We start from the raw sequence: 57,671 nt of genomic DNA on the forward strand, positions 1-57,671 counted from the left end.
TGTTTAAGGCAACGTTCCATGCGCCGGCGATCCTGCACGCCTCGCCCACCCAATCGCTCCAGACTCTGGCCCAACTCCCGCTCGACAATCGCCGTGAACAGCGCGTCCTTAGATGAGAAATGGCTGTAGAACGCTGCGCCACTCAGGCCGATCGCTTTCATCAAGCCATCGACGCCGACTGTGGAAAAACCAGATCTCTTGGCGGACAACGCACTGCTTTCCAACAGCTTCTCTCTGGTTTCCAGCTTGTGACTGGCGGAGTAACGCATGTGTTTTCCCTCGACATTGACTCGCTTGACGTTGTCGAAATCCTAGCATAACGTTCGTTCACTTAACGATCGTTTACTAAAGGGATCTACCCATGAATAACAAGAAGGTCGTATTGGTTGTCGGCGCGGGTGACGCTACCGGCGGGGCGATTGCAAAGCGCTTTGCCAAGGAAGGATTCATCGCCTGCGTCACACGGCGCAGCGCCGACAAATTGCAGCCTTTAGTCGACGCCATTCAGGCAGAGGGTGGCGAAGCTCACGGTTTTGCCTGCGACGCGCGTAAGGAAGAAGACGTTATTGCGTTGATTGAGGACATCGAGGCCCGCGTCGGGCCAATCGAAGCATTCGTCTTCAACATCGGCGCCAACGTGCCCTGCAGCATTCTCGAGGAGACCGCACGCAAGTATTTCAAAATCTGGGAAATGGCCTGTTTCTCTGGTTTCCTCAACGCTCGTGAAGTGGCCAAGCGCATGGTCACTCGCCAGCGCGGGACGATTCTATTCACCGGCGCAACCGCCGGACTTCGAGGTGCCTCGGGGTTTGCGGCATTTGCCGGTGCCAAACACGGTATTCGTGCCTTGGCGCAGAGCATGGCGCGTGAACTCGGGCCGATGAACATCCATGTCGCCCATGTGGTGGTCGATGGCGCCATCGATACCGACTTCATCCGCAACAGTTTCCCCGAGAAGTACGCGACCAAAGATCAGGACGGCATCCTCAACCCCGAACACATCGCCGAAAACTATTGGTACCTGCACCGCCAGCCTCGGGACGCATGGACCTTCGAGCTGGATCTGCGTCCCTGGAATGAACGCTGGTAAGCCCTCCCCCCTTCATAACAATAAAGAGAGCAGACAAATAATGACGAAGACCGTGGAGTTCTATTTTGACCTCGGCAGCCCTGCCACTTACCTGGCGTACACCCAACTGCCGAAGATCTGCGCCGAGACCGGCAGCCAGTTGATCTACATTCCGATGCTGCTGGGCGGCGTATTCAAAGCCACTGGCAATGCGTCACCGGCAATGATTCCGGCCAAGGGCCGCTACATGTTCGAGGATCTGGATCGCTACGCCAAACGCTACAGCGTGCCCTTGAAATTCAACCCACACTTTCCGATCAACACGTTGATGCTGATGCGCGCGGTCACTGGCATCCAGTTGCATCACCCGGAACGCTTTCAGGCATTTATCGATTGCCTGTTTGTTGCACTTTGGGTTGAAGGTCGCAGCCTGGATGAACCACAAACGGTGGCGGCCGTGCTGAGTGAACACGGTTTCGACCCGCATGAAGTACTGGCGCTGAGCAACGACGAAGCCGTCAAGGCCACCCTCAAGACCAATACGGAAACAGCGGTTAAACGCGGGGTGTTTGGCGCGCCGAGCATGTTTGTCGGCAGCCAATTGTTCTTCGGTCAGGATCGACTCGACTTCGTCGAAGAGGCATTGCGCCACAACTCGATCTAAGCCACCGCTCGAGCGCTGACGTCAGCGCCCGAGCGTCGACTGCTTAAATAGCGGCAGTGCGGGTATTCAGCCACGCCAGCGCAGCGCCATCGAGCAACGGACTCAAACGCTCACGCACTTCGGCGTGGTAGGCGTTGAACCACTGTTTTTCTTCTTCAGTCAGCAACGCAGGCACCAGGCACCGCGTGTCAATCGGGCACAGTGTCAGAGTTTCAAACTTGAGGAACTCACCGAACTCGCTGCTGCCCGCTTCGCGGTTCATCGCCAGGTTCTCGATGCGCACACCCCAACGGCCAGGACGATAAGTGCCCGGCTCGATCGATGTGATCATGCCCGCTTGCATGGCAGTGTGAGGCGCCGCTGCGGCCTGATAGGCGATAACCTGCGGACCTTCGTGAACGTTGAGGAAATAGCCAACACCATGCCCGGTGCCGTGTCCGTAATCGACATTGTCAGCCCAGATCGGCGCACGCGCGATGGCATCCAGCAGCGGCGACAGAATGCCTTTCGGGAACTGTGCCCGCGACAACGCAATCACGCCTTTCAACACGCGCGTGCAGTCACGCTTCTGCTCTTCAGTCGGTGTACCGACCGGTACCATCCGCGTGATATCGGTCGTGCCGCCCAGGTATTGACCACCCGAGTCGATCAACAACAGGCCATCGCCCTCGATCACCGCGTGCTCTTCTTCCGTGGCGTGATAGTGCGGCATCGCGCCATTGGCGTTGAACGCGGCGATGGTGTTGAAACTCAGCGACACATAGTCCGGACGACGCTCACGGGCGGCCGTGAGTTTCTCGTCGATGGTCAACTCGGTAATGCGTTCGCGCCCCCAGGCTGATTCCAGCCAGGCAAAGAATTCGCACAGCGCCGCACCGTCCTGCTCCATCGCCTGACGGATATGCCTGGCGTCGGCTTCACTTTTCTGCGACTTGGCCAACGTTGTCGGATTGAGCCCTTCGACCAGTTTCACGCCGCTGTCGAGGTTATCCAGCAAACCGCTGGTGACGCGTGCCGGATCCACCAGCAAGCTCGCGCCGCTCGGTACCGCACGCAGTGCATCCGCGACTTCGCTGTAGTCGCGCAACGTCACGCCATCCTTTTCAAGCACTGCGCGCAAATCAGCATCGACTTTGCTCAATGCCACGAACAGCGTGGCTTGCTGTTGGTTGATCAACGCAAACGAAACAAACACCGGGTTGAACGAGACATCACCGCCGCGCAGGTTGAACAGCCAGGCGATATCGTCAAGGGTGGCGATGAAATGCCAGTCAGCTCCGCGCGCCTGCAAGGTTTCGCGCAGTTTGGCGAGTTTCTCGCCACGGCTGACGGTCGCTTGCGGCGGCAGATGCTGATAGATCGGCGCGTTGGGAAGACTCGGGCGATCGCTCCAGACTTCCTGCAACAGATCGATGTCGGTGCGCAGGCGCGCGCCGCGTGCTTCGAGTTTGCTGCTCAACGTACGCGCCGAGGCCACGGCCATCACCGCGCCGTCGACGGCGACCACGCCACCTTCCGGCGTCTGTTCGGCCAGCCAGTCCAGCGGGCTCGGTTGACCCGGTTGCAGCTTGACCAGTTCGATACCGCTGCCGTTGAGTTCCTTGGTCGCCTGTTCCCAGTAGCGACTGTCGGCCCAGACTCCGGCGAAATCCCCGGTAACGATCAACGTGCCGACCGAACCATGAAAGCCCGACAGCCACTGCCGGCCCTGCCAGTAACCCGGCAGATATTCTGACAAATGCGGGTCGGCAGACGGCACCAACAGTGCGTGAATGCCTTCGCGACGCATCAGTTCACGGGTGTGCGCCAAGCGCTGGGGCACCGATCCTTCGGTCGAGGTCTGGGTACTCATCATGTCTCCTGCTAATCACTTCATCGTTATTGTTCGTAGCCGTTGATTCGGCTCGTTTAAAGCCCTGTCGCCCAGAATGCCGGAGCACTGGCGCAGGCGGTCTTGATCAGTTCGCCAGCCTTGTCGATATCCGCGGCGGTGGTGAAACGGCCGAGGCTCAAGCGAATGGTGCGTCCGGCCAGATGCGCGTCATGTCCCAGCGCCAATAACACGTGAGATGGCGCATTACTGGCGGAATTACAGGCCGAAGTCGCGGAAAACGCGATCGAATGGCTCAGCGCGGTGCTGTTGAACTCACCCTCGCTGAACGTCAGGCTCAAGGTGTGCGGGATACGTTGGCCAACGCTGCCATTGAGGCGCACGCCGGGCAGACTCAGCAGTTGTTCGAGCAAACGCTCGCGCAAAGCGACGATGGTTTTTTTCTCTTCATCAAACGCCGATGCGGCCAAGGCAAACGCCGCGCCCATGCCGGCAATCTGGTGGGTTGCCAAAGTCCCGGAACGCAAGCCACCTTCGTGACCGCCACCGTGAATCTGGGCGTGCAAACGTTGCTGCGCTCGCGGGCCGACATACAACGCACCAATGCCTTTGGGCCCATAGAGTTTGTGCGCCGAAAACGACATCAGGTCGACCGGCCACTGCGCCAGATCGATCGCGACTTTGCCGGCGCCCTGCGCCGCATCGACGTGGAACAGCGCCCCGCGACTGCGCACCACTTCACCAATGGCCTGCACATCGTTGACGGTGCCCAGCTCATTGTTGACCAGCATCAGCGACACCAGAAAGGTGTCGTCACGCATGGCTTCACTGACCGCTTGCGGCGTAATCAGGCCTTCGGCGTCCGGCACCAGATAGGTCACGGCGACGCCGCCGTCCTGCAACTGGCGGGCGGTATCAAGGATGGCTTTGTGTTCGATCTGACTGGTGATGATGTGGCCGCCAGGCACACCGCGCGCCTGGGCCACGCCTTTGAGGGCGAGGTTGTTGGACTCGGTCGCACCGGAAGTCCAGACGATCTGTTCGGCCTGGGCACCGACCAGTTCGGCGACCTGCCGGCGGGCCTGCTCGACCGTGTGCCAGGCTTGCTGGCCGAAGGCGTGGGAGCTTGAGGCCGGGTTGCCGAAATTACCGTGAAACCCCAGACACTCGATCATCACCTGGATGACCCGCTCGTCCACCGGGGTGGTGGCGGCGTAATCGAAATACAACGGACGTGTGTTCATAAAAGACTCGCAGAGCGTGTTCCGGGATCAGGAGGCTCGTGTCTGCAAACGGCACAACGCAGCCTTGTGAGCTGCGCGTTGGTTCGAGAGCGTCATCAATACCTGATCGGATGCCGTTAAAGAAGAACAACTTCATTTAAAAGTGCGTAGGAACGCTCCTGAAGCCGAGCTTAACAGGCATCGGGCCGGCGGTTGAAGCAATGCGTCAGTGAAAGCTTTCGAGAAGTAACGGGTACAGCGAAATCACCAGCAGTGCGGCCATGCCCCAGTTGAACACGCGCAACCAGCGCGGATCCTTCAGCACATTGCGCAACAAAGTGCCGCAGGCTGCCCAGACGCCAACACTTGGCAGGTTGATGATGGCAAACACCGCAGCGATCACTATCACGTTAGTGAAATAACCCTGCATCGGCGTGTAAGTGCTGATGGCACCAATGGCCATGATCCACGCTTTGGGATTGACCCATTGAAACGCCGCAGCGCCGAGGTAACTGATCGGTTTGGCTTCGCCTTGCGCGCTGTCGCCGACCGGGCCCGAGTGAGCGATTTTCCACGCCAGGTACAGCAGATACGCCGCGCCGACGTAGCGCAGCACGGAATAGAGAACGGGATAGCTCTGAAACACCGCGCCCAAGCCAAAACCCACCGCCACCACCAACACGAAGAAGCCACAGGTGATGCCAAGCATATGGGGGATGGTGCGGTTGAAGCCGAAATTCACGCCCGATGCCAGCAGCATGGTGTTGTTGGGCCCCGGTGTAATCGAGGTGACAAGGGCGAACAGGGCAAAGCCCAACAGCAGATCAAGCGAGAGGGTCATGGCAAGCAATCCATCAGGGTCATTCAGGTGTTGACCCTATCCCACGCGGCCCGGCAAACCCACGGACAGTTGGGTAAAACTTCTGGCAGTACAGTTTGTTATCAGCTTGGCCGGCCATGCAGCTGTACGGCAAGCTCAGCGCTCATTTCAGCTTTTTTGTCGAAGTGCGACTGGCCGAGCAATTGGGCTTTTTTCGCGTGGTATTCGTCGAAGGACAGGCCGCTGCGGTTCAGTGCCTCCATCGCCAGCTCTTGGGATTCTTCTGCGGTGTAGGGCCGCAATTCCGGGGAAACATGGCTGGCACATCCGGCGAGTACGGAAACGGCAAGCATCAGAGAAACAGTCAGTAAATGATTCATGGGAGCGTCCTGGCGAGCAATGGGGGTTGATGGAGCAAGGCTACGCCCGGCAAAGCTCGCGCAAAAATCAACGCTCTCAATAGTGGCTATCAGAAATTCGACACGCTTGTTCTTATATCTCCAAAAGATCTATAAATATCGATTAAGGTTCTTTTACGGAATAACCATCAGCCTTTATAAATCCCCTCATGCGCTCGGCACTGTTGCTCCAGCAACTGTTGCCCAGCCAACAGCAATTCAACAAACCGCGCTGAAACTCACACACGCAGGCTTTGGCATAGCGCTGTAAGCCCCGTAAACCGGGACTCACAGGAATTGGTACAGCACTTGCTCAAGTCCAGTGACTCATTCACTGCTCACTGAGCAACTGTTGAAAAAGGAATTGATCATGTCGCGTCCCCTGAAAGTCGTCGCCTTGTCCGGTGGCACCTGGCGTCCTTCTCGCACATTGGTGCTGACCCAAGCGCTGTTGTCCGAACTGTCCGGGCATTTGCCGATCGAGAGCCATTTGATCGAACTCGGCGATATCGCCCGCCCGCTCGGCAGTGCCCTCTCGCGTCAAGAGCTGAGCGCTGAAGTCGAGGCCGAGTTGCAAGCCATCGAACAGGCCGATCTGCTGATCGTTGCCGCGCCGGTGTATCGCGGCTCATATCCGGGCCTGCTCAAGCATCTGTTCGACCTGATCGACCTCAATGCACTGATCGACACCCCGGTGCTGCTCGCAGCCACCGGTGGCAGCGAACGGCACGCGCTGGTCCTCGATCATCAGTTGCGCCCACTGCTGAGCTTCTTCCAGGCCGTCACCCTGCCGATTGGCGTGTACGCCACCGAAGCCGATTTCGCCGATTACCAGATCACCAGCGAAGCGCTGAAAGCACGCATTCGCCTGGCCGCCGAACGCGCTGCGCCGCTGTTCGCTACGCAAATCAAACCGTTGCTGAAGATCGCCTGAGGAGTCGTGCATGGATGTTTTCTGGTTTCTGCCGACCCACGGCGACGGCCACTATCTGGGCACCACCCAAGGTGCGCGCCCGGTCACGCTGAACTATCTGAAACAGGTTGCGCAGGCCGCCGACAGCCTCGGCTATCACGGTGTGCTGATCCCCACCGGGCGTTCTTGCGAGGACTCCTGGGTAATCGCCTCGGCGCTGGTGCCTTTGACCGAGCGCCTGCGCTATCTGGTGGCGATTCGGCCGGGGATCATTTCGCCCACCGTTTCGGCGCGGATGGCGGCGACGCTGGATCGCCTGTCCAACGGCCGCTTGCTGATCAACGTGGTGACCGGTGGTGATCCGGACGAAAACCGTGGCGACGGCAGTTTCCTCAGCCACAGTGAACGCTACGAAGTCACCGATGAATTCCTGAAAATCTGGCGCCGGGTGCTGCAAGGCGAGGCGGTGGATTTCGACGGCAAGCACTTGAAAGTGCAGAACGCCAAAGCACTGTATCCACCGGTGCAAAAGCCCTACCCGCCGCTGTACTTCGGCGGCTCGTCAGATGCCGCGCATGATCTGGCGGCAGAACAGGTCGACGTTTACCTGACCTGGGGCGAACCACCGGCAGCGGTCGCGGAAAAACTCGCCGATGTGCGCGAACGCGCAGCGCGCCATGGCCGCAAGGTGAAGTTCGGCATTCGGCTGCACGTGATCGTGCGCGAGACTGCCGAAGAGGCATGGAAAGCCGCGGACAAACTGATCGAACACATCAGCGACGAGACCATTGAGGCCGCGCAGAAATCTTTTTCGCGCTTCGACTCCGAGGGTCAGCGGCGCATGGCGGCGCTGCACGACGGTCGCCGCGACAACCTGGAAATCGCCCCGAACCTGTGGGCCGGCGTCGGCCTGGTGCGCGGCGGTGCGGGAACTGCACTGGTCGGCGATCCGCAGCAAGTGGCGGCGCGGATCAAGGAATACGCAGATCTGGGTATCGAGAGTTTCATCTTCTCCGGCTATCCGCACCTGGAAGAGGCTTACCGCTTTGCCGAACTGGTGTTCCCGCTGCTGCCAGAGCCCTACGCGAGCCTGGCCGGGCGCGGCGTGACCAACCTCACCGGGCCGTTTGGCGAAATGATCGCCAACGACGTACTCCCGGCCAAAGTCTGACCCAAATCCCTTAAGAAGTTGCCGCAGGCTGCAATCTTTGCCTTTGATTTTTTAACAACAGATCAAAGGATCGCAGCCTGCGGCAGCTCCTACAGGGGCTGTTTGAATTTAGGAGTGTGGGTGTGACTGCCAAACCACAAAGTACCCTTTTGTCCCCGTTACAGACCGCGCGCCAACTGGCCGCCGAGTTCGCCCTCACCGCCGTCGAACGCGACGAACGTGGCGGCACACCGAAAGCCGAGCGTGATGCCCTGCGCGACAGCGGCCTGTTGGGTCTGAGCATTCCCACCCGTTACGGTGGCCTCGGTGCGAGCTGGAGCGAAACCCTGCAAATCGTCCGCGAGTTCACCAAGGTCGACAGTTCCATCGCGCATGTCTTCGGATTTCATCATTTGATGCTGGCCACCGTGCGTTTGTTTTCCCGACCGGAGCAATGGCAGCCGTGGTTCGAGCAGACCGCCCGGCAGAACTGGTTCTGGGGCAACGCGCTCAACCCGCTCGACACCCGCACCGTGGTCAAGGATTTCGGCGGTTGGCGCGAGTTTTCCGGCAAGAAGAGTTTCTGCTCTGGCGCCAGCGACTCGCAAATGCTGATCGCCTCGGCGGTCGATGAAAGCGCCGGTGGCAAATTGCTGATCGCCGCGATTCCGAGCGGGCGCAGCGGCATCACCTTGCACAACGACTGGAACAACATCGGCCAGCGCCAGACCGACAGCGGCAGTGCGACATTTGAACGGGTACGGGTGGAAGAGTCGGAATTGCTCCTCGATCCCGGCCCCCTGAGCACGCCTTTCGCCTGCCTGCGGCCGCTGATCGCGCAATTGACGTTCACGCATATGTTTCTCGGGATTGCCGAAGGCGCTTTCGAAGAAGCGCGGCAATACACCCTCAATGAAACCCGCCTCTGGCATAGATCTTCGGCGCGCAGCGTGCGCGAAGATCCTTACGTGCTCGCGCATTACGGCGAGTTCTGGGTTGCGCTGGAAGGTATTCGTTTATTGGTCGAACGCGCAGCGACATTGCTCGATGAGGCGTGGGCCAAAGGTGCGAACCTCAGTGCTGAAGAACGCGGTCATGTGGCCACGGCGATTGCCACGGCCAAAGTCGCTGCCAGCCGTCAGGGCCTGGAGATTTGCAGTCGCTTGTTCGACGTCACGGGTGCGCGTTCGACTCACGCCTCCCTGCGACTGGATCGCCACTGGCGCAACCTGCGCACGCAAACCCTGCACGACCCGCTGGATTACAAACTCCACGAGCTGGGTGACTGGGCGCTGAACCAGGCGCTGCCGGTGCCGACGTTCTATTCCTGATCCTGCCTGTATTTGAACTGAAGAGAAGGACGAGCCCATGCAACTGCTGACCCTACCGCCCTCACCCGCTCTGGCCACGTCGATTCGCGCCACCGCGCAGGTATTCGAAGACCCCAAGTCCCAGGCCCTGCTCGCGCATTTGCAGCAAGTCGCCCCGAGCGAAGCCAGTGTGCTGATCATCGGCGAGACCGGCACCGGCAAGGAGTTGGTGGCGCGGCATATTCATAACCTGAGCAATCGGCGCCACCGACCGTTTATTGCGGTGAACTGCGGTGCGTTCTCCGAATCGCTGGTGGAAGCGGAATTATTCGGTCATGAAAAAGGCGCCTTTACCGGCGCCTTGAGTGCCAAGGCTGGCTGGTTCGAGGAAGCGGACGGCGGCACCTTGTTTCTCGACGAGATCGGCGATCTGCCGATGGCGATTCAGGTAAAACTGTTGCGCGTGTTGCAGGAACGCGAAGTGGTGCGGCTCGGCTCGCGCAAAAGCATTGCCATCGATGTGCGCGTGTTGGCGGCGACCAACGTGCAACTGGAGAAAGCCATCAATGCCGGGAATTTCCGCGAGGATCTGTACTACCGGCTCAATGTGGTCAATCTGGAATTGAGCCCGCTGCGCGAGCGTCCCGGCGATATCCTGCCGCTGACCCGGCACTTCATCGAAGCCTACAGCCAGCGCTTGGGATATGGACGCGTGGTCATCAGCCCCGGCGCCGAACACAAACTGCGCGGCTACAGTTGGCCGGGCAACATCCGCGAGCTGGAAAACGTCATTCATCACACGCTACTGATCTGCCGCAACGGCGTGATCGAACGCGATGATTTGCGTCTGTCGAATTTGCGCATCGAGCGCCCGGACGATCACCACGCCAGCACCACCGATTCACCGGAGGCATTACTTGAGCAGGCGTTTCAGAAACTCTTCGCGCAGCAGGCCGGCGCGTTGCACGAAAAAGTCGAAGACGCCTTGCTGCGCGCCGCCTATCGTTTCTGCCATTACAACCAGGTGCATACCGCTGCGTTGCTCGGTCTCAGCCGTAACGTCACGCGCACGCGGCTGATCAAGATCGGCGAACTGGCGGTGAACAAGCGCCGACTCACGGAAAACCTGCACGGTGAGCGACTGATTCAGTTGTCGATTTAACCGACCAGGTTGCAGTGCAACGCATCATCGTGACTGCGGGCGATGCTGCTCAACACCTGGAAAGAATTGAACGTAATGGTTCGCGCCTGATGGGCGTGGATCAATTGCCAGAAGTCTTGCTCGCCGCTTTCAAAACTGCGGAACGCCGCCTCCCCTGCTTCGCGGCTTTGCCATTGCAACAAACTCAACACTCGCCGTCCGTCGTCGCTGGCCTGCACGCTGGCGCTGACAAAACCTTCGTAGCGCTGGGCCAGACGTTCGCTCTGCACTGACAGCGCGCTGACCAGCGCCCGTTGCTGGCGAGGCTCGATCTCGAATTCGATCAACTGGGTGAAGCTGCGGTTTTTCGCTGATGTTTGCATGAAAGTCCCCACTTATCGGTAAGGCGAATCTTGCGACTCGAAGAAGCGCAGGGTAAAACCTCTAGTTAAGTCAAGGTCAAGGGCTGTTTTCAGATGATCAGCAAAGAAACCGTGCACAAACAGCTAACAGTCGGCGAAGTCGCAGCACGCAGCGGTGTCGCGGTCACCGCCCTGCACTTTTATGAATCCAAGGGCTTGATCAAGAGTCAGCGCAATGCCGGCAATCAACGGCGCTATGCGCGTACCGTGTTGCGCCGGGTGGCGCTGATCAAAGTGGCGCAACGTCTGGGCATACCGTTGGCGGAGATTGGCGAGGCACTGAAAATTCTGCCTGATGATCGCGCGCCGACGGCGGCGGATTGGCGGGTGTTGTCCGAGCAGTGGCGGCGGGAACTGGATGAGCGGATCGAGCAGTTGACGCTGCTGCGTGACCGGCTCAACGGCTGCATCGGCTGTGGGTGTTTGTCGATGGAAGCCTGCCCGTTGCGCAATCAGGGCGATGTGCTTGGGGAACAGGGGCCGGGGCCGCACTTTCCAACCTGAATGTCCTTGGGTAGATACAAAACGTGTGGCGAGGGGATTTATCCCCGATGGGTTGCGAAGCAGCCCTAAAATCTGCCGATTCATTCTTTCAGGATTACCGCGCTGGGAGGCCTAGGGGCTGCTTCGCAACCCATCGGGGATAAATCCCCTCACCACAGTTATATAACGGTTCAAAGTGAAGTGACTGCTCGTCGGGCGAAATTCCTGGCCGTGAAGACAGTTCTATAGTGATTCTTCCGCCGATGCGGTGAAGCCGTATTTCGCAAAACAACAATCAGGGAGAACGTCATGAGCGTCAAACCCATTCCCGAGGGATATCACAGCATTACCCCCTATCTCGGCATCCACAAAGCCGCCGAGGCCATCGAGTTCTACAAGAAAGCGTTTGGTGCGACCGAAGTCATGCGCTTATCCATGCCGGACGGCGGCATCGGCCACGCCGAACTGCGCATTGGTGACAGCGCAATCATGCTCGGCTCGCCGTGCGACCAGGGGCCGTTGAGCAATCCGGATCAAGCCGTCTCGGTCGGTTTGCATTTGTACGTGACCGATGTCGACAAATCCTTTCAACGAGCGCTGGAGGCCGGGGCGACGTCGGTGTCCGAGGTCAAGGATCAGTTTTACGGTGATCGCAGCGGGACGTTGAAGGATCCGTATGGACATCTGTGGTTTCTGGCCTCGCGCAAGGAGGATTTGACCGAGGAGCAGATCAAGCAGCGGGCGATGGAGATGTTCAGCCAAGGTTGAATTTGCGCTGTGATCACGGGCCCCTTCGCGAGCAGGCTCGCTCCCACAGAGTTATGCGGGGTGGCATAGATAGCGGTCACACTCGAGATTCCTGTGGGAGCGGGCTTGCCCGCGAAGGGGCCATCACTGACAACACACTTCATGAACCGGCCCATCACGCTTTGCGCCTTGCCCCAAAGCGCGCACCCTTTCAGGATGCAGGCAACAAGAACCCTGAAAAAGGATCAGTCCGATGTTTGCCGGATTTCTCAAAGACCAGCGCCACGTCAACGGTGTCGACATTGCCTATCGCCTCGGCGGCAGCGGGCCGGGTTTGTTGCTGTTGCACGGCCACCCGCAGACGCATGTGATCTGGCACAAGATTGCCGAACAACTGGCCGAGCACTTCACCGTGGTTGCCGCTGACCTGCGCGGTTACGGCGATAGCAGTCGACCGGCCGCTGACGCGCTGCACCTCAATTATTCAAAACGCGAAATGGCCCGCGACAACGTCGAGCTGATGCAATCGCTGGGCTTCGAACAGTTTTCGATCCTCGCCCACGACCGTGGCGCACGCGTCGCCCATCGTCTGGCGCTCGACCACCCCGGCGCCTTGCACCGCATGATGCTGCTGGATATCGCCCCCACGCTGTCGATGTACACGCAAACCAATGAAGCCTTCGCCCGCGCCTACTGGCACTGGTTCTTTCTGATCCGCCCGGCGCCGCTGCCGGAAACCTTGATCGAAGCCGATCCCGAGGCTTATCTGCGCAGCGTGATGGGCAGTCGCAGCGCCGGGCTCAAGCCGTTTACCGATGAAGCGTTCAGCGAATACCTGCGCTGCCTGCAACACCCGGGCAGCGCGCGCGGCATCTGTGAAGACTACCGCGCCAGCGCTGACATCGATCTGCAACACGACCGTGCCGACATCGCCGCCGGGCACCACTTGAGTCTGCCGCTACGGGTTCTGTGGGGCGCCGAAGGCACCGTCGGAAGCTGCTTCGATCCGCTCAGGGAGTGGCAACAAGTGGCCGCCAGCGTCAGCGGCCAGGCCCTGCCCGCCGGCCACTACATCGCCGAAGAAGTACCTGAGTTGTTACTCGCCGAAGCACTGGCTTTCCTGCGCTGAACCCAGCAATACGACACCGATGCTATGCTGGCGGCTTCTGCCGCCAGTGCTCGTTTTGACATGACTCAGAAGAAAGACGCCGTGCCCCTGCCCGAAGACCTGCGCGTGCTGCTCACCGTGATCCGCAAGAACGGTTTCGCTGCCGCCGCCGATGAGTTGGGGCTGTCCCCGGCCTACGTCAGCAAACGCATCCAGATTCTCGAAAGCACCCTCGGCACGCGCCTGTTGCATCGCACCAGTCGCCGCGTGTCGCTGACCGAGGACGGAGAACGCGTGCAGCGCTGGGCGTTGCGCATTCTCGATGATTTCCAGCAACTTCACGACGAACTTGCAGACGCCCACGACAGCCCGCGTGGGCGTCTGCACATCTGCAGCAGTTTCGGTTTTGGCCGCAATCACGTGGCGCCTGCCATTTCATTGCTCGCCGAACGTTACCCGGCATTGGAGATTCGCCTGGACCTGTTTGACCGGGTGGTGGACATTATCAATGAAGGGTTCGATCTGGAGATCCGTGTCGGCGACGATATTCCCGGTCAGCACATCGGTCGGCGCCTGGTCAGCAACCGGCGAGTGTTGTGCGCGGCACCGAGCTATCTGCAACGACGCGGCACGCCGCAGACACTTGATGAGTTGCAGCAACACGATTGCCTGGTGATCAAGGAACGCGACAACGCGTTCGGCATCTGGAATCTGGATCGCGACGGCGCGCAGGAAAGCGTGCGGGTCAGCGGTCCGTTATCCTCGAACAACGGCGAGATAGTCCTGCAATGGGCGCTGGATGGTCGGGGAATGCTGCTGCGCTCGTTATGGGATGTGCAGCCGCTGCTGGCTGACGGACGTCTGGTTCAAGTGCTCAAGGAATACAGTCAGAGTGCCAACGTCTGGGCGGTGTACCCGACGCGACTGGCGCATTCGGGGAAGTTAAGGGCGTGCGTGGAGTTTTTGCAGGAGCATTTCAAAGAACTGTCTATATAGAAGATCAAGGATCGCAGCCTTCGGCAGCTCCTACAGAGGACTCATGTAGGAGCTGCCGAAGGCTGCGATCTTTTTCTTCAATTCAGCCAGGGATTGGCGGCCAGATGCTGACGCTCGAAGGCTTTGATTTGCTCGCGGCGTTGCAAGGTGCTGCCGATGGCGTCCAGGCCCAGCAACAACGCAGTCTTGCGCAGCGTATCAATCTGGAAATCGATCACCGAACCATCGGCCAGACTGATCTGCTGTGCGTCCAGATCGATACTGATCCGCGCAGTGTCCGGCTGATTGATCTGGTGCGCGATCTGCTGCACCTGCGCCTCCTCCAGGGTAATCAGCAACACCCCGTTGCGCTGGCAGTTGTCGTAAAAAATGCCGGCGAAACGGGTGCCGATCAGCGCCCGGATACCCACCTGCTTCAAACCCCAAACGGCGTGCTCGCGACTCGAACCGCAACCAAAATTAGGCCCGACCACCAAGAACGCCGCGTCGCTCCAGGCCGATTGGTTGAGGATGAAGGCCGGATTCGGCGCCCCTGATTCGAGGAACCTCAAATCAAAAAACAGGCCTTTGTCCAATCCCTGGCGATCAATGCCTTTGAGAAATTGTTTGGGCATGATCACATCGGTGTCGATGTTGGCCGCCAGAAATGGCGCAGCGCTGCCACTGACAGTGTCGAAAGGTTGCATGGTTCAAGCCTCCAAAACGAAAGAGCGAACGTCGGTCAAATGCCCGGTTATTGCCGCCGCTGCAACCATGGCCGGACTCATCAGGTGGGTGCGTGCCCCCGCGCCCTGACGTCCTTCGAAGTTACGATTGGTGCTGGAGGCGCAGCGATCACCCGGTGCGAGCACGTCGTCATTCATGGCCAGGCACATCGAGCAGCCGGATTGGCGCCACTCAAAACCGGCGTCGAGGAAAATCTGCGCAAGGCCTTCGTCTTCCGCTTGATTGCGCACCAGGGTTGAGCCGGGCACGATCATGGCGCGAACATGCGCGGCAACACGCTTGCCACGAACCACGCGAGCGACGTCGCGCAAATCTTCAATTCGAGCGTTGGTGCATGAGCCGATGAAGGCGTGGCTGATCACCACGTCGCTCAGCGGCATGCCTGGCGTCAGCCCCATGTAGTCCAGCGCGCGCTGCATGCCTTGGCGAAGAATAAGGTCGGGCTGAGTCGCCGGGTCTGGCACATGACCGCCCACTGGCGCTGCCTGATCGGGGCTGGTGCCCCAGGTGACCATCGGCTCCAGCGCCTGAACGTCGAGTGTCACTTCGCGATCAAAAATCGCCGCGTCGTCACTGCGCAGCTCTCGCCATTTGGCCACGGCTTTTTCCCACAACTCGCCTTGCGGCGCGCGTGGCCTGGGTTGCAGGTAAGCAAAGACTTTGTCATCGGGCGCCATAAATGCGCCGCGTGCGCCGGCTTCCACCGCCATGTTGCAAATGGTCATTCGGGCTTCGACGCTGAGGGCTGCGATCGTTGGGCCAGCGAACTCTATCGCATAGCCCGTGGCACCTGATGCGCCGATTTTTTCGATCAGCGCCATGATGATGTCCTTGGATGTCAGGCCGGCGCCGAGTATCCCGTTGACCGTCACCCGCATCGTTTTCAGGCGCTTGTATACGAGGGTCTGCGATGCCAGCAGATGCTCGATTTCAGACGTGCCGATGCCGAAACCGAATGCGCCCAACGCACCGTACGTCGTGGTGTGACTGTCACCGGCGGCGACCACCATCCCCGGCAATATAAAACCTTGTTCGGGTGCAACCACGTGCTCGATGCCCTGGCGCTTGTCGAGCACGTCGAATAATTCGATCCCGAAGTCACGGCAGTTCTCTTCGAAATACGCAACCTGCTGTGCGCCACCGGCGTCCGGCATCGTCTTGGTTCGCACCGCAGCCGTCGGGTTGACGTGGTCGACGACCGCCAGCGTTGCACTCGGGCGCCAGACGTTGCGACCTGCTTCACGCAAACCACTGAACGCCTGCGGGCTGGTGTATTCGTTGGCGACCTGACGGTCGATGTACAGAAGCACATGGCCCTGATCATCGAGCGGGCAGACAGTGTGGCTATCGATGTGCTTCTGGTAGAGCGTTCTGGGGCTCATCAGGGCGCTCACTCAGGCAATCCGGGTGAGTTCCATCATAGGCAGCAGGGATTCGCCATCAATCGGCAGACAGTGATCGCGTCGTCCATGAATCGTGTTTGATCTGCAGGAGCTGCGGCACGCTGCGATCTTTTGATCCTGAATTTCAAGAGCAAAAGATCGCAGCGTGCCGCAGCTCCTACAAGTTGGCCATGATCAGGGGAACTGCGAAACATTTGCTTTCATATCCCTTTTCGGGATTTGCGTAGCTTATTCGTCCTATAGAGATGCAGGTCGTTCGCGTAGGCAAAAGCCACGGCCGGCCTTTCGAGGACTGCTGTCTGCGAAGCCCGTAGAACCGCGCCCTCCCAACGCTATAAAGACGCGCAATCATGTCGAAGAAATCTCGCTCCAAACTGTGGTTCCTGGTGCACAGCTGGCTCGCATTGCCAATCTGGTTTTTTGTCCTGATCGTCTGTGTCACCGGCACGCTCGCGGTGGTCAGTCAGGAAATCGTCTGGCTGGCCAACCCGCAAATGCGCGCCAGCCAACCCTCTGACGAGGCAAAACCGCTCAGTTATGAGCAGGTGTTGGCCGCGATCAAAAAAGCCGAGCCGCAAACCCTGGTTGAAAGTATCAGCCGACCGGATGAATCGCACTTCGCCCTGGATGTCGCCGTCAGCTACCCCGACGGCCGCTCACAAACGGTCTACGTCAACCCGTACACCGGCGTGATTCAAGGCACCGCACCGGACTTCGACTTCAAGGCCTTTACCCGAGCCCTGCACGGCTGGTGGCTGGTGCCGTTCACCAATGGCTACAGCTGGGGCTGGTATCTGGTGTCGTTCCTCGGTTTGCCGATGCTCGCCTCGCTGGTCACTGGCCTAGTGGTTTACAAGCGATTCTGGAAAGGTTTTCTGCGCCCGACCCTGCGTCTTCGCCACGGCGCACGGATTTTCTGGGGTGACTTCCATCGCCTCAGCGGGATCTGGTCGATCTGGTTCATCGCGGTGATTTCGGTCACCGGCACCTGGTTCCTGATCGAAGCGTTCCTGTACGACAACCAAGTGTCGATCTCGACCGAGCCAATCATTCCGGCGATGGCGCGCGAGGCCGTGCCGATCTCGGCCAACGCCGCACCGCCGCCGCGGATCAGTCTGGATCGCGCAGTGGAAATCGCCGAACAGAAAATCCCTGGTCTGGAAGTCAGCTTCGTCAGCCTGCCGGGCAACGCCTATAGCCACATGAGCGTCGGCGGTCGCGGCTGGTATCCGTTGATGTTCCAGACCGCAACGCTCAACCCGTTCAACGGTGACCTGGCGGCCTCACGACTGCTCAGCGATCGCTCTTCGCTGGAGTTCGTCACCGAATCCATGCGCCCGTTGCACACCGGTGACTTCGGCGGCTTGTGGATCAAGCTGATCTGGTTCTTCTTCGGTCTGCTGTTGAGCATGATGGTGCTCAGCGGTCTGCTGATCTGGACCAAACGCACTGCGCTGGCCACCGCCAATGCGCTCAAGCGCGAAAACAAGAAAAGCCGCAGCGCCCCGGCACAACCGGCCCTCGCCCGTGAAACCTCGGAGGCCAGCCTGTGAGCCAGTCCAGCACCGCCAGCCCGCCGTCACGCCTGAGCCGCTTCTGGCACAAGTGGCGCTTCCATATCAATGTGCTGTTGCTCCTGATCCCGCTGGGCTTCATGCCCAAGTACTTCGCCGACGCGTCGCTATTTCGCGGCGACAGCGGCCTGGGCGAGCGCGAAATCGGCGAAGTCCAGGTCGGGCCGTGGAGCCTGCGCCTGGCCGAACTGCGCAACGAGGCACCGCACTTGAGTGGGCCCTCCGGCTACATGAAAGACTTCAATGCAGCGGTGTGCGATGCCTGCGTCGAACAGGTCAAGGCCACCTATCTGCGCATCGGCAAACCGCGCAGCCTGCGCGCCGCTGGAGTGATTTTCTTCGGTACACCTTATCGCATGGGCAGCCAACTGCCGATTCCGGAAAAGACCAAAGCCGACGCCGAACTGTGGATCACCATGGAAGGCTGGGACGGCAGCATGCATCAGGCCTCGATTCCTCTGAGCCAGGCCTCCCCCGCCACCGTTGCCTGGCTGAACAAACAAGGAGCCAAACCATGACCTGCTCGCAACGCCCTTCCCGTCTGCGGCTGAGTGCCGCGCTGCTGGTGCTGAGCACCGGTTTCAGTGCCAGCGCACTGGCGCACAACCCGATGTGCGAATGCAAAGCCATCGATGCCGAGCAGATCAAATGCACCGGTGGGTTTTCCGATGGCAGCGGCGCGCCGGGCGTAACGCTTGACGTGATCGGCTATGACGAAACGATTCTGCTGCCGGGCAAGCTTGGCGCTGACTCCACCGTGACCTTCAAGAAACCCGGCGCCGAGTTTTATGTGCTGTTCGACGCCGGCCCTGGCCACGTCGTGGAAATCGACCAAGCGGATATCGAGACCCCATGAGTACGCCCACCACTCACGTCGTGCGCCCGGCCGGTGCCGGCCATGAAACCCTCAATGTGCTGCTGTTGTGCCTGCTGATTCTGGCGATTGCCGGCTCCGTGGTCGCCTGGCGCGGGGTTTCCCATGAGCCGGAACCGGTCGCCGGCAACCAACTCGATGCGCGCCGCGACCTCAGCGCCGCCGAACAAGGCATCTATGCCGACCTGCGCGTGACCCTCGACGAAATCCGCCTGTTGCGCGAAGAGCAACACACCCTGCCGACGCCTCAGAACCTCGCGGACGAAGGTTTTGCCCCGTTTGCCCAGGACGCGAGTTCGGTCAGCCGTGGTGGTCATGCCTGGCAATTGCTGGCCGACAGCGCCTATTTCGGCCTTAGCCAGACAACCACCGTTGCCGGCTCGTTCGTGATGCTGCTGAGTGCCGATGACCAGGCTGCGCCGAACATCTGGCTCAACCGCGATGCCAGTCTCCAGGCGCCGACCGAACTGACCGATGCCGCCCTGTCCGCCGCTGGCTGGAAACAGATCGTCGCGCAATACGATGCCGGGGTTACCCGCGAACATCGCCATTGATTCCTCGCCTTCCTCCGAGAGAAGACCGCTTGCCCATGTCTATTTCATTTCCTCGCCGTCCGTTGTTTCGTCTGTTTCTGCTGGGCCTGTGTGCTTGCCTGCTGAGCCCGCTGGCCAGCGCCGATCAAGCCAAACGCCTGCGCATCGGCATCACCCTGCACCCTTATTACAGCTATGTGGCGAACATCGTCGGTGACAAGGCTGATGTCGTGCCGCTGATCCCGGCCGGTTTCAACCCGCACGCCTACGAGCCACGGGCCGAGGACATCAAGCGCATCAGCGGACTGGATGTGATCGTGCTCAACGGCGTCGGCCATGACGACTTTGCCGACCGCATGATCGCCGCCAGCGAAACGCCGAACATCAAAACCATCGAGGCCAACGAGAACGTGCCATTGCTGGCCGCTACCGGCGTCGCCGCGCGCGGTGCCGGCAAAGTGGTCAACCCGCACACGTTCCTGTCGATCAGCGCTTCGATTGCCCAGGTCAACAACATCGCCCGCGAGCTGGGCAAACTCGACCCGGACAACGCCAAGACCTATACCCAGAACGCCCGCGCTTACGGCAAGCGCCTGCGGCAGATGCGCGCCGACGCCTTGGCCAAACTGACGCAGGCGCCGAACGCCGAGCTGCGCGTTGCCACGGTGCATGCGGCTTACGACTATCTGCTGCGCGAGTTTGGCCTGGAAGTGACGGCGGTGGTCGAGCCGGCACACGGCATCGAACCGAGCCCGAGTCAGTTGAAAAAGACCATCGACCAACTGCGCGAACTGGACGTGAAAGTGATCTTCTCGGAGATGGACTTCCCCTCCACTTACGTCGAAACCATTCAACGTGAGTCGGGCGTCAAGCTGTACCCGCTGTCGCACATTTCCTACGGCGAATACACCGCCGACAAGTACGAAAAGGAAATGACCGGCAACCTCAACACCGTGGTTCGGGCGATTCAGGAGTCGGGCGCATGACTGCAAATGAAACACTTTCCGACACCTCAAAATCCCCTGTGGGAGCAAGCCTGCTCGCAAATGCGCTCGATCAGCCAACATCTTTATTGGATGAAATTCCGTCTTCGCGAGCAGGCTCGCTCCCAGAGGTTTCCGGGCCGACTCTGGAGTTCAAGGATGTCAGCCTGACGTTGGGTCGCACGACGATTCTCGACAACGTCACCTTCACCGTGCAGCCCGGCCATGTACACGCGCTGGTCGGCCCGAATGGCGGCGGCAAGAGTTCGCTGATCAAGACCTTGCTCGGGCAAATGCCCCATCAGGGCCAGCTCAGCCTGCAATGGCCCGGCGCGCCCGGCACCATCGGCTATGTGCCGCAGGCGCTGGAATTCGATCGCGGTTTGCCGATGACCGTCGACGACTTCATGGCAGCGATGTGTCAGCGTCGCCCGGCATTTCTCGGTTTGAGCAAGCACTACGCCGGCGCCATCGGCGAGGCGCTGGAACGGGTCGGCATGCAGGACAAACGCAAACGGCGCATGGGCGCACTGTCCGGTGGTGAACGTCAACGCGTGTTGCTCGCCCAAGGCCTGATCCCTGCCCCGCAATTGCTGGTACTGGATGAACCGATGTCGGCCCTCGATGAGGCCGGGATCCAGGTGTTCGAACGCCTGCTCGGCGACTGGCGCGCGGCGGGCATCACCGTGTTGTGGATCGAACACGATCTGGAAGCGGTCGGGCGTCTGGCTGATCGCGTCACCGGCCTGAACCGTCGCGTGCTGTTCGATTCCACGCCACAACAGGCACTGACCCCGGAACGTCTGCTGAGCCTGTTTTCGACCCATCCACGGAGCGCTGTCTGATGAGTTATGAAGCCTTTCGTTTGATGGTGCAGGGCTGGGCCTCCTCCGGGTATCTGCCGGAAGCGCTCGCCTATGGTTTTGTCGTCAATGCCTTGCTCGCCGGCCTGTTGATCGGCCCGGTGCTTGGAGGCCTCGGCACACTGGTGGTGGTAAAGCGCTTCGCGTTTTTCTCCGAAGCCGTCGGTCACGCGGCGCTGACCGGCGTGGCCATTGGCATTCTGCTCGGCGAACCCTACACCGGTCCGTACGGCAGCCTGTTCGGCTACTGCCTGTTGTTCGGCATCCTGCTCAACTATCTGCGCAACCGTACCGGTCTGGCGCCGGATACCTTGATTGGTGTGTTCCTCTCGGTTTCTCTGGCGTTGGGCGCGAGCCTGCTGCTGATTCTGGCGGGCAAGATCAACGTACACATTCTGGAGAACGTGCTGTTCGGTTCGGTCTTGACGGTCAACGGCAATGACCTGGCGGTGCTGGCCATCGTCGGTACGCTGGTCATGGCGCTGGCGCTGCCGTTGTACAACCGCATAATGCTCGCCAGTTTCAACCCACAACTGGCCGCGGTGCGCGGGGTGGCGGTGAAGACCCTGGATTATCTGTTTGTGATTCTGGTGACGCTGATCACCGTGGCGGCGGTGAAAGTCATCGGCGCGATTCTGGTCGGGGCGTTGCTGGTGATTCCGGCGGCGGCGGCGCGTTTGCTCAGCCAGTCGCTGAAAGGCTTTTTCTGGTGTTCGGTATTGATCGCCACCGTCAGCACCTTGTGCGGGATTCTCGCGCCGATCGTCTTCGATCTGCCGATTCCGTCCGGCGCCGCGATCATTCTGGTCGCCGGCATTGCCTTCGCCCTCGCCGCCATCGCGCGCGGGGTTGTCCCGAGCCTGAAAGGGAATCTTGGATAAATGACTTTTTCATTGCGCAAACTGACCCTGGCCATGGCCCTTTGCGGCGTGGTCAGCACACCCTTGATTGCCGCCGACAGCAGCAAACCGCTGCGGGTGCTGGCCTCGTTGCCAATTACCTACGGCCTGGGCGAGGTGCTGCTCAAAGGCACCGACATCAAGCTCGAACGTGCAGCGCCGGCGAACTTGCCGGGCAGTCGCCAGACCGCCTATTTCACCGGGCGTGGTGCACCAGCGCTGAGCAAGCTGGCGAACGATGCCGACGCGGTGATTGGCGTGCGCTCGCTGTGGTCTGATGACCCGCTGTACCCGATTGCCCGTCGCAGCAACATTCGTATCGTCGAAGTCGATGCCGCGCGTCCTGTGGACGGCGCCCTGCCCGGCATTGCCGTGCAACCGGGTCTGAAGGTCGATGGCTTGAACAGTCAGCCGTGGCTGGCGAGCAACAACATGGGGCGCATGGCGGACGTGATGGCGGCGGATCTGGTGCGTCTGGCACCGAGCGCCAAGCCTGCAATCGAGGCCAACCTGGCAGCGCTGAAACAGCGTTTGCTGAAACTCAGCGCGGACAGCGAGGCACGCCTGGCCAATGCTGACAATCTGAGTGTGATGAGCTTGAGCGATCACTTCGGCTATCTGATCGGCAGCCTCAATCTGGAACTGATCGGCGAGGACTCACGGCCAGATGCAGAGTGGACGCCTGAAGATCTGCAAAAGCTCACCGCGCAGCTGAAGGACAATGATGTGGCGGTGGTGCTACATCATCGCCAGCCTTCGGACGCGGTGAAAGCGGCGATTGCCGGGTCAGGGAGTCGGCTGCTGGTGTTGAGTACCGATGCTGCCGATCCGGTGGCGGAGCTGGAGGGGAATGTGGATCTGCTGCTCAAGGGGTTGAGCGGCTAAGATCAAAAGATCGCAGCCTTCGGCAGCTCCTACAGGGGGGATATGCCTTTCCATGTAGGAGCTGCCGCAGGCTGCGATCTTTTAATGGACATGAAAAAAACCCGCTGACCGTTATCGGTCCAGCGGGTTTCTTTTTGCCTGATGCCTTACTGGGCCGCGACCTGCGCTTCCATCTTCTGACGCAGGCTCAGCGGACGCATGTCGGTCCAGACTTCTTCGATGTAGGCCAGGCACTCTTTTTTCAGGCCACTCTTGCCCACGGTGCGCCAGCCTTCCGGCACAGCTTTGTAGTCCGGCCAGATCGAGTACTGCTCTTCGTGGTTGACCACGACCTGAAAGAGGATGTCCTCGCGGTCGAATACTGACGTCATGCTGGTTCTCCATCGTTATAAGGGTGGGCTGCACAACGGGTGCAGCCGGGTATGTAGAAAGAACGTTCGGCGCAGCGAAAAATTTACTCAGCGGCGGTGGCAGCGGCCAAGGCACGGCCGAAGATCTCGGCGACCCGGTCGATTTCTGCGGCGGTAATTACCAGCGGCGGCAGGAAGCGCACCACTGCGCCATGCCGGCCGCCCAACTCCAGAATCAAGCCACGCTTGAGGCACTCGCGCTGCACCAGTGGCGCCAGACGCGCGAACGCGGGTGGATGACCGAGCGCATCCGGCGTGCCGTTCGGGTCAACCAGTTCGACACCGAGCATCAAGCCACGCCCACGAATGTCACCCAATTGCGCGAAGTCGCGTTGCAGGATGTGCAAATGTTCGCTCAAGCGAGCGCCCATCGCCGCCGCGTGCTCGCAGACCTTGTGCTCGACCAGATAACGCATCACCGCGGAACCGGCGGCCATCGCCATCTGGTTGCCACGGAAGGTGCCGGCGTGAGCGCCTGGCTGCCAGGTGTCGAGCCACTCGCGATAGACCACCACCGCCAACGGCAGGCTACCGCCGATGGCTTTGGACAGCACCACCACGTCCGGGGTGATGCCGGCGTGTTCGAAGGCAAACATCTTGCCGGTACGGGCGAAACCGCTCTGGATCTCGTCGACGATCAGCGCGACGCCAGCCTTCTCGGTGATCTGGCGCAAACCGCGCAGCCACTCGATGTCGGCAGGGATCACGCCGCCCTCGCCCTGTACCGCTTCAACGATCACTGCCGCGGGCAGTTGCACGCCGGCTTCGGGATCGTTGAGCAGGTTTTCCAGGTAGCTCAGGTTGGCTTTGACACCCGCGGCGCCACCGAGACCGAACGGGCAACGGTAGTCGTACGGGAACGGCATGAACTGCACGCCGCTGCTGAGCAGAGCACCCAAGGGCTTTTTCGGCCCCAGGCTGCCCATCAGGCTCAATGCGCCTTGGCTCATGCCGTGATAACCACCGGAAAACGACAGCACCGTGCTGCGACCGGTGGCGGTGCGCACCAGTTTCAGCGCGGCTTCGACCGCGTCAGTGCCGGTCGGGCCACAGAACTGGATTTTCGCTTGCGCGGCCAATTCCGATGGCAGCAGTGCGAACAGATCCTGCACGAACTGATCCTTGACCGGCGTGGTCAGGTCGAGGGTGTGCAGCGGCAACTCATCGGCCAGCACTTGCTGGATGGCTTCGATCACCACCGGGTGATTGTGCCCCAGGGCCAGCGTGCCGGCGCCGGCCAGGCAGTCAATGAAAGTGCGCCCTTCAACGTCTTCGACGTACAGGCCTTTGGCACGTTTGAGTGCCAGTGGAATGCGTCGCGGATAGCTGCGCGCGTTGGATTCCTGCTGGGCCTGACGGGCCAGTAACGGCGACTCGTTGAACTGGTACAGCGTTTCCGCCGGCACCGAGCTGACCCGGGCCGACGACTCTTCGATAAGGCTGGTGGCGACTGACATCTCTCGACCCCTCAATTGGCTATGAATAGTGACCAAAACAGCACACCGGACAGGTGCGCGTTCCGTTCGCGGGGCGCACTTGCAGGTTTTCCTGTTCTGGAAACGCTTCAGAGTCCTGAGGATTTAGACCCTTGATCGAGTTGTCAGGCCGATGAGTCGAATGACTTGCGCATCGCCAGGGTCTGCAAGCCTTTGTGAGTGATGGGTTGCGCCGATTCGCGATAGCCCAGACGGCGATAAAAAGCCTCGCCGGTGCGGGTACTGATGAGGTTGATGTGAAGCACGCCACGAATGCGCAGCCAGCCCTGAAGATCTTCCATCAGCGCGCGCCCCGCGCCTCGGCGAAACCATTCCGGTTGCACGTAGCAGAAAGCGATATCCCCGGTGGTGGTGGCCATGCCGACGCCGACCGGTTTGTCCCGCAGCAGTGCGACATTCACATAAAAATGCGGGTCGGCCAGCCAGCCACTGATGTTCTCGGCAGACAGTTGCGCGAGCCAGTCGTCAACCCGTTGGGGATCGTTGCGGTGATCGAATGCGCAACCGACGCGAATAGAGCGCTCGGTGATGCGGCTGATGATGCCGGCGTCGGCCAGGACGGCCGGACGAATGCAGATGGGTGCTTCCATGGCGCTGTTCCCTCAATCCATTGAGTCAAGGCTGGGGCTGACCTTAACGTCACCGCCACGGAATGACTAATGGAGAGAGGTTACATTTGATGTTCCGCCCCCTGTAGGAGTGAGCCTGCTAGCGATAGCGTCGGTTCATTCCACACTCATGGGACTGAACGATTGCTATCGCGAGCAGGCTCACTCCTACAAGGGATAGTGGCGAGTTCAGATTGCTTGCAACGGCATCGTCAGTTCGACGCGCAGGCCATCCGGGCGGCTGTCGAAATGCAGTGCGCAGTCACAACGCTGAACGATCGCTTGCACGATCGCCAGGCCGAGTCCGCAGCCGGTGCTTTGGCCGTTGCGCCAGAAGCGTTGAGTCAGGTGCTGCAAATCATCCGGCGCAATGCCCGGGCCATGATCCCGCACGACAAACCGCACGCGATTGCCAATGGTTTCCAGGCTCAACTCGACCGCACAATCTTCCGGTGTATGACGCAAGGCGTTGTCGAGTAAATTGCGCAGCGCCGCAATCGACAGCACCGCGGGCATATGCAATGGCGCTGCCGACAGTTCTGCCGGCAGTTGCAGTTTGATCCGCAGGCGCTCACCGCCCGTAGCATCCGCAATCGCCAGTCTGGCCACTTGCTCGGCGCTGCACTGCGAGCCGTCGTCGAACGACAGACTGCCTTCGACCCGTGCCAGCAACAGCAATTGCTCAAGGGTGCGATGCAGTCGGTCGGCACCCTCTTCGGCTTTTGCCAGCGATTGGTCGCGGGCATTGCCTTCAGTCATGCGCGCCACTTGCAGGTGAGTCTTGATCGCCGTCAACGGGCTGCGCAGCTCATGGGCGGCGTCCCCGGTCAGGCGGCGTTCGCGCTCGATGGTTTTGCCGATGCGCTGGAACAATTGGTTCTGGGTATCGAGCAGCGGTTTCAATTCGCTGGGGAAGGACTGCAATTGCAACGGTTCAAGCGAATCGGCATTGCGCCGCATCAAGGCTTCGCGCAGGCGATTGAGCGGCGCCAAGCCTTGGCCGATGCCCAGCCACAGCAGGCACAGACAACCGAGCAACGCCACGCCCACCGGCACTGAAGCGGCCAGCAGAATCGACATGTTCAGGGCTTCGCGCTCGATCTGCCGATCCGCCGTGGTGATGCGCACATCGCCGCGTGCCAGCGTGAAACTGCGCCACGGTGCGCCATCGATCATCTGATCGTGGAAGCCCATTTTCTCGGCTTCCAGTGCCTGTTCGGGATGGTTGTGACTGCGCGCGAGTATTTCCCCGCGCAACGAGCTGACCTGACAGGCCATGCCGCCGGGAATATTCAGTTGTTCGGCACTGAAATGGGTGCCCTCGCCTTTGCTCGGCAATGCCGGCAATTGCTCCAGCAGCCCGGCGACCATCCGCGCCGAAGCCACCAGGCGCTGGTCGAGGGAGAACATCATCTGATTGCGCAGGTCGCTGAGCATCCAGGCCGCTGCCAGCGCCCAGATCAGCGCAAACGCGGCGCCGAGGGTCAGGCTCAGACGCAATCGCAAACTCATCACTTGCCTTGATCTCCGCCATCGGCGGGGCCCAGGCGATAGCCCAGACCGCGCACGGTTTCGACGATACCTTTACCGAGTTTGCTGCGCAGGTGGTGGATGTGCACGTTGAGCGCGTTGCTTTCCAGCTCATCGTTGAAGCCGTAGACGCTGTCCTTCAGTTGTTCGGTGGAAAGCACGCGACCGCGATTGTGCAACAGCGCTTGCAACAACGATTGCTCGCGTCGCGACAAGTCCACCGGTTGCCCGGCCAGCATGGTTTCGCGGCTGCTCGGGTCATAGGTCAGTGCGCCGTGTTCGATCAGGTTGACGCTGCGCCCGGCCACGCGCCGCAACAGGGTTTGCAACCGCGCGAACAATTCACGCAGGTCGAAGGGTTTGAGCAGGTAATCGTCAGCACCGGCCTGCAAGCCATCCACGCGGTCGGTGACCGAATCGCGTGCGGTCAGAATCAGTACGGGAATTTCCAGGCCGTTCTGGCGCAACTGCTGGAGCAATTTGAGGCCGTCTTCGTCGGGCAGGCCGAGATCGAGCACCATCACGTCGAATTCGGCGACCTTCAGCATTGCCCGTGCCTTGGACGCGGTGTTGACGTGCTCGACGGTCAAACCCTGAGCCGTAAGCCCGGCAACGATCCCGCTGGCAATCAGCTCATCGTCTTCGCAAACCAGTACGTGCATGGGAGCTCCGGGAGAAAAACGCAGATTAGGCCGTTGGCCGATTAAGCTGACATTATGGCCCCCAACGCCACTGCGACAAGGGCATGGCGGTTAATCATCGGTTAATCTCTAGCCCCCATTGTTCGCCACACTTGCACAGGGACAAGGCTCCTCCATGCGTCGTTTTTTTCTATTATTTGCTTTGCTGATTTCGAGTCTGGCCCAGGCCGGGAACAACCCGTTTGAGACGAAACCGGAATTTCTCCCGGTCGACAAGGCGTTCGTGCTCACCTCCGAGCGCCTGGAATCCGGTGAAACCCAGTTGTTCTGGCAGATCACCGACGGCTACTACCTGTATCAGAAACGCCTGAAATTCGATGGACTGACGGCAGAACAACAGCCGGCATTGCCCCAAGGCGAATCGCACAGCGATGAGTTTTTCGGCGAACAACCGGTGTATCGCCAAGGCCTGGAAGTGAAAATCCCGGCTTCGGCCAGCGGGCAGATCAAGGTCAGCTATCAGGGCTGTGCCGATGCCGGTCTGTGCTATCCGCCGCAAACAAGGGTGATTGATCTGGGTGGCAAAGCCGCCGTCGCCGCCAGCACCGAAGCACCGGATCAAGCCCTTGCCAGCAACCTGCAACAACGCGCGCTGGGCTGGAGTTTGCTGGTGTTTTTCGGCCTTGGCCTGTTGCTGGCCTTCACCCCTTGCACGTTGCCGATGTTGCCGATTCTGGCCGGGATGATCGTCGGTAGTGGTGCAACGCCGCGTCGTGGCTTTGCGCTGGCCAGCAGTTATGTGATCTGCATGGCCCTGGTGTATGCGGCGATGGGGGTGATTGCCGCGCTGCTCGGCGCGAACCTGCAGGCCTGGTTGCAGAACCCTTGGTTGCTCGGCACCTTTGCGGCAGTGTTTGTGGTGCTGGCGCTGCCGATGTTCGGTTTCTTTGAACTGCAATTGCCGGTCGCGCTGCGTGACCGACTGGAACACGCCTCGCGCAGTCGCACCGGTGGCAGCCTGATCGGCGCCGGGGTGCTCGGCGCGCTGTCCGGTCTGTTGGTGGGCCCATGCATGACTGCGCCGCTGGCGGGTGCGCTGCTGTACATCGCGCAGAGCGGTAACGCCCTGCACGGCGGTCTGATTTTGTTCTCGCTGGGCATCGGTATCGGTGTGCCGCTGTTGCTGTTGGTGACGGTGGGCAATCGCTTTCTGCCAAAACCGGGCGACTGGATGAACTTGCTCAAGGGCGTGTTCGGTTTCCTGTTCCTCGCCACCGCGCTGCTGATGTTGCGCCCGGTGTTGGATCCGTCCCTGTGGCTGGGCTTGTGCGGGGCCTTGCTGCTGATCGCCGCGTTCTGTGCCTGGAAACAATCTGAAGGCTATGGCCGGGTTGCCCAGTTGTTCGGCGCTACCTCCTTGTTGTTGGGTTTGTGGGGCGGTTTGCTGGTAATCGGCGCGGCGGGCGGCAGTGATGATCCGTATCAGCCGTTGCAGGTTTACAGCGCTGGTCGCGCGGTCAACGCTTCAGCCAGTGGCCATGAAGCGTTCACCACGATCAAGGATCCTGCGGCATTGCAAAGCGAACTTGCTGCGGCGAAAGCCCAGGGCCAATGGGTCTTGCTCGACTATTACGCCGACTGGTGCGTGTCGTGCAAAGTCATGGAGAAACAGGTGTTCGGTAAAGACAAGGTCATGCAGGCGCTGAGCGACGTGCGCCTGCTCAGACTGGATGTCACCGCCGACAATGCCGCCAGCCGCGAATTGCTGGGTCGCTACAAAGTGCCGGGGCCACCGAGTTTCGTCTGGATCGGCGCCGATGGCGAAGAGCGGCGCAGCCAGCGCATCACCGGTGAAGTCGATGCCGAGACGTTCCTGCAACGCTGGGCCACCACCCGGGACGCCAATTAATGCTGACTTTCACCCTCGGCACCTTTGCCATCGCGCTTAACCACCTGCTGCTGATCAGCGCCCTGGCGCTGGCGACCTTTGTCGGCTGGCGGGTGGCCAAACGTGGTGGCGATAACCCCGAGTCGGCGCTGTTCAGCCTGTTTCTACTGGGCATGCTGGCCGCGCGCGTGGCGTTTGTGCTGCTGTACTGGTCGCACTATCGCAACGATCCGTGGCAGATCATCGATCTGCGTGACGGCGGTTTTCTCGCCTGGCCGGGGGTGATCGTATTGCTGCTGGCCGCGCTGTATCGCGGCTGGCGTCGGCCGGGCTTGCGTCGCCCATTGGGTTTTGGCGTTGCCAGTGGCGTGCTGTTCTGGTTGTTGGCAACGCTGTCGCTGAACCTCTACGAACAAGGCACTCGACTGCCGGATATCACGCTGCGTAACGCGGCCGGGGAAACCATCCAGCTCAGCGATTATCAGGGTGGTCCGCTGGTGATCAACCTGTGGGCAACCTGGTGCCCGCCCTGCCGGCGCGAAATGCCGGTACTGGAAAACGCTCAGCAGCAGCGTCCTGACCTGACGTTCCTGTTCGTCAATCAGGCCGAAAGCATGCAAAGCGTCGCAACGTTCCTCGAAACCCAGGGCCTGAGCCTGAACAACGTGCTGTTCGACCGCAGCGGTCGGTTGGGTCAGGCCGTAGGCTCCATGGCATTGCCGACTACGCTGTTCTATAGCCCCGACGGTCGACTGCTGAGCAGTCACCTGGGGGAGCTATCGAACGCCAGCCTGGCCCGCGCCCTGGAAAACTTCGATACCCCAACCCCACATTCGATTCCGGCTGCCGCACCGGCCACCTCTGCAAGGAAACTGCCATGCCCCGCCTCCGCCACCTGCTGACGCTGACCCTGGGCACTGCCCTGTTACACCTGCCGTCGGTGCAGGCTGCTGAAGAATTGCCGGCCGCGATCAAGCAGATCGAGGCCAAAGGCGCGAAAATCGTCGGTCAGTTCGATGCGCCCGATGGTCTGCGCGGTTACGCGGCGCAGTATCAGAATCGTGGCATGGCGCTGTACCTGACGCCGGACGGCAAACACGTGCTGCTCGGTAATCTGTACGACGCCGACGGCAAGGACTTGAGCAGCGAACCATTGCAAAAACTGGTCTATGCGCCGATGGCCAAAGAAGTCTGGGCCAAGTTCGAAGCGAGCAACTGGATTCAGGACGGCAACAAAGAGGCACCGCGCACCGTCTACCTGTTCAGTGACCCGAACTGCCCGTACTGCAACATGTTCTGGGAACAGGCGCGGCCGTGGGTCAAGGCCGGCAAGGTGCAACTGCGGCACATCATGGTCGGGATCATTCGCGAAGACAGTCCGGGCAAATCAGCCGCGTTGCTGGCCGCCAAAGATCCGAGCAAGGCGCTGGAAGATCACGAAAAGGCTGGCAAGGGCAGCTCGCTCAAGGCGTTGAAAGATATCCCGGCAGCGGTGCAGACCAAACTGGCAGCGAACATGCAGTTGATGGAAGACCTGGATTTGCAGGCCACTCCGGCGATTTTCTATATGGATGCCAAGGGCGAGTTGCAACAGCAACAAGGGGCGCCGTCGCCGGAGAAGCTGGCGCAGATTCTCGGACCTAAATAACGCACAAAGCTTTATTGCCTGATCTGGCCTCTTCGCGGGCAAGCCCGCTCCCACAGATTTTTGTGATTTACACAGAATTTGTGATCACTTCGGTCACTGTGGGAGCGGACTTGTCTTCAGGCGCGATCCGATGATGACCGATTACTCGGTGTGTCGGTTGCGCTCACTGAGGAAGCTAAACAACACCTCCGTGACAAACTCCGGGTTTTCCAGATTGGAAATATGCCCCGCCTGCGGCACCAGCACGCACGGGCAGCCAATCAACTCGGCCATTTCCTTTGCTTCTGACGGTGGCCGTGGTTTGTCCTGATCGCCGCACAGCACCAATGTTCTGGCTGCATCCAACTCGCTCAGGCGCGGCAACAGATCATTGCGGCCAAAAGTGATGCGCCCCATCGGCACGATGCTTTCGCGCAGTCGATCAGACGAATAGGCCGCCAGTTTCGCGCGAAAACCCTGATACAGCGCCGACTGTGGATCAATACCGGGACGGAAGAAAATCGGCACGACGATGTCGAGCAGTTGCTCGGAGATTTCGCCGCTGTCTTCGATCTGCTTGAACAGCGAGAAATAGTATTGAAGGGTAGGTTCCGGCTCGATGCCGAGATAGGTATCCATCAGCACCAGACCGTTGATCCGCTGCGGTGCAGCCAACGCCAGACGTGCGCCCCACATGCCACCGACCGACAAGCCAACGAGCGTGACCTGATCGATGTCCAGATGATCGAGCAGCGCCTGCGCCTGACGGGCGATGTCGTCCAGTGATGTCGTGCCTTCGGGTAACCGCCCTGACTCGCCGTGGCCCCACAGATCGAGGGCAATCACCCGGTAATGGGGCGATAACGCGGCGATCTGCGGCGCCCACATGGCCTGATCCCACAGATAACTGCCGGCCAGCAAGACTGCCGGGCCGCTGCCTTGATCGATGTAATGCAATGCTTGTCCGTCAACCGTGAAAAAGGGCATCGATTCACCTGCGCGGTAAAAAACAGAACCGGCAGACTGAGCTGCCGGTTCCTGATCGTCAATCGGGGAAATGTCTAAAAATGTGCCGGCCCCGATCGCGAGCAGGCTCACTCCTACAGGGGAACGTATTCCAACTGTAGGAGTGAACCTGCTCGCGATGAGGCCGGTACAGACACCAAAAAAACTAGAGCCCCTCCAGTTCCGCCATCAGATCATTCAAGCGGTCAACCTTCTCCTCGGTAATCTCACTCGCCGCCAGTCCATCAATGTACTCGGCCAACTCCTCCACCGTGCTGCACTCGAACATCGCCCGCAGCGGCACGTCGCGTTGCAGGGTTTTCTGCACCCGTGAGGCGATCTGCGTGGCCAGCAACGAATGGCCGCCAAGCTCGAAGAAGTTGTCGCGCACACCGACCTTCTCGACCTTCAGCACCTCGGCCCAAATGTCCGCCAACGTCTGTTCAAGATCATTGCGTGGCGCCAGATAGTCGTGGCTCTGCAACTGGCCGATCTCCAGCGCCGGCAGGGCTTTGCGATCCAGTTTGCCGTTGGCATTCAACGGCAGTTGATCGAGCCACAACCAGTGCAGCGGCACCATGTATTCCGGCAGTTCGGCACGCAGCCGCTGTTTGATCCGCTCCAGACGTTCGCTTGGATTCAGCGCGGTGTCAGCAGCGACCAGATAGCCGACCAAGTGCTTACCGTTTACGCCTTCCTGCACACCCACTGCGCCATCGCGCACTTCCGGCTGTTCATGCAGGCGTGCTTCGATTTCACCCAGCTCGATGCGGTAACCGCGAATCTTCACTTGATGGTCGACGCGGCCAACGTATTCCAGCACTCCATCACTGCGGCGGCGCGCCAGGTCACCGGTGCGATACAGACGCTCGCCCGGCGCGCCGAACGGGTTCGGCACAAACACTGGGGCGGTGCGCAGCGGATCGCTGACATAACCGCGACCGACGCCAGTCCCGGCCACGCACAACTCACCCACCGCGCCCAGGGGCACCAGTTCCAGCGCACCATCGACCAGGTACAACAAATTGTTGTCGGTCGGTGTACCAATCGGCAAATAACTGCCGCGAGTCGAGGCCATGTCGACGCGATAAAACGCCACGTCATCCGAGCATTCGGCCGGGCCGTAAGCGTTGACCAGACCGATGTCCGGGTAACGCAGCAGCCATTGGTGCGCCAGTTCCGGCGGCATCGCTTCGCCGGTCGGCAGCATCCAGCGCAAGCCGTCGAGGCTCAGGCGCTCCGAGGCGAGCATGCCCTGAATCAGCGACGGTACGCTCTCCAGCACGGTGATGCCCTGCGCCTGCACGTGCACCAGCAAACCTTGCGGATCGTGGGCGATGGTGTTCGGCACGATGTCCACACGCGCGCCGAACAGCGGCGCGGCGAGGAACTGCCAGACGGAAATGTCGAAGCTTTGCGAAGCGGTCTGCGCGATGACGTCGGCGTCACTCAAATTCAGGTACGGCACCTTGCTCAACTGGTTATTGAGCATGCCGCGCTGCTCGACCATCACGCCTTTCGGCAGGCCGGTGGAGCCCGAGGTGTAGATCACGTAAGCGAGGTTGTCCGGGGCGTTGTAAATGCCTAGGTTCTGCGCCGAGTTCGCCGCCGCTTGAACCTCTTCCCACACCAGCAAGCGTGGACGATTGGCGCAGCTGAATTCATCCAGCAAGGTCTGCGCCTGGCCGCGACAGGCTTCGCTGCAGACCAGTACCGGCGTGCGACTCAGCTCAATGATGCGTTGCAGACGCTGGCTCGGCAGGCCCGGATCCAGCGGCAGATAACCCGCACCGGCCTTGAAGCTGCCGATGATCATGCCCAGCAGATCGAGATTACGCTCGGCGAGCAGCGCCACCGGTTGATCCATCTGCACGCCGGCGGCGACCAGTGCATGGCCGAGACGGTTGGCGCTGTGGTTCAGCTCTGCATAGCTCTGCTGCTGATCAAGGCACGTCGCGGCGATGCGCTGCGGATGCGCGGCAACCTGTGCTTCGAACAGCGCAACGTAACTCTGCTCCAGCGGATAATCGTGGGCACTCTGGTTGCACCCGTGGAGCAGGAAGTCCTGTTCCTCGACGCCCAGCAGCGGCAAGTCAGCCATGTCGCCATGGAAACCATCGACCAGCGCCAGCAGCAGACGCTTGAACTCGCCGAGCATGCGCTCGATGGTCGATTCGTCGAAGTAGCGCTGGTCATAAGACAGGTGCAGACCCAGGTCATCGCCTGGATAACACACTGCCGTCAGCGGGAAGTTGGTGTGGGTTCGACCGGAGTCCGAGGTCGCATTCAGGCTCTGCGCGCGATCCAGTACCGACACTTCCACCGGGGCGTTTTCGAAGACAAACAGACTGTCGAACAGCGGCTGGCCTTTCGGCAATTCGCTCTGTTCCTGGATGTTCACCAATGGCAGGTATTCGTACTCACGCAGTTGCATGTTGCTGTCGAGCAAACCGCTCAGCCACTGACGGACGCTGGCGCGCTGATCGTCCTCAGGCATTTTCACCCGCAGCGCAATACTGTTGATGAACAGGCCGACGGTGCGTTGCATCTCCGGCATGTCCACCGGACGCCCGGCCACGGTCACGCCGAACAGCACGTCGCGATCACCGCTCATGCGCCGCAACACCAGCGCCCACGCCGCTTGGGCGAAGGTGTTGATGGTCAACTGATGCGCCTGCGCCAGTTCTCGCAGACGCGCACCGTCCTCGACATTGAGCCGGGTGTAGCGGTCGCCGACGATCATGCCGCCGCTTTCACCAGCGTGTTCACGCAGGAACGGCCGGTCGCTCGGGATCGGCGTGGTGCGCTCGAACCCTTGCAGGTTCTGCTGCCACCACTGCCGCGCTTGCGCCAGGCTCTGGCGTTGCAGCCAGCCGATGTAATCGCGATAACGCGGCGGCACGGCAAGCTGTGCATCGCGACCTTCACCCAGAGCGGTGTAGATCTCGAAGAAGTCGTTCATCAACAACGAGCGGCACCAGGCGTCGATAAGGATGTGGTGGTTGCTCATCATGAACCAGTAACGCGCCGCACCGACCTTGATCAGGCGCAGGTGGAACGGCGCCTGATTGAGCAGATCGAAACCGGCCTCGCGCTCGCTTTTCAGCAGCGCTTGCAGCTTCGGCTCCTGCTCGGTTTCGGCGATGGCGCTCCAGTCCAGATACTCGATTGGCGTACGGCCCGGCGTATGGATCACTTGCAGCATGTCTTCGCCGACATTCCAGCAGAACGACGCACGCAACGCTTCATGACGGGCGACCACCGCTTGCCAGGCCTGGGCGAAACGCTCAGGGTCGAGTTCGCTGTTGATGCGGTAGCGATCCTGCATGTAGTAGAGGCCAGTGCCCGGTTCGAGCAAGGTGTGCAGCAACATGCCTTCCTGCATCGGCGTCAGCGGATAGACGTCTTCGATGTGCGCGGCGGGCACCGGCAAGGCGTCGAGTTGCGCCTGTGTCAGCCTGGCCAGCGGGAAGTCCGACGGCGTCAGGCCACCGGCCTCGTCTTGCAGGCAATGGGTGATCAGGTTTTGCAGCTCGCCGAGGTAGGCATCGGCCAGATCGCTGATGGTCTGCGCTTCGTAACGCTCGGCGCTGAAGGTCCAGCGCAAGAGCAATTCACCGCCGTAAACCTGGCTGTCGATGCTCAACTCGTTCGGTAATGGCGCCTGCGGATCGTGGGCAGCACCGACCGGCTCATCCAGCGGACGGAACAGCGCATCGTTGCCGAAACTCTGGTCGAACTGGCCGAGGTAGTTGAACGTGACCGGCGCATGCGGCAGCGCGGCCATGCTGCGCTGGCTGAGGTCGTCGGCGAGATAACGCAGCACACCATAACCGAGGCCTTTGTGCGGCACGGCGCGCAGTTGCTCTTTGATTGCTTTGATCGAAGCGCCCTGCCCGGCAGCGTCTTCGACGTTGTGCGGGGTCAAGCGTAATGGATAAGCGCTGGTGAACCAGCCAACGGTGCGAGTCAGGTCGATCTCGTCGAACAGGGTTTCGCGGCCATGGCCTTCCAGTTGAATCAGCGCCGACGGCTGACCGTTCCAGCGGCACAGCACGCGGGCCAGCGCGGTCAGCAACAGGTCGTTGACCTGAGTGCGATAGGCGGCCGGCGCCTGTTGCAGCAACTGTCTGGTGTGCTCGGCATCGAGGCGCACGCTAACGGTTTGGGCGTGGCGGTTCTGCTGGCCGCCCTGCGGGTTTTCGCACGGCAGATCAGCGTTCGGGCCGGCCAGTTGGGTCTGCCACCAGTTGAGTTCTTCGCGCAGGGATTCGCTGCCGGCATAAGCCTGCAAACGTGCCGCCCAGTCTTTGAAGGCACTGGTTTTTGCCGGCAGCTTCACCGCCTGTTCGGCATCCAGTTGGCGATACACCGTTTGCACATCGTCGAGCAACACACGCCACGAAACACCGTCGACCACCAAGTGATGGATCGCGATAAACAGCCGTTGCTGACCCTCAGGGCCGTCTACCAGCAAGGCGCGAACCAGCGGGCCGTTTTCCAGATCAAGGCTGCGCTGGGCATCGGCGAACAGCGCTGCGCACTTGTCCATCGACGGCACGCGTACTTGCCACAACACCGCGCCATCGGACACCGGTTGATGTGTCGCTTGCCACTGGCCGTTGACCTCGCTGAAACGCAGCCGTAAAGCATCATGCTGCTCAATCACCGCCAGCAGCGCCTGCTCCAGACGATGCGGTTCGAGGGCCACAGCCGGCTCCAGCAGCAAAGCCTGGTTCCAGTGCTGACGCTCAGGGATTTCCGTGTCGAAGAACCAATGCTGAATCGGCGTCAAACGCGATTCACCGGTCACCAGACCTTGCTCGGCCGTCACTTGCTCGGTGCGGCTGGCCACAGCAGCAAGTGTCTGCACAGTCTGATGCTGGAACAGGTCACGCGGGCTGAAATGAATGCCTTGCTGGCGGGCGCGGCTGACCACTTGAATCGACAGAATCGAATCGCCACCCAACTCGAAGAAGTTGTCGTTGAGGCCGACCTGCTCGACGTTGAGCACCTCGCACCAGATCTGCGCCAGGGTCTGCTCCAGCTCGTTGCTTGGGGCGACGTAGTCCTGACGGTTCAGCTCCGGGTCCGGCGCTGGCAAGGCACGGCGGTCGAGTTTGCCATTGGCGGTCAGCGGCATGCTCGCCAGCAGGATCAGATGCGTCGGCACCATGTAATCCGGCAGTTGCGTCTTGAGATGCGACTTGAGCGCGTCGCGCAGTTCAGCCTGCTTGGCTTCGTTTTGCTCAGCAACTTCGGTCACCAGATAGCCAACCAGTTGCTTGCCGCTCGGCGCATCCAGTGCCAGTACCACGGCTTCGCGAATCGAATCGTGATCGAGCAGGCGCGTTTCGATTTCGCCCAGTTCGATACGGAAACCGCGGATCTTCACCTGATGGTCGATCCGTCCCAGGTATTCCACCAAACCATCGGCACGCTGGCGCACCAGGTCGCCGGTGCGGTACATGCGCCCGCCATCGGTGGCGAACGGGTCAGCGACAAAACGTTCGGCAGTGATGCCCGGACGGTCGTGATACGCCTGCGCCAAACCCGCGCCGCCGACGAACAATTCACCGGTCGCGCCTTGCGGCACCAGCGCCAGATCGGCGTCGAGAATGTACGCCACGCGCGCGCCGATAACGCTGCCGATCGGCACGCTGCCGGCGCCCTCTTCCAGCATCTCCGGCGCCAGACTGGCCAGTGGCATGACCACGGTTTCGGTCGGGCCGTAGGCGTTGAAGAACATCGACGGTTTGAACGCTGCGCGAATGCGTTGCAGGTGCTCACCGGTCAACGCTTCGCCGCCAGTGATGATCATCCGCACCGGCAGGATGTCGTTTTGCGTCGCCAGGAACTGCGCCAACTGGCTGCCGTAGCTCGGGGTGAAACCGAGCACGTTGATTTTATGCGTACGGATCAAACCGCAGATTTCTTCCGCGTCCCATTGGCCTTGTGCTCGCAGCACCACTTGCGCGCCGCTGAGCAGCGGCACCAGCAAACGTTCTGTAGCAGCGTCGAAGTTGATCGAATAGAAGTGCAGCTCGCAGTCGTCCGGGCGCATGCCGAAGCGTTCGATAACGGCTTGGCAGTGCATGGCGATTTCGCCGTGGGAAACCACCACGCCTTTAGGCTTGCCGGTCGAACCCGAGGTGTAGATCAGATACGCCTGATGCTGCGGCAAGCTGATAAATGGCAGCTCGGTGGCCGGGTAATCGGCCAGTGCCGCGCTGTCTTCCTCAAGACTCCAGCGCGCCACGCTCGACGGCAAATCACCAAGGGCTTTGAACATTGCACGGTCGCTGAGCAGCAGGCCGATGCGGCTGTCTTCGATCATGTAGTGCAAGCGGTCGAGCGGGTATTCCGGGTCGAGCGGCACATAGGCGCCGCCAGCCTTGAGAATCGCCAGCAGGCCGATGACCATTTCCAGCGAACGCTCCAGCGCCAGACCGACCCGCACTTGCGGGCCAACCCCGCGCTCACGCAGAGCCCAGGCCAGGCGATTGGCGCGGGCATCCAGTTCGGCATAGCTCAGGGTCTGCCCGGCGAAGGTCAGGGCCGGCGCGTCTTTGCGCGCCAGTGCCTGTTCGGCGAACAGGTGATGGATGCACTGGTCGAGACGATGCTCGCCCGGCTCGATGCCGAGGCTGTCGAGCAACTGCTGTTGCTCAGGCACATCGAGCAGCGGCAATTCGCTGAGACGTTGTTGCGGATCGGCAATCAGCGCTTCGAGCAAGTTGCGCCAATGTTTGGCCATGCGCGCGATGGTCGGTTCATCGAACAAATCGGTGCTGTAAGTCAGGCAGCAACCGAGGCGATGGTCGAGGTCGGTGACTTCCAGGTTGAGGTCGAATTTGGTCGCTCGCGCATCGTTGGCCAGGTACTCGACGGTCATGCCGGCGAGCATTCGGCTCTGCTGGAATTCCCAGCGCTGCACGTTGCACATCACCTGGAACAGCGGGTTGTACGCGGCACTGCGCGGTGGCTGCAGGGCTTCGACCAGATGATCGAACGGCAGATCCTGATGCGACTGGCCTTCGATCACGGTGTGGCGCACCTGCTCGAACAATTCGCCGACCGACATCATCCCGTCGAGCTGGCAACGCAGCACCTGGGTGTTGAGGAACGCACCGATCAGCCCTTCGCTTTCCGGGCGGATACGGTTGGCCACCGGCGCGCCGATGCGCAAATCGGTCTGGCCACTGTAGCGGTAGAGCAGTGTGGCAAGCGCGGCAGTCATGGTCATGAACAGGGTCAGACCATTTTTTGCATTGAACGCACGTACGCGAGCGGCGAGATCGTCGCTGAGGTCGAAGCGGAACAGTTCGCCCTGATGGCTCTGCACCGGCGGACGCGGACGATCGCCGGGCAATTCCAGTAACGGATGTTCACGGCCGAGTTGCGTGGTCCAGTAGTCGAGTTGGCGTTGACGCTCACCGGACTCCAGCCAGTTACGCTGCCAGACGCTGTAGTCGAGGTATTGCACCGGCAGTGGTTCCAGCGGCGAATCGCGGTCATCGACAAACGCTTCGTAAAGCGCGCTGAGTTCGCGGGCGAAAATATCCATCGCCCAGCCTTCGGTGACGATGTGGTGCAGAGTCAGGACGAAGTAATGTTCGTGCTCGGCGGTCTTCACCAGACAGGCACGCAGCAGCGGCCCGGTTTCCAGATCGAATGGCTGATGCGCCTCTTCGTCGGCCAGTTGCTGAACCTTCTGCTCGCGCACATCGGCGCCAAGTTTTGAGAAATCCTTCCAGCCCATGCGCACGCCAGTCTCGGCATGTACCTGCTGACGGGCGACGCCATCAACGCTCGGGAACGTGGTGCGCAGGGTTTCGTGACGCAGGATCAGCGCTTGCAACGCCGACTCGAAACGCTCGACATGCAACACACCACGCAGGCGCGCCATACCGCCGACGTTGTACGCCGGGCTGTCCGGTTCCATCTGCCAGAGGAACCACATGCGCTGTTGTGAATACGACAGCGGCACCGGTTGGCTGCGGTCGACTTTGTCGATTGGCGGCTGTTTATTGGTGCGGCCGCTGGCCTGGATCAAGCGGATCTGCTCGGCGAAATCACCGAGTTCGCTGTGCTCGAACAAGGCGCGCAACGGCAGTTCGACGTCGCAGGCCTGACGGCTGCGCGAGATGATTTGCGTGGCCAGCAGCGAGTGACCGCCGAGGGCGAAGAAGTCGTCGCGCAGACCGACTTGCGCCAGGCCGAGCACTTCGCGCCAGATCGCGGCGATCTGTTGCTGCAGTTCGGTGACCGGTTCGACGTGCTCACGCACTTGCCACTGCGGTTCAGGCAAGGCGCGGCGGTCGAGTTTGCCGCTGGGGCTCAAGGGCATTGCGTCCAGACGCATCAGTTGCGCCGGCACCATGTACTCCGGCAGCTCGGCGGCCAGTGCGGTTTTCAGCCGGGCGATTTGCGCGTCCTGATCTTCGCTGACGTCAGTCGCGGTGAAGTAACCGATCAGTTGTGCGCCAACGGCGGTTTCGCGCACCAGCACCACGGCTTGGGCGACGCCTTCCTGAGCGAGCAAACGGGCTTCGATTTCTTCCGGTTCGACACGGAAGCCACGCAGCTTGACCTGCTGATCGAGACGGCCGAGGTATTCGATCACGCCATCGGACGTCCAGCGTGCGCGGTCACCGGTGCGGTACAAACGTGCGCCCTGCTCGCCCAGTGGATCAACGACGAAACGCTCGGCAGTTAACGAGGGACGGCCAAGGTAGCCGCGAGCCAGACCGATACCGCTGATGCACAGCTCACCCGGCACACCCGCCGGCACCGAGTTGAGATCGCTATCGAGCACGCGGCAAACCACGTTGCCCAGCGGCCGGCCAATCGGCGAGCGCTCGCCATCGGCTGTGGTGCAATGCCAATGGGTGACGTTGATCGCGGTTTCGGTCGGGCCATAACGGTTGTGTAATTGCACCGCCGGCAGTTGCGCCAGTACGCGGTTGCGCAGTTCGGCCGGCAACGCTTCGCCGCCGGAGAACACGCGGCGCAGGCTGGTGCATTCGGCGCTCAGCGGCTCGTCGATGAAAAGCGAGAGCAGTGGCGGCACAAAGTGCAGCGTGGTCACGCCGTGCGCTTGCACAAGCTGGGCGATGCGGTGCGGATCGCGGTGCTCGCCGGGGCCGGCAATCAGCAAACGCGCACCACTGATCAGCGGCCAGAAGCACTCCCACACCGACACGTCGAAACTGATCGGGGCTTTTTGCATCAGCACATCGGTTTCATTCAAGCGATAAGTGTTCTGCATCCATTGCAGACGTTCGGCCAGTGCTGCGTGGGTATTGCCGACGCCTTTCGGTTGGCCAGTGGAGCCCGAGGTGTAAATCACATAGGCGAGGTTGTCGCCATGCAAGTGCAAGCCCGGTGCCTGGCTCGGCCACTTTTCCAGGTGCAATGCATCCATGGCGATAACGCTGACGCCTTCGCTGGCCGGCAAACGCTCGAGCAATTCGGTCTGGGTCAGGAGCAGTTCAACACCGCTGTCGCTGAGCATGTAAGCCAGGCGTTCGGCCGGGTAATCCGGGTCCAGCGGCACATAGGCGCCACCGGCCTTGATGATCGCCAGCAGGCCGACCAGCAGTTGCGGCGAGCGCTCGGCGGCGATGGCCACACAAACGTCGGGGCCGACGCCTTTGTCTCGCAGGTAGTGCGCGAGGCGGTTGGATTGCGTGTGCAGTTCGGCGAAGTCGAGGCTGCCACCGTCCCACACCAGCGCGGTGCGCTCCGGGGTCTGACGGACTTGTTCGTTTAGCATTTCCGGCAGCCATTGCTCAGCCTTGGCGCACGGGGCGACGCTCCAGTCTGTGTGCTGATCGTGCTCAATGGCATTGAGCATTTGCAGATCACCGACAGCACGCTGCGGTTGCTCGCAAACATCGCGCAGCAGATTGCTGAAGTGTTCGGCCAGACGCGCGATGGTCGCGGCGTCGAACCGTTCGTTGGCGTAGTCGAATGACAGCGTCAGGCGACCATTACGGTCCTCTTCACTGTGCAGTTGCAGGTCGAACTTGGCTTCGCGGCTGTGCCACGGCAGTTCTTCGGCGAGCAGACCCGGCAGGCGTTTCAGCGCGCTGAGGTCGCGTTGCTGATGGTTGAACATGACCTGGAACAAACCTTGTTCGCGGGCCTGCGGGAAGGCTTCGAGCAGTTGTTCGAATGGCAGATCCTGATGTGCCTGGGCACCGAGGGTGGTTTGGCGAGCCTGCGCCAGCAATTCGCTGAACGGCGTACGCGAATCGACCTCAGCACGCAGCACTTGGGTGTTGATGAAGAAGCCGATCAGGCCCTGGGTTTCCAGGCGCGGACGGTTGGCGTTCGGCACGCCGATGCGGATATCACGTTGGCCGCTGTAGCGATGCAGCAGGCTCTGGAATGCCGCGAGCAACAACATGAACGGTGTCGAATCGTGGGCCTGCGCGGTCGTGCGGATCGCCTCACTAAGGCTGACGCTCAGACGTACGCTGTGGCGTGCGGCGCTGTGAACCTGCTGCGCAGAACGCGGGTGATCGCTGGCCAGTTCCAGGGTTGGATGCTCGTCGCCCAACTGCGTTTTCCAATACGCCAGTTGCCGCTCACCTTCACCTTGCGCCAGCCATTGACGCTGCCAACTGCCGTAGTCGGCATACTGGGTGGGCAGCGGCGCGAGGTTGGCGGTCGCGCCTTGCGCTGCAGCGGCGTACAGGCGCGAGAATTCGTCGAGCAAAACATTGAGCGACCAGCCGTCGGCGATGATGTGGTGCAGCGTCACCAGCAGTTGGTGATCTTCGTCATCGAGGCGGACCAGTGTCACCCACAGCAGCGGGCCTTTTTCCAGGTCAAACCGGGTATGCGCTTCGTCTTCGCGGATCTGCTGGGCACGGGCTTCACGCTCGTGGGCCGGCAAGTCGCTGAGATCGATCAGTTGCAGGTTGAACTCGGTAGCTGCATCGACTTGTTGCAGGGCCACGCCGTCACGTTCGAAGAATCGCGTACGCAAGGATTCGTGGCGTTCGATCAGTCGCTGGAAGCTGGCGCGCAAGGCGTCTTCGTCCAGTTCGCCGCGCAAACGCAGGGCGCCGGGAATGTTGTAGGCGCTGCTTTGCGGGTCGAGCTGCCAGGTGATCCACAGACGGTTTTGCGCCAGCGATTGCGGCATCGGCTCGCTGCGCGACAACGCGCTGATTGCGCCTTGGGCACTGCCACCATCCTGTTGCTGTTGCGCCACCGCAGCGGCGAACGCGGACAGCGTCGGTGCCTCGAACAACAGGCGCAGGCTGAGCTCCAGACCGAGCTCTTCACGCACCTTGGCGATGACTTGCGTGGCGGCGATCGAGTTGCCGCCGAGCAGGAAGAAGTGGTCGTCGGCGTTGACCTGTTTGACGTTGAGTTGCTCGGCCCAGATCTTGCCGATCAGCGCTTCGAGTTCAGAGACGCTGGTGCTCGACGCTGCGGTTTCGGCTGCGGTCGACGGGAACACTGCGTAGCTGTCGAGGCTGCCATCGGCCAGGCGATTACGGCACGCCGAACGCTGCAATTTGCCGCTGGAGGTTTTCGGCAACGCGCCCGGATTGAGCAGCACCACCACGCTCGGCGCTTCCTGATAAGCCTCGGCCACAGCTTGGCGGATGGCTTTGATCAACGCTTCCGGCGGCAGGATTTTCTGCACGCTGCGGCTGATTTCCGCGGCGATGCCGATGCCCTCCTCGCCATTCTGGCTGACCGCGAATGCAGCGACGCGGCCCTTGCGCACCACTTCCACTTCATTCTCGACGGTCTTCTCGATGTCCTGCGGATAGAGGTTGTGTCCGCGCACGATCAGCATGTCTTTCAAACGGCCGGTGATGAACAGCTCACCGTCACGGACAAAGCCCAGGTCACCGGTACGCAGCCAAGTGCGGCCGGCGTGCTGGACGAACGTCTTGGCGCTGGCTTCGGGGTTACGCCAGTAGCCGTGGGCGATGCTCGGGCCGGCAGCCCAGACTTCACCGACAGCGTTATCGGCGAGTTCTTCGAGACTGATCGGCTCAACGATCATCACCGCATGCTCCGGCTGGCTGATGCCGCAACTCATGATCGGGCTGCCGTCACCCGGCTCGGCACGGTTTTGCGCCAGCGCCTGATCGTCCACGCGCAACGCTGGAATGCCGGTGCCTCGTGGTGTACCGGCAACGAACAGGGTCGCTTCGGCCAGACCGTACGAAGCCATGAAACTGTCTTCGCTGAAACCGCACGCAGTGAACTTCTCGGCGAAGCGTTCGAGGGTGTCGAGGCGGATCGGTTCGGAACCGGAATAGGCCACGCGCCAACGGCTCAGATCAAGGCGTTCAAGCGCCGACTCGCTGACTCGCTCACTGCACAAACGGTAGGCGAAATCCGGCCCGCCGCTGATGGTGCCGCCGTATTGGCTGATTGCTTCGAGCCAGCGCAACGGCCGACCAAGGAAGTACCCCGGCGACATCAGAATGCACGGCACACCACTGAAAACAGGCTGCAGCAAACCACCGATCAAACCCATGTCGTGGTACAGCGGCAACCAGCTGACGATGACGTCGTCCGGGTTGACGTCGATGCCGAAGCCGTGACGGATCAACAGCTCGTTGGCGACCAGGTTGCCGTGGCTGACCTGCACGCCTTTGGGCAGCGCGGTGGAGCCGGAGGTGTATTGCAGGAAGGCGATGTGATCCTGCGCCAGGCCGGGCTCGACCCACTTCTCGGCCAGCGCGCTGTCGAGGGTATCGACACACAACAGCGGCGGTGCGCCTTCGATCTGCTGCAAGGCGTCGCGCAGGTCAGCGCTGGTCAGCAACAGACGCGGCTCGGCGTCGGCGATGATCGACAGCAGACGCTCCTGATGATGACGGCGTGCAGACTCCGGCGGGTAAGCCGGCACCGCGATCACGCCGGCGTACAGGCAACCGAAGAACGCCGCAACGTAGTCCGGGCCACTGGGAAACAGCAGCACCGCGCGACCGCCGAACTCAGCCTCGGCCTGCAACGCCGCGGCGATGGTACGTGCGCGCTGATCGAGTTCGCGATAACTGAGTACCACAGCCTGCTCTTCGTTTTCAGCCAGAAAACGCAAGGCCAGTTGATCCGGTGTCAACGCCGCACGGCGCTGCAGGGCGTGGACCAGAGTGCTGGGGAGTTCGAACGCGTCGGTCATGAGGTTTCCTGCCTGAATTCGGCTTGCTAGTGGAATCGGGTTTGCTGCGTCACACCCTTCAAAGGGCATGCAGGGCGCGGTCTACGCCGACCGCGCAAGGCATTGGAATGCTGTCTGGTCGGGACTCTTCACCCGCAACCATTCACCAATGAGAACGGATGACGTCTGGAAATAATTAGTCGGCAGGCTGGAACGCCAATGGGGCCGGGATGCGGCAGCGTGTCGCAGTTCTCACATCGCACCTGTTTGGATCATTACTTCTCTTTCTCATTTGACAATCATTATCATTCAACCTAATTTGTCGCTCGATGTGTAGGACGGCCTCGTCCCCCCAGGCGTCCCACTAACCTATTTGGCAGCAAGGTGATTTCCATGACGGAACAAGTATCCACAAGCAGGTGCGATTCACCGCTACTTCAGGCATTCGTCGACAATCGACTGATTCTGGTCAAGATTGCAGCCCGCATTACCGGCTGCCGGTCACGTGCCGAAGATGTGGTGCAGGATGCGTTTTTCCGCCTGCAATCGGCGCCGCCGATCACGTCGTCGATCAAGGCTCAACTGAGTTATCTGTTCCAGATCGTGCGCAACCTCGCCATTGATCACTACCGCAAACAGGCGCTGGAGCAGAAGTACGCCGGCCCTGAAGAGGAAGGGCTGAACGTGGTTATTCAGGGTGCTTCGCCGGAAATCTCGCACATCAACTTTTCGACTCTGGAAAACATCGCTGATGCGCTGACCGAGCTGCCCAGCCGCACCCGCTATGCGTTCGAGATGTACCGCCTGCACGGCGTGCCGCAGAAGGACATCGCCAAGGAACTCGGCGTCTCGCCGACCCTGGTCAACTTCATGATTCGCGATGCGCTGGTGCACTGCCGCAAGGTCTCGGGCAGCCGTCGTGACGCGGTGGTTATGGGTCGTCGTTAAGACCGGATTGTCCGCACAAAAAGATCGCAGCCTTCGGCAGCTCCTACAGTGGAATGCGTTTCCTGTAGGAGCTGCCGCAGGCTGCGATCTTTTGCTTTACAGCAATCTCAGGCCAGCTTGCACCGATCAAAAAACCGCTCGCGCCCCAGAATCATCAGCGCCGCACGCTTGTGCGGGAAGTCGAATTCTTTCTCGCAATGGAAGCACTGGTTCTGCATGTGACCGATCATCTTCGCGTTGTCGGCACGCGGTTCGGCGACGACGCGCTGAGTGCGCGGATCGTCCAGAAACAGGTAATGCACCAACGCCGATAACCAGCTCGCCACCTTGTGCGGGCCGCGGTGATCTTCCTCACCGACCAGCATGTGAATGCCACGGTCGTAATTGTCGGCATCGTAGAACGGCGCGATACGATCTTCCTTGGCCCAATAAGCCTCGAAATAGGCAAACGGCTGATCGTCGAAACAGCCGATCAAGGTCAGCGTGTGCGGGTCGGCGTCGAGTTTGCTCAGGTACTCGCGGTGTTTCTCGATACTGCCCTCCTCCTGCCAGAAACTGGCAACGCGCGGGCTGTTCTGCCAACGATTGAAGCGCGGCAGATCCTCTTCGATTTCCACCGTGCGCAGCGATATCCACGCGCCCAGACGCGCATCGAAACGTCGGTACACCTCACCGCGTGGTTTCACCGGCCGCAGCGGATGCCGCTTACCCTGACTAATGACCATTTGCTGCGGATAACTGCCGGTCAGCGAGGTGCCGAGCCACGGTTGCGGCAGTTGCCAGAACAGCGTGCGCTCGCAGCGATACTCGCCTGCCACCTCGGTCCTCACCAACAAACCGCTGAGCAACGCTTCGGTCGGCCGCTGATCGAGTTGCCAGGTCAGTTGCTGGCACTCGGGATCGCGGGCGAACAGCCAATAACAGGCGGCCCACAGTGCCTGCCCCGGCGGCAAGGCAAAACGCTCATCGATCTGGATCAGCCCTTTGGCTTCACGATCCAGGCGCAGGCGAATCAGCGGTTGCCCGTCCAGGCTCAGGCTCAGACGGCTTTCGGTTGCATCAGCGATCAGTTGGCTACCCGAAGGCAAGGCCAGGGCAGTCAGGTCATTCAGATTGGACATGGGTCGGGCTCACGATAATCGTCGACAGTTCAACGATGGGACGTGAGCCGAGAGGAGAAATTTAGGCTTCGAGGAGAAATCAGTGCCTCAATGACGAGGCACCGGCACTACCGCTATCTTGTACGGCTCGAAGATTTTCAGCATCTCGCCATTCTCACGCAGACCTTGCAGCAGCTTGCCAAACGCTTCACCGGTGATCGGCGCAGTCGGGCGCAGAATCGCGTAATGGTGGTAGATCTGATCAATACGCTGGGACACCAGCAACTCACCACGCACCTTTTCGTTACGCAACAGGTAATCGCTCAGATACGAACGGGTCACCAAGGCAATATCGGCGCGCCCGCGCAGCACCATCAACAGATTGCTGTCATGGGAATAGGTCAGCGTCGCGTTGAAATTCTGCGCAAGGAACTTGGGATCGGCGTTGAAACTGGCAAATTCGTAGTGATAACCGCTGAACAGCGCCAGGCGTTTGCCCGACAGGTCGGCGAAGTAGTTCTGTTGGCGACCGTCTTCACGTTGCGCGACAAAAATCTCGGCGTCTTCAAGGCCCATGTCGACATCGCTGTGAGGCATGTCTTGCCAGCCCCACTCCGGGTTCTCGAAGATCGCCATGTCGATCCGGCCTTGTTTGAAATCACCAAAACGCCGGGGAATCGACGTTGGCACCAGCACGAACTGATAGTCGCTTTGCAGACGGTTCAGCGCCTCGACCAATTGCGGCAGCAGACCGGTGTCGGCGCCGTTTTCCGGGCGGATGGTGTAGGGCGGAAAATGTGCCGCGCCGACCCGGACCAGTTGCGCTGCCGGAGCCGGCAATACCCAGAATGCAGCCAGCGCTGCGAGCAGAAGCCCCGCGGCTGTCCGAATTGGCGAAGACTTCAAAACACCCCACTCCCCGAAAAAATACCGATCAATGCATTCAAGCTAGGCGGTTTCGCCCAGTTAGCCAGTTTCCCGCCCCGATAGAAAGCGCCTTAACGCTCCTCGAGCACCAGAATCAAGGCCTCGTCCGCCAATTGATCAAGGCTCAAACTGCCGCCGGCACGGAACCAGGTGGTGGTCCAGGACAGTGCGCCAGTGAGAAAACGTCGGGTAACAAATACGTCGCCGCGAATAAATCCGGCGTCCTTGGCCTCGCCGAGCACGTGCAGCCAGATATCTTCGTAGACGTCACGCAACGCCAGCACTTTGGCCTGGCCGTCCTCGGACAATGAACGCCATTCATAGACCAGTACCGCCATGGCTTCACCGCTGCCGCCCATGATCGACTGCAATTCGCAGCGAATCAGCGCCAACACGCGCTCGCGCACGCTGCTGGCATCGGCAAGCGCCGCACGCATCAGAGCGGTGTTGTAACGGATGGTTTCTTCCATCACCGCGCGGAGGATTTCATCCTTGCTTTTGAAGTGATGAAAAATGCTTCCCGACTGAATCCCCACCGCCCCGGCCAGATCACGCACGGTGGTGCGCTCATAGCCTTTGTTGCGAAACAGGTGAGCCGCCACTTGCAGCAGTTTGCCGCGGGCGCTGTCGGGGTCGGTCAACTGGCCTTGGTCGACCAATTCGCGCATGACCCTCAGGGCTTTTTGCTCGTCCACCCGTTCTCTCCTACAGTCGATCAGTCTGATGCCCCCTGAAACCGCAGGGTTGCGCGCAATTTAAGCCGCCGACGGCGACCAAGCAAGCGCTTGGGCAGAAGATAATTTTAGGCATTTACAAACCAAGCGCTTGCTTGGTAGCCTCCAAGCACTTCTGTCGCAGGTTCCTGAGTCGGAGATAAAAATGCCAACCACCGTTCGCATCGGTTGCGCCAGTGCATTCTGGGGAGACACATCAACCGCCGCCGCGCAGTTAGTCAACGGCGGCAAACTGGATTACCTGGTGTTCGATTACCTGGCCGAGATCACCCTGTCGATCATGGCCGGCGCACGCATGAAAGACCCGCAGGCGGGGTTTGCCGGCGACTTTATCGACGTCCTGACGCCGCTGCTGCCGCAACTGGCCGAGCAGCAAATTCGCGTTATCAGCAACGCTGGCGGGATCAATCCACACGCCTGTGCCAGTGCCCTGCAAGCGGCCTGCGACAAGGCTGGCATCGCGCTGAAAATCGCTGTGTTGCTCGGCGATGACCTGCAACCGCAGTTCAAACAACTCAGCAGCCAAGGCATCACTGAAATGTTCAGCGGCGCCGCGCTGCCGCCGATGTGCGTGTCGACCAACGCTTACCTCGGCGCGCCGGGCATCGTCGAAGCCCTGCGCCTGGGCGCCGATATCGTCATCACCGGCCGCGTGGTCGACAGCGCCGTGGTCAGCGCCGCACTGGTGCATGAGTTCGGCTGGTCGTGGCACGACTACGACAAACTCGCCCAGGCCGCACTGGCCGGGCACATCATCGAATGCGGCGCACAATGCACCGGCGGTAACTTCACTGACTGGCGCGACGTGCCCGACTACGAGCACATCGGTTTTCCAATTGTTGAAGTCAGCGCCGACAGCCAATTCATCGTCAGCAAACCCGAAGGCTCCGGCGGACTGGTCACACCGCTGACCGTGGGTGAGCAGATGCTGTATGAAATCGGCGACCCACAGGCCTATCTGCTGCCCGACGTGGTCTGCGATTTCAGTCAGGTCAAACTGCAGCAGCAAGGCAAGGACGCGGTACACGTGCACGGCGCCAAAGGCCTGCCACCGAGCGATAAATACAAGGTCAGCGCCACCTGGCCGGACGGTTTTCGCTGCACCGCCAGTTGCCTGATCGCTGGCATCGATGCGGTGGACAAGGCGCGCCGGGTCAGTCAGGCGATCATCGACAAAACCGCAGAAATGTTCAGCCAGCGCGGCTGGGCGCCGTACAGCGAAACGCACATCGAACTGCTCGGCAGCGAAGCCACCTACGGCCCCCACGGCCAGCGCCGCGACAGCCGCGAAGTGGTGATCAAACTCGCCGTGCGTCACGCGAACAAACAGGCGCTGATTCTGTTCTCTAGGGAAATCGCCCAGGCCGCCACCGGCATGGCGCCGGGATTGACCGGCATCGTTGGCGGCCGGCCAACGGTGTACCCGCTGATCCGTCTGTTTTCGTTCCTGATTGATAAAAGTGCCTGCACCTTGCAGATCGATATGGCCGGTGAGCGCCATCCTTGTGCCCTGCCCGCTTTGGCTGTTCTGGACAGCGCAGATTTGCCGATTGCTCAGGCGCCACCAAAACCGCAAGGACGTGCCGACGCCAGTGTGCCGTTGGTGAAACTGGCTGTGGCGCGCTCCGGTGACAAGGGCAACCACAGCAACATCGGCGTGCTGCCGCGCAAGCCCGAATACCTGCCATGGATCGCCGAGGCACTGACGCCGGCGGTGATCGTCGACTGGATGAGCCACGTCCTCGACCCGATTCACGGGCGAGTCGAACGCTGGTACCTGCCCGGCACCCACAGTTTGAATTTTCTATTGGAAAACGCCCTCGGCGGCGGTGGCGTGGCCAGTCTGCGCATCGACCCGCAAGGCAAGGCCTTCGCCCAGCAACTGCTGGAAATCCAGATCCCGGTGCCGCAGAGCATCGCCGAACAACTCGACTAGAGGATGGTTTGCATGGCTTACGCGTCGATTTTCCACACCGATCTGTTCAGCGGCCAGACCATTATCGTCACTGGTGGCGGCAGCGGCATCGGCCGTTGCACCGCCCATGAACTGGCAGCGCTCGGCGCCACTGTGCTGCTGGTCGGGCGCAAACCGGAAAAACTCGAAAAAGTCGCCACGGAAATCGCCGAGGACGGCGGCCGCGCACACTGGCAAGCCTGCGACATCCGCGACGAAGAGGCGGTGAAACAACTTGTCAGGGAGCTGATCACCGAACACGGGCCGATTCACGGGTTGGTCAACAATGCTGGCGGCCAGTACCCGTCGCCGTTGGCCTCTATCAATCAGAAAGGTTTCGAAACCGTGCTGCGTACCAACCTGGTCGGCGGTTTTCTGATGGCCCGGGAAGTGTTCAATCAGTCGATGAGCAAACACGGCGGCAACATCGTCAACATGCTCGCCGACATGTGGGGCGGCATGCCCGGCATGGGCCACTCCGGTGCTGCGCGTTCGGGCATGGACAACTTCACCAAAACCGCCGCGTTTGAATGGGGATATGCCGGGGTGCGGGTCAACGCCGTCGCCCCAGGCTGGATCGCCTCCAGCGGCATGGACACTTACGAAGGTGCGTTCAAAGCGGTGATTCCGACCCTGCGCGAGCATGTACCGCTCAAGCGCATCGGCACTGAATCGGAAGTCAGCGCGGCGATTGTGTTTCTGCTCAGCCCGGCAGCAGCGTTTATCAGCGGCAGCACGTTGAAAATCGACGGGGCGGCCAGCCTCGGCAGCCGAGCATGGCCGCTGCACAAGGCGACTCACAGCGAGTCGTTCAATGGTTTTCACCGGGCCTATCTACCAGAAGTGCTTCGTCCCGATGCCCTCAAGGACAAGGAGTAAGCCATGCCGCAGATCCAGTCCCAGCTCGATCCGCACAGCGAGGCCTTCGCACGCAACCGTGCGGCGATGCTCGCGGCAATCGAGCAAGTTGAGCAACTCGAGCAGAACCTGCTGAACAAAGCCGCCGAAGCCAAAGGGAAATTCGACAAACGCGGACAATTGCTGCCGCGCGAACGCCTGAACCTGTTGCTCGACCCCGGCGCGCCGTTCCTCGAACTGGCCAGCCTCGCCGGTTACAAACTGCATGACGACAAGGACGGCAGTTCGGCCGGTGGCGGGTTGATCGCCGGCATCGGTTACGTCTGCGGCATCCGCGCGATGGTGGTGGCCAACAACAGCGCGATCAAGGGCGGCACCATCTCGCCGAGTGGCTTGAAAAAATCCCTGCGTCTGCAACAGATCGCTCAGGAAAACAAACTGCCGGTGATCACCCTCGCCGAAAGCGGCGGCGCCAACCTCAATTACGCGGCAGACATTTTCGTCGAAGGCGCGCGCAGTTTTGCCAATCAGGCGCGCATGTCGGCGATGGGCCTGCCGCAGATCACCGTGGTACACGGCTCAGCCACGGCGGGCGGCGCCTATCAGCCGGGATTGTCGGATTACGTGGTGGTGGTGCGCGGCAAGGCCAAGCTGTTTCTCGCCGGCCCGCCGCTGCTCAAAGCCGCCACCGGTGAAGTCGCCACTGATGAAGAACTCGGTGGCGCCGAGATGCACGCGCAGGTCGCCGGGACGGCGGAATACCTCGCTGAAAACGATGCCGATGGCGTGCGCCAGGTGCGTGAAATTCTGCGGATGCTGCCGTGGAACGAGCAACTGCCGTGGCTGCCCGAGCCGCAATACAAAGAGCCGCTCTACCCCGTCGAAGAACTGCTCGGGTTGATCCCCGACGATCCGAAAAAACCCTATGACGTGCGCGAAATCATCGCGCGCATCGCCGATGAATCGTGCTTTCTCGAATTCAAGGGTGAGTTCGATCAGCAAACGATCTGCGGCCAGTTGAAGATTCAGGGCCGCGCCTGCGGCTTCATCGGCAACAACGGCCCGATCACACCGAACGGCGCCAGCAAAGCCGCGCAGTTCATCCAACTGTGCGACCAGAGCCAGACGCCGCTGCTGTTTTTCCACAACACCACAGGCTTCATGGTCGGCACCGAATCGGAACAGCAAGGCGTGATCAAACACGGCTCGAAACTGATTCAAGCGGTAGCCAATGCACGGGTGCCCAAACTGACCGTCGTCGTCGGCGGTTCATACGGCGCCGGCAACTACGCGATGTGCGGGCGCGGTCTTGATCCGCGCTTCATCTTCGCCTGGCCGAACAGCCGCACGGCGGTGATGGGTGGCGCGCAGGCCGGCAAAGTCTTGCGCATTGTCACCGAAGCCAAGCAACTCAAGGACGGTCTGGTGCCAGACCCGAAAATGCTCGACATGCTTGAGCAGGTCACCGCGCAGAAACTCGACGGCCAGTCCACCGCGCTCTACGGCAGCGCAAACTTGTGGGACGACGGGCTGATCGATCCACGCGACACGCGCACGCTGCTCGGCTACTTGCTGGATATTTGCCAAGAAGCGGACATGCGCAACCTGCAACCCAACAGCTTCGGCGTCAGCCGGTTCTGACCGCCTCGGACCTCTCGGAGAACAATAACAATGATCTTCACCCCGGAACACGAAGCCCTGCGCCGTACCGTCCGCCAGTTCGTCGAGCACGAGATCAACCCGCACGTCGATGAATGGGAAAAGGCCGGACGCTTTCCCATCCACGAGATTTTCCGCCAGGCCGGCGACCTCGGTTTGCTGGGCATTTCCAAACCGGAAAAATTCGGCGGCATGGGTCTTGATTACAGCTATTCGATTGTCGCCGCTGAAGAGTTCGGCACCATTCATTGCGGCGGCATTCCGATGTCGATCGGCGTGCAGACCGACATGTGCACCCCGGCCCTCGCCCGCTTCGGCTCCGATGAATTGCGTGAAGAGTTCTTGCGCCCGGCGATTACCGGCGAGCAGGTCGGCTGCATTGGCGTCTCCGAAGTCGGCGCTGGTTCGGATGTCGCCGGACTGAAAACCACTGCGCGCAAGGACGGCGACGACTACGTGATCGACGGCAGCAAAATGTGGATCACCAACTCGCCGAGCGCCGACTTCATCTGCCTGCTGGCCAACACCTCGGACGACAAACCGCACATCAACAAGTCGCTGATCATGGTGCCGATGAACACGCCGGGCATCAGTCTCAGTTCGCACCTGGACAAGCTCGGTATGCGCAGCTCGGAAACCGCCCAGGTGTTTTTCGACAATGTGCGCGTGCCGCAGCGCAACCGCATCGGCCATGAAGGCGCCGGGTTCATGATGCAGATGCTGCAGTTTCAGGAAGAACGCCTGTTCGGTGCGGCGAACATGCTCAAAGGCCTGGAATACTGCGTCGACAGCACCATCGAGTACTGCAAAGAGCGCAAGACCTTTGGCAATGCGCTGATCGACAATCAGGTCATCCACTTCCGTCTCGCCGAACTGCAGACCGAAATCGAGTGCCTGCGCGCGCTGGTCTATCAAGCCACCGAGCAGTACATCAAAGGTCAGGACGTCACGCGCCTGGCCTCGATGGCCAAGCTCAAGGCCGGGCGGCTGGGCCGCGAAGTCAGCGACAGCTGCCTGCAATATTGGGGCGGCATGGGTTTCATGTGGGACAACCCGGTGGCTCGCGCCTATCGCGATGTGCGGCTGGTGTCGATTGGCGGCGGCGCCGACGAAATCATGCTGGGGATCATCTGCAAACTGATGGGCATCTTGCCGGGGAAAAAGAAATGAGCCGACTGCCCGAATGCCAGACCCTGCTCCTGGAACTGCATGGCGGCGTGCTGCACATCACCCTCAACCGCCCCGAAAGCCGCAATGCGATGAGCCTGCAGATGGTCGCCGAGCTGCGCGCGACGCTGGCGGCCGTGGCTGATGATCGAGCTGTTCGCGCGCTGGTGCTCAGTGGTGCTGGCGGGCATTTTTGCGCGGGTGGCGACATCAAGGACATGGCCAACGCCCGCGGTCAGGGTGCAGATGCTTACCGCGACTTGAACCGGGCGTTCGGTGCTTTGCTGGAAGAAGCCCAGCACGCACCGCAAGTGTTGATCTGCCTGTTGCAAGGCGCAGTCATGGGCGGTGGTTTCGGCCTGGCCTGTGTCAGCGATATCGCCATCGCCGAGCACAAGGCGCAGTTTGGTTTGCCGGAAACCAGTCTGGGGCTGATCCCGGCGCAGATCGCGCCATTCGTCGTGCAACGTATAGGTCTGACTGAAACGCGCCGACTGGCCCTGACGGCTGCACGCTTCGATGGCCATCAAGCACGGCGTTTGGGCCTGGTGCATTTTGTCGAGGAGGATCCTCAGGCGCTGGCCGAGCGTCTGGATGAAGTGCTGCAGCATGTGCTGTGTTGTGCGCCGGAGGCGAATGCTGCGACGAAGAAATTGCTGCTCGCCAGTGCCGGGCAGCCGTCGAGTGAGTTGCTGGATGAGGCGGCGCAATGGTTCAGCGAAGCGGTGACCGGTGCTGAAGGCATCGAGGGAACACTGGCCTTTGTGCAAAAGCGAAAACCCGGGTGGGCCACCTAAAAGCTTCGCGAGCAGGATCGCTCCCACAAGGAAATGCATTCCAAATGTGGGAGCGAGCCTGCTCGCGAAGAGGCCAACACATTCACCGCCACAATTTCAGGAACAAGACCATGCCCGCCATCCACAAAATCCTGATCGCCAACCGCGGTGAAATCGCCTGCCGCATTCAGCGCACCGCCCAGGCTTTGGGCTACCGCACCGTCGCCGTTTACAGCGACGCCGATGCCGATGCCGATGCGCTGCACGTGCAAATGGCCGATCAAGCCGTACACCTCGGCCCGTCCCCAGTGCAGCAATCCTATCTGAACATCACGGCGATCCTCGACGCCGCCCGCCGCAGTGGCGCGGACGCGATCCATCCCGGCTACGGTTTTCTTTCCGAGAACGCCGAGTTCGCCCGTGCCTGTGAACAGGCTGGCCTGACCTTCATCGGCCCCAGCGTCGAAGCCATCGAATTGATGGGCAGCAAACGTCGCTCGAAAATCGCCATGCTCGAAGCCGGCGTTCCATGCATCGCCGGTTACCAGGGCGCCGAACAGGACGACGCCACCCTGCTGCGCGAAGCCGAGCGCATCGGCTATCCGCTGATGATCAAGGCCAGTGCCGGCGGTGGCGGCCGTGGCATGCGTCTGGTGCACGATGCCGCTGATTTGCCGGCGCAGCTGCGCACCGCGCGCTCGGAAGCTTTGAACGGTTTCGGCAGCGACGAACTGATCCTCGAACAGGCATTGATCGAACCGCGACACGTCGAAGTGCAGCTGTTCGGCGATCAGCACGGCAACCTGATCTACCTCGGCGAGCGCGACTGCTCCGTGCAGCGTCGCCATCAGAAAGTCATCGAAGAAGCGCCGTGCCCGGTGATGACGCCGCCGTTGCGCGAGGCCATGGGCGAAGCGGCGCTCAAGGCCGGGCGCGCCGTCAGTTATGTCGGCGCCGGGACTGTGGAGTTTCTGCTCGATGCACGCGGGCAGTTCTACTTTCTGGAAATGAACACTCGCCTGCAAGTCGAGCACCCGGTGACCGAACTGATCACCGGGCAAGACCTGGTCGCCTGGCAATTACTGGTCGCCGAAGGGCAAGCGTTGCCGCTGACGCAGGATCAAGTGCGGCTCAATGGCCATGCCATGGAAGTTCGCCTTTACGCTGAGGACCCGGCGCAGGATTTTCTGCCGCAAACCGGTCGCATCACGGCGTGGGAGCCTGCGCTGCAGCAAGGCGCACGCATTGATCACGGCCTGCGCGAAGGCCAGTCGATCAGCCCGTTCTACGACCCGATGCTGGGTAAATTGATCGCTTATGGCGCCACCCGCGAAGAGGCGCGGCGCAAACTGTTGCGCGCAGTACAGGACACGGTGTTATTGGGCGTGCAAAGCAATCAGCGCTTGTTGGCCAGCCTGCTGCAACACCCGCAGTTCGTCAGCGGCGAATTCAGTACCGCTTTTATCGCGCAGCACTTCAGCGATCACCCCTGCCTGCAGCGCTACGCCCCCGACGCCGAGGCACTGGCAATCGCCGCGGTATTGTTCTATCAAACCAGCGCCCTCAGCCACCGCGCGCCGCTCAGCGGTTGGCGCAACAACGCCAGCGTGCCGCTGCACTATCGCCTTGGGCAGGAGGAGCAAAGCTGGTCGCTGCAACTGCTGGCTGCAGGGCCAGGCGCGTTCAAGGTGCACGTGTCCGAGCGCAGCATCGAATTGCAACTCATCGACCAGGACGCGCATTCGCTGACCCTGGAAATCGACGGCCTGCGCCAGCGCCACGCCTATCGCCTCGACGCCGAACAACTCTGGCTGTTCACCCATCCCGGCAGCCTGCGCCTGGAGAATCGAACTCACGCGGTGATCGACAGTCAGACCAGCGTCAGTTCCGGCACGCTCAAGGCGCCCATGGACGGCGCCATCGTCGACGTACTGGTCAGCGAAGGCAGCCCGGTCAGCAAAGGGCAATTGCTGGTGGTGCTGGAGGCAATGAAAATGGAGCACCCGCTCAAGGCCGGCATCGATGGCGTGCTCAAACGGGTGCAGGTCAAGGTCGGCGATCAGGTAAAAAATCGTCAGGTTCTGTTGCAGGTCGAGTAGTCAGCCAGGCGCAAACGCAGGGTTTGACTACGCTCTGAAGAATCAGAACGCGGAAATCAGGAACCCTGCGATGCCCCACTGGCTG

At 60.9% G+C, this 57,671-nt stretch carries 47 protein-coding genes (2 of these 47 only partly in view); 29 read left to right on the forward strand and 18 right to left on the reverse strand.

Annotation, left to right across the window (positions count from 1 at the left end):
* A protein-coding gene (locus JFT91_RS09660) for a TetR/AcrR family transcriptional regulator (RefSeq protein ID WP_201230665.1) crosses the window boundary here: on the reverse strand, positions 1-269 show its start. 295 nt of this gene lie to the left of the window's left edge; the window shows 269 of its 564 coding nt (coding positions 1-269); it begins with the start codon at positions 267-269; its stop codon lies off the left edge, out of view.
* Between the two features lie 92 nt (positions 270-361).
* Between JFT91_RS09660 and JFT91_RS09665 the strand changes: the two genes are divergently transcribed.
* Together JFT91_RS09665 and JFT91_RS09670 are read left to right on the forward strand one after the other, a co-directional pair.
* Entirely contained in the window at positions 362-1,090 is a 729-nt protein-coding gene (locus JFT91_RS09665) for an SDR family oxidoreductase (protein WP_201232259.1), read from the forward strand.
* Between the two features lie 40 nt (positions 1,091-1,130).
* Positions 1,131-1,733 carry a 2-hydroxychromene-2-carboxylate isomerase gene (locus JFT91_RS09670; RefSeq protein ID WP_201232260.1) on the forward strand — a complete coding sequence of 201 codons (603 nt, stop codon included), beginning with the start codon at positions 1,131-1,133 and terminating at the stop codon, positions 1,731-1,733.
* A 43-nt stretch (positions 1,734-1,776) separates the two neighbouring features.
* Here JFT91_RS09670 and JFT91_RS09675 read toward each other — a convergent pair whose 3' ends face one another.
* The 4 genes from JFT91_RS09675 to JFT91_RS09690 all read right to left on the reverse strand — a co-directional run bounded on the left by JFT91_RS09675 (position 1,777) and on the right by JFT91_RS09690 (position 5,987).
* On the reverse strand, positions 1,777-3,585 hold the full coding sequence (locus JFT91_RS09675) for an aminopeptidase P family protein (protein WP_201232261.1): 1,809 nt from the start codon (positions 3,583-3,585) through the stop codon (positions 1,777-1,779).
* Positions 3,586-3,641: 56 nt separating this feature from the next.
* On the reverse strand, positions 3,642-4,808 hold the full coding sequence (locus JFT91_RS09680; protein ID WP_201232262.1) for an aminotransferase class V-fold PLP-dependent enzyme: 1,167 nt from the start codon (positions 4,806-4,808) through the stop codon (positions 3,642-3,644).
* 205 nt (positions 4,809-5,013) lie between these two features.
* Positions 5,014-5,628: a LysE family translocator gene (locus JFT91_RS09685; protein WP_201232263.1), complete on the reverse strand. Its 615-nt coding sequence runs from the start codon at positions 5,626-5,628 to the stop codon at positions 5,014-5,016.
* A gap of 101 nt (positions 5,629-5,729) precedes the next feature.
* Positions 5,730-5,987: a hypothetical protein gene (locus tag JFT91_RS09690; protein WP_201230678.1), complete on the reverse strand. Its 258-nt coding sequence runs from the start codon at positions 5,985-5,987 to the stop codon at positions 5,730-5,732.
* Between the two features lie 388 nt (positions 5,988-6,375).
* Between JFT91_RS09690 and msuE the strand changes: the two genes are divergently transcribed.
* The 4 genes from msuE (at position 6,376) to JFT91_RS09710 (ending at position 10,540) form a co-directional block, all read left to right on the forward strand.
* A complete protein-coding gene (gene msuE, locus JFT91_RS09695; RefSeq protein ID WP_201205371.1) occupies positions 6,376-6,939 on the forward strand; it encodes an FMN reductase in 564 nt (187 codons plus the stop codon).
* A gap of 10 nt (positions 6,940-6,949) precedes the next feature.
* The gene (gene ssuD / locus JFT91_RS09700) at positions 6,950-8,089 is read left to right on the forward strand and encodes an FMNH2-dependent alkanesulfonate monooxygenase (RefSeq protein WP_201232264.1); all 1,140 of its coding nucleotides are present in this window, start codon (positions 6,950-6,952) and stop codon (positions 8,087-8,089) included.
* Positions 8,090-8,211: 122 nt separating this feature from the next.
* Complete coding sequence (locus JFT91_RS09705; RefSeq protein WP_201232265.1) at positions 8,212-9,399, forward strand: acyl-CoA dehydrogenase family protein; 1,188 nt, start codon at positions 8,212-8,214, stop codon at positions 9,397-9,399.
* A 37-nt stretch (positions 9,400-9,436) separates the two neighbouring features.
* Positions 9,437-10,540: a sigma-54 interaction domain-containing protein gene (locus tag JFT91_RS09710; protein WP_201232266.1), complete on the forward strand. Its 1,104-nt coding sequence runs from the start codon at positions 9,437-9,439 to the stop codon at positions 10,538-10,540.
* Here the strand turns inward: JFT91_RS09710 and JFT91_RS09715 are convergent.
* Positions 10,537-10,902, reverse strand: coding sequence for an antibiotic biosynthesis monooxygenase (locus JFT91_RS09715; protein WP_201232267.1), 366 nt, complete (start codon positions 10,900-10,902; stop codon positions 10,537-10,539). The two genes, JFT91_RS09710 and JFT91_RS09715, sit on opposite strands and share 4 nt — an antisense overlap.
* A gap of 93 nt (positions 10,903-10,995) precedes the next feature.
* Between JFT91_RS09715 and soxR the strand changes: the two genes are divergently transcribed.
* From soxR to ttdR, 4 genes are all read left to right on the forward strand, one after another.
* The gene (gene soxR / locus JFT91_RS09720) at positions 10,996-11,445 is read left to right on the forward strand and encodes a redox-sensitive transcriptional activator SoxR (protein ID WP_201232268.1); all 450 of its coding nucleotides are present in this window, start codon (positions 10,996-10,998) and stop codon (positions 11,443-11,445) included.
* Between the two features lie 288 nt (positions 11,446-11,733).
* The gene (locus JFT91_RS09725) at positions 11,734-12,192 is read left to right on the forward strand and encodes a VOC family protein (protein ID WP_201230694.1); all 459 of its coding nucleotides are present in this window, start codon (positions 11,734-11,736) and stop codon (positions 12,190-12,192) included.
* A 232-nt stretch (positions 12,193-12,424) separates the two neighbouring features.
* Positions 12,425-13,300 carry an alpha/beta fold hydrolase gene (locus tag JFT91_RS09730; RefSeq protein WP_201232269.1) on the forward strand — a complete coding sequence of 292 codons (876 nt, stop codon included), beginning with the start codon at positions 12,425-12,427 and terminating at the stop codon, positions 13,298-13,300.
* A gap of 24 nt (positions 13,301-13,324) precedes the next feature.
* A complete protein-coding gene (gene ttdR, locus JFT91_RS09735; protein ID WP_201232270.1) occupies positions 13,325-14,275 on the forward strand; it encodes an L-tartrate utilization transcriptional activator TtdR in 951 nt (316 codons plus the stop codon).
* Between the two features lie 77 nt (positions 14,276-14,352).
* Here ttdR and leuD read toward each other — a convergent pair whose 3' ends face one another.
* Positions 14,353-14,961, reverse strand: a complete 609-nt coding sequence (gene leuD / locus JFT91_RS09740; protein WP_201232271.1) for a 3-isopropylmalate dehydratase small subunit — start codon at positions 14,959-14,961, stop codon at positions 14,353-14,355.
* Positions 14,962-14,964: 3 nt separating this feature from the next.
* The gene (gene leuC / locus JFT91_RS09745; protein ID WP_201232625.1) at positions 14,965-16,386 is read right to left on the reverse strand and encodes a 3-isopropylmalate dehydratase large subunit; all 1,422 of its coding nucleotides are present in this window, start codon (positions 16,384-16,386) and stop codon (positions 14,965-14,967) included.
* Between the two features lie 368 nt (positions 16,387-16,754).
* On the opposite strand from leuC, the gene JFT91_RS09750 reads away from it, so the two are divergent.
* Genes JFT91_RS09750 through JFT91_RS09785 form a run of 8 tightly spaced genes read left to right on the forward strand, consistent with a single transcriptional unit; the run spans position 16,755 to position 23,015 of the window.
* Positions 16,755-17,957, forward strand: coding sequence for a PepSY-associated TM helix domain-containing protein (locus JFT91_RS09750; protein WP_201232272.1), 1,203 nt, complete (start codon positions 16,755-16,757; stop codon positions 17,955-17,957).
* The gene (locus JFT91_RS09755; protein WP_201232273.1) at positions 17,954-18,496 is read left to right on the forward strand and encodes a PA2404 family protein; all 543 of its coding nucleotides are present in this window, start codon (positions 17,954-17,956) and stop codon (positions 18,494-18,496) included. Before JFT91_RS09750 ends, JFT91_RS09755 begins: the two co-directional genes overlap by 4 nt.
* Positions 18,493-18,834 (forward strand): hypothetical protein, encoded by a 342-nt coding sequence (locus JFT91_RS09760; RefSeq protein ID WP_201232274.1) that lies wholly within the window; start codon positions 18,493-18,495, stop codon positions 18,832-18,834. The genes JFT91_RS09755 and JFT91_RS09760 overlap by 4 nt, the downstream gene beginning before the upstream one ends.
* The gene (locus JFT91_RS09765; RefSeq protein WP_201232275.1) at positions 18,831-19,406 is read left to right on the forward strand and encodes a DUF6162 family protein; all 576 of its coding nucleotides are present in this window, start codon (positions 18,831-18,833) and stop codon (positions 19,404-19,406) included. The genes JFT91_RS09760 and JFT91_RS09765 overlap by 4 nt, the downstream gene beginning before the upstream one ends.
* A gap of 35 nt (positions 19,407-19,441) precedes the next feature.
* The gene (locus JFT91_RS09770) at positions 19,442-20,371 is read left to right on the forward strand and encodes a metal ABC transporter substrate-binding protein (RefSeq protein ID WP_201232276.1); all 930 of its coding nucleotides are present in this window, start codon (positions 19,442-19,444) and stop codon (positions 20,369-20,371) included.
* Positions 20,368-21,213 carry a metal ABC transporter ATP-binding protein gene (locus JFT91_RS09775; protein WP_242485671.1) on the forward strand — a complete coding sequence of 282 codons (846 nt, stop codon included), beginning with the start codon at positions 20,368-20,370 and terminating at the stop codon, positions 21,211-21,213. Before JFT91_RS09770 ends, JFT91_RS09775 begins: the two co-directional genes overlap by 4 nt.
* Positions 21,213-22,112: a metal ABC transporter permease gene (locus JFT91_RS09780; RefSeq protein ID WP_201230716.1), complete on the forward strand. Its 900-nt coding sequence runs from the start codon at positions 21,213-21,215 to the stop codon at positions 22,110-22,112. The genes JFT91_RS09775 and JFT91_RS09780 overlap by 1 nt, the downstream gene beginning before the upstream one ends.
* A complete protein-coding gene (locus JFT91_RS09785; protein WP_201232277.1) occupies positions 22,113-23,015 on the forward strand; it encodes a metal ABC transporter substrate-binding protein in 903 nt (300 codons plus the stop codon).
* Positions 23,016-23,161: 146 nt separating this feature from the next.
* On the opposite strand, the gene JFT91_RS09790 is transcribed toward JFT91_RS09785, so the two are convergent.
* From JFT91_RS09790 to JFT91_RS09810, 5 genes are all read right to left on the reverse strand, one after another.
* A complete protein-coding gene (locus tag JFT91_RS09790; protein ID WP_053122206.1) occupies positions 23,162-23,386 on the reverse strand; it encodes an MbtH family protein in 225 nt (74 codons plus the stop codon).
* A gap of 83 nt (positions 23,387-23,469) precedes the next feature.
* On the reverse strand, positions 23,470-24,882 hold the full coding sequence (locus JFT91_RS09795) for an aspartate aminotransferase family protein (protein WP_201230727.1): 1,413 nt from the start codon (positions 24,880-24,882) through the stop codon (positions 23,470-23,472).
* A 143-nt stretch (positions 24,883-25,025) separates the two neighbouring features.
* Positions 25,026-25,511 carry a GNAT family N-acetyltransferase gene (locus tag JFT91_RS09800; RefSeq protein WP_201205406.1) on the reverse strand — a complete coding sequence of 162 codons (486 nt, stop codon included), beginning with the start codon at positions 25,509-25,511 and terminating at the stop codon, positions 25,026-25,028.
* 207 nt (positions 25,512-25,718) lie between these two features.
* Positions 25,719-27,041, reverse strand: a complete 1,323-nt coding sequence (locus JFT91_RS09805) for an ATP-binding protein (protein ID WP_201232278.1) — start codon at positions 27,039-27,041, stop codon at positions 25,719-25,721.
* Positions 27,041-27,721 (reverse strand): response regulator, encoded by a 681-nt coding sequence (locus JFT91_RS09810; RefSeq protein WP_201230734.1) that lies wholly within the window; start codon positions 27,719-27,721, stop codon positions 27,041-27,043. Before JFT91_RS09810 ends, JFT91_RS09805 begins: the two co-directional genes overlap by 1 nt.
* Positions 27,722-27,875: 154 nt before the next feature.
* Here JFT91_RS09810 and dsbD point away from each other — a divergent pair, with 154 nt between their 5' ends.
* Genes dsbD through dsbG form a run of 3 tightly spaced genes read left to right on the forward strand, consistent with a single transcriptional unit; the run spans position 27,876 to position 31,236 of the window.
* Positions 27,876-29,609 carry a protein-disulfide reductase DsbD gene (gene dsbD, locus JFT91_RS09815; RefSeq protein WP_201232279.1) on the forward strand — a complete coding sequence of 578 codons (1,734 nt, stop codon included), beginning with the start codon at positions 27,876-27,878 and terminating at the stop codon, positions 29,607-29,609.
* Positions 29,609-30,490, forward strand: coding sequence for a TlpA disulfide reductase family protein (locus tag JFT91_RS09820; RefSeq protein WP_201230747.1), 882 nt, complete (start codon positions 29,609-29,611; stop codon positions 30,488-30,490). Before dsbD ends, JFT91_RS09820 begins: the two co-directional genes overlap by 1 nt.
* Positions 30,466-31,236 carry a thiol:disulfide interchange protein DsbG gene (gene dsbG / locus JFT91_RS09825; protein WP_201232280.1) on the forward strand — a complete coding sequence of 257 codons (771 nt, stop codon included), beginning with the start codon at positions 30,466-30,468 and terminating at the stop codon, positions 31,234-31,236. Before JFT91_RS09820 ends, dsbG begins: the two co-directional genes overlap by 25 nt.
* A gap of 141 nt (positions 31,237-31,377) precedes the next feature.
* Here dsbG and JFT91_RS09830 read toward each other — a convergent pair whose 3' ends face one another.
* Complete coding sequence (locus JFT91_RS09830) at positions 31,378-32,202, reverse strand: alpha/beta fold hydrolase (RefSeq protein ID WP_201232281.1); 825 nt, start codon at positions 32,200-32,202, stop codon at positions 31,378-31,380.
* Between the two features lie 184 nt (positions 32,203-32,386).
* The gene (locus JFT91_RS09835; protein WP_201232282.1) at positions 32,387-45,385 is read right to left on the reverse strand and encodes a non-ribosomal peptide synthetase; all 12,999 of its coding nucleotides are present in this window, start codon (positions 45,383-45,385) and stop codon (positions 32,387-32,389) included.
* 372 nt (positions 45,386-45,757) lie between these two features.
* Between JFT91_RS09835 and JFT91_RS09840 the strand changes: the two genes are divergently transcribed.
* Complete coding sequence (locus tag JFT91_RS09840; RefSeq protein WP_201230751.1) at positions 45,758-46,312, forward strand: RNA polymerase factor sigma-70; 555 nt, start codon at positions 45,758-45,760, stop codon at positions 46,310-46,312.
* A gap of 107 nt (positions 46,313-46,419) precedes the next feature.
* On the opposite strand, the gene JFT91_RS09845 is transcribed toward JFT91_RS09840, so the two are convergent.
* From JFT91_RS09845 to JFT91_RS09855, 3 genes are all read right to left on the reverse strand, one after another.
* Positions 46,420-47,433 (reverse strand): GNAT family N-acetyltransferase, encoded by a 1,014-nt coding sequence (locus JFT91_RS09845; protein ID WP_201232283.1) that lies wholly within the window; start codon positions 47,431-47,433, stop codon positions 46,420-46,422.
* 87 nt (positions 47,434-47,520) lie between these two features.
* A complete protein-coding gene (locus JFT91_RS09850) occupies positions 47,521-48,318 on the reverse strand; it encodes a substrate-binding periplasmic protein (protein ID WP_201230753.1) in 798 nt (265 codons plus the stop codon).
* Between the two features lie 92 nt (positions 48,319-48,410).
* Positions 48,411-49,034, reverse strand: a complete 624-nt coding sequence (locus tag JFT91_RS09855) for a TetR-type transcription factor C-terminal domain-containing protein (RefSeq protein WP_201230755.1) — start codon at positions 49,032-49,034, stop codon at positions 48,411-48,413.
* A 184-nt stretch (positions 49,035-49,218) separates the two neighbouring features.
* On the opposite strand from JFT91_RS09855, the gene JFT91_RS09860 reads away from it, so the two are divergent.
* From JFT91_RS09860 to JFT91_RS09890, 7 genes are all read left to right on the forward strand, one after another.
* A complete protein-coding gene (locus JFT91_RS09860) occupies positions 49,219-51,009 on the forward strand; it encodes an acyclic terpene utilization AtuA family protein (RefSeq protein WP_201232284.1) in 1,791 nt (596 codons plus the stop codon).
* 12 nt (positions 51,010-51,021) lie between these two features.
* Positions 51,022-51,906, forward strand: coding sequence for an SDR family oxidoreductase (locus JFT91_RS09865; RefSeq protein ID WP_201232285.1), 885 nt, complete (start codon positions 51,022-51,024; stop codon positions 51,904-51,906).
* Positions 51,907-51,909: 3 nt separating this feature from the next.
* On the forward strand, positions 51,910-53,526 hold the full coding sequence (gene atuC / locus JFT91_RS09870; protein ID WP_201232286.1) for a geranyl-CoA carboxylase subunit beta: 1,617 nt from the start codon (positions 51,910-51,912) through the stop codon (positions 53,524-53,526).
* A gap of 30 nt (positions 53,527-53,556) precedes the next feature.
* Positions 53,557-54,714, forward strand: a complete 1,158-nt coding sequence (gene atuD, locus JFT91_RS09875; RefSeq protein ID WP_201230777.1) for a citronellyl-CoA dehydrogenase — start codon at positions 53,557-53,559, stop codon at positions 54,712-54,714.
* Positions 54,711-55,508 carry an enoyl-CoA hydratase/isomerase family protein gene (locus tag JFT91_RS09880; RefSeq protein WP_201232287.1) on the forward strand — a complete coding sequence of 266 codons (798 nt, stop codon included), beginning with the start codon at positions 54,711-54,713 and terminating at the stop codon, positions 55,506-55,508. The genes atuD and JFT91_RS09880 overlap by 4 nt, the downstream gene beginning before the upstream one ends.
* 110 nt (positions 55,509-55,618) lie before the next feature.
* Positions 55,619-57,586, forward strand: a complete 1,968-nt coding sequence (locus JFT91_RS09885; RefSeq protein WP_201232288.1) for an acetyl-CoA carboxylase biotin carboxylase subunit — start codon at positions 55,619-55,621, stop codon at positions 57,584-57,586.
* 70 nt (positions 57,587-57,656) lie between these two features.
* On the forward strand, positions 57,657-57,671 hold the 5' end (the start) of the coding sequence (locus JFT91_RS09890; protein ID WP_201232289.1) for a 3'-5' exonuclease. It continues 528 nt past the right edge of the window; the window shows 15 of its 543 coding nt (coding positions 1-15); it begins with the start codon at positions 57,657-57,659; its stop codon lies beyond the right edge, outside the window.

The sequence above is a fragment of the Pseudomonas sp. TH08 genome (assembly GCF_016651275.1).
Taxonomy (GTDB): domain Bacteria; phylum Pseudomonadota; class Gammaproteobacteria; order Pseudomonadales; family Pseudomonadaceae; genus Aquipseudomonas.

Bases quoted from the DNA above. Each gene is read 5' to 3' on its own strand.
- atuD (WP_201230777.1), top strand. From the start codon at position 53,557: ATGATCTTCACCCCGGAACACGAAGCCCTGCGCCGTACCGTCCGCCAG.
- JFT91_RS09885 (WP_201232288.1), top strand. From the start codon at position 55,619: ATGCCCGCCATCCACAAAATCCTGATCGCCAACCGCGGTGAAATCGCC.
- JFT91_RS09845 (WP_201232283.1), bottom strand. From the start codon at position 47,433: ATGTCCAATCTGAATGACCTGACTGCCCTGGCCTTGCCTTCGGGTAGC.
- atuC (WP_201232286.1), top strand. From the start codon at position 51,910: ATGCCGCAGATCCAGTCCCAGCTCGATCCGCACAGCGAGGCCTTCGCA.
- JFT91_RS09690 (WP_201230678.1), bottom strand. From the start codon at position 5,987: ATGAATCATTTACTGACTGTTTCTCTGATGCTTGCCGTTTCCGTACTC.
- JFT91_RS09670 (WP_201232260.1), top strand. From the start codon at position 1,131: ATGACGAAGACCGTGGAGTTCTATTTTGACCTCGGCAGCCCTGCCACT.
- dsbD (WP_201232279.1), top strand. From the start codon at position 27,876: ATGCGTCGTTTTTTTCTATTATTTGCTTTGCTGATTTCGAGTCTGGCC.
- JFT91_RS09760 (WP_201232274.1), top strand. From the start codon at position 18,493: ATGACCTGCTCGCAACGCCCTTCCCGTCTGCGGCTGAGTGCCGCGCTG.
- JFT91_RS09685 (WP_201232263.1), bottom strand. From the start codon at position 5,628: ATGACCCTCTCGCTTGATCTGCTGTTGGGCTTTGCCCTGTTCGCCCTT.
- JFT91_RS09730 (WP_201232269.1), top strand. From the start codon at position 12,425: ATGTTTGCCGGATTTCTCAAAGACCAGCGCCACGTCAACGGTGTCGAC.
- JFT91_RS09880 (WP_201232287.1), top strand. From the start codon at position 54,711: ATGAGCCGACTGCCCGAATGCCAGACCCTGCTCCTGGAACTGCATGGC.
- JFT91_RS09750 (WP_201232272.1), top strand. From the start codon at position 16,755: ATGTCGAAGAAATCTCGCTCCAAACTGTGGTTCCTGGTGCACAGCTGG.
- JFT91_RS09800 (WP_201205406.1), bottom strand. From the start codon at position 25,511: ATGGAAGCACCCATCTGCATTCGTCCGGCCGTCCTGGCCGACGCCGGC.
- JFT91_RS09710 (WP_201232266.1), top strand. From the start codon at position 9,437: ATGCAACTGCTGACCCTACCGCCCTCACCCGCTCTGGCCACGTCGATT.
- JFT91_RS09835 (WP_201232282.1), bottom strand. From the start codon at position 45,385: ATGACCGACGCGTTCGAACTCCCCAGCACTCTGGTCCACGCCCTGCAG.
- leuD (WP_201232271.1), bottom strand. From the start codon at position 14,961: ATGCAACCTTTCGACACTGTCAGTGGCAGCGCTGCGCCATTTCTGGCG.
- JFT91_RS09715 (WP_201232267.1), bottom strand. From the start codon at position 10,902: ATGCAAACATCAGCGAAAAACCGCAGCTTCACCCAGTTGATCGAATTC.
- JFT91_RS09680 (WP_201232262.1), bottom strand. From the start codon at position 4,808: ATGAACACACGTCCGTTGTATTTCGATTACGCCGCCACCACCCCGGTG.
- JFT91_RS09805 (WP_201232278.1), bottom strand. From the start codon at position 27,041: ATGAGTTTGCGATTGCGTCTGAGCCTGACCCTCGGCGCCGCGTTTGCG.
- JFT91_RS09810 (WP_201230734.1), bottom strand. From the start codon at position 27,721: ATGCACGTACTGGTTTGCGAAGACGATGAGCTGATTGCCAGCGGGATC.
- JFT91_RS09785 (WP_201232277.1), top strand. From the start codon at position 22,113: ATGACTTTTTCATTGCGCAAACTGACCCTGGCCATGGCCCTTTGCGGC.
- JFT91_RS09840 (WP_201230751.1), top strand. From the start codon at position 45,758: ATGACGGAACAAGTATCCACAAGCAGGTGCGATTCACCGCTACTTCAG.
- JFT91_RS09860 (WP_201232284.1), top strand. From the start codon at position 49,219: ATGCCAACCACCGTTCGCATCGGTTGCGCCAGTGCATTCTGGGGAGAC.
- JFT91_RS09795 (WP_201230727.1), bottom strand. From the start codon at position 24,882: ATGTCAGTCGCCACCAGCCTTATCGAAGAGTCGTCGGCCCGGGTCAGC.
- JFT91_RS09665 (WP_201232259.1), top strand. From the start codon at position 362: ATGAATAACAAGAAGGTCGTATTGGTTGTCGGCGCGGGTGACGCTACC.
- soxR (WP_201232268.1), top strand. From the start codon at position 10,996: ATGATCAGCAAAGAAACCGTGCACAAACAGCTAACAGTCGGCGAAGTC.
- JFT91_RS09790 (WP_053122206.1), bottom strand. From the start codon at position 23,386: ATGACGTCAGTATTCGACCGCGAGGACATCCTCTTTCAGGTCGTGGTC.
- ssuD (WP_201232264.1), top strand. From the start codon at position 6,950: ATGGATGTTTTCTGGTTTCTGCCGACCCACGGCGACGGCCACTATCTG.
- JFT91_RS09865 (WP_201232285.1), top strand. From the start codon at position 51,022: ATGGCTTACGCGTCGATTTTCCACACCGATCTGTTCAGCGGCCAGACC.
- JFT91_RS09780 (WP_201230716.1), top strand. From the start codon at position 21,213: ATGAGTTATGAAGCCTTTCGTTTGATGGTGCAGGGCTGGGCCTCCTCC.
- msuE (WP_201205371.1), top strand. From the start codon at position 6,376: ATGTCGCGTCCCCTGAAAGTCGTCGCCTTGTCCGGTGGCACCTGGCGT.
- ttdR (WP_201232270.1), top strand. From the start codon at position 13,325: ATGCTGGCGGCTTCTGCCGCCAGTGCTCGTTTTGACATGACTCAGAAG.
- JFT91_RS09770 (WP_201232276.1), top strand. From the start codon at position 19,442: ATGTCTATTTCATTTCCTCGCCGTCCGTTGTTTCGTCTGTTTCTGCTG.
- JFT91_RS09675 (WP_201232261.1), bottom strand. From the start codon at position 3,585: ATGAGTACCCAGACCTCGACCGAAGGATCGGTGCCCCAGCGCTTGGCG.
- JFT91_RS09765 (WP_201232275.1), top strand. From the start codon at position 18,831: ATGAGTACGCCCACCACTCACGTCGTGCGCCCGGCCGGTGCCGGCCAT.
- JFT91_RS09725 (WP_201230694.1), top strand. From the start codon at position 11,734: ATGAGCGTCAAACCCATTCCCGAGGGATATCACAGCATTACCCCCTAT.
- JFT91_RS09830 (WP_201232281.1), bottom strand. From the start codon at position 32,202: ATGCCCTTTTTCACGGTTGACGGACAAGCATTGCATTACATCGATCAA.
- dsbG (WP_201232280.1), top strand. From the start codon at position 30,466: ATGCCCCGCCTCCGCCACCTGCTGACGCTGACCCTGGGCACTGCCCTG.
- JFT91_RS09775 (WP_242485671.1), top strand. From the start codon at position 20,368: ATGACTGCAAATGAAACACTTTCCGACACCTCAAAATCCCCTGTGGGA.
- JFT91_RS09820 (WP_201230747.1), top strand. From the start codon at position 29,609: ATGCTGACTTTCACCCTCGGCACCTTTGCCATCGCGCTTAACCACCTG.